Genomic DNA, 57,671 nt, shown 5'->3' on the forward strand with positions numbered 1-57,671 from the left:
GCCGCGTGTACGGGCTTTGTCCGCCTTGTAGAAGCGTTCGAAAATAAAAGGCGCCCGTATGCCGTCTTCGGCCAAGAGGGAAATAATCGGGTTGGCGTTCTCGGCGTACAAGCCCTCTGCGCAATGGGCAATGGCGTTCATTCCGCTGGTTACGGACAAGCGTACAGGCAGCGTGACGGTAAGCTTGGAATCGTAGATCACGCTTTTCGGTTTAACGATCAGATTTTTCCCCGTCTTTTTCACCCCATTCTGCGTTATTCCCCAGATCGGCGTCATTTCCGATCCGGCATAAGTCGTAGGAATGGCTAAAATAGGCAGGGAAGTTTCCAACGCAATGGCTTTGGCAAGACCGATGGAAGAACCGCCGCCGACAGCAACGAGGCTGTCGACATCGAGTGATTGCACACGGCTGAGCGCTTCCGTCACCGTTTCATACGGGATGTGCTGCACGGCTTGGGCATGAATGCCGGCGCATAAGTCGCCGAGCAAGGCGCCGACTTCACGGGCCAATTCCGCTAAGTCAGCCGTAGCAATAACGAGCGCCTTGCGGGCGCCGAGAGCTTGAAGCTCTGCGCTAACCTCGGTTAGCGTACCCGCACCGAACAGGACTCTGCCGGGCAGGCTTTCAAATTGAAAATTTTTCATTTGCCATCCTCCGCGAATACCTGTTACTTGATTTGTGGATTTGTAATCGGCTCCAGAGCAGCCACGATTTCTTCGCGGCGATGCTCGAACCAGGACGGCAGCAGTAACTTATGCCCGAGCTTATCCATAGGCTCGTTAATTTCAAAGCCGATGTCGCTGGTCGCAATCTCGCACAGAATGCCTCCGGGGGAGCGGACGTAAACGGAATGGAAGTAATCGCGGTCCTTCACTTCGGAAGCATCCGTATACCCGATTCCTTCCAGGTGCAGTTTAAGCTTCGTCGCTTCGTCGTCGTTTGCAACCGCAAAAGCCACGTGGTGAACCGTCCCTTCACCGAACGTCCAGCTGCCTTGAGGCACATCCGGCTCGTGAATGAGGAATATCGTCTTTTGCGCGCCGCCGTCGCCGATTTCAAAACGATGGTACGGTCCTTCCTCTCCCGTTTTCCGGAAGCCTAACCCGTCCACGAGAAAACGTTCCTGCTCGGGAACTTCCCGCACCGACATCGTCACACTGTGAAAGCCCCGTACCGCTTCCGCGTCGGAAACTTCATCCGTAATCCAACCGGCGCGTTTGTCGCTGTCGTCGGCGACAAATTCGAATTCCAGACCGCACGGGTGGAAGAAGCCGATCCGCTTCTGGCCGAACCGCGATTCAATGGAGCCGTGCCCGACACCGTGCTTGTCAAGATGCTTGAGCCAAAATTCCAGTGACGACTCGGGGACGGTATAAGAGGTGATCTTCACCTGACCCGACCCTTTGCGTGCCTTAATGCCTGCCTTCCTGTAAGGAAAGGTCGTCATGACGGTACCGATTTCAGCGTTGCGGTTTGCGTAATAGAGGTGATAGATGCTTTCCGCACCGTCAAACAGAACCGTCTGCTTGACCATCCGCTGACCTACGATTTGGGTGAAGAAGTCGATATCTTCCTGCGCTCCTCCTACACCGGAAGTGACATGATGAATACCGCTGATCAATTGAGCCATATTTCTTTTCCTCCTTAATGATAGAATGTTATCGCTTTCATTTAATCGTGTAATGGATAACCGCCTTTTTAGCATAAAACGAGCATCTAACTGGTTTCTTACACGTTCGTGCTAATTTCTTACAATTGCAGGGCCGCCGCCTGTCTAAACGTCCCATGCCAGCGGAAGGGACAGCACGCCGTGTACAATACCCGTACCCGTTCGAACCGCTGCACCGGGTTTAATCCGGAAATCCGGGATGCGCTTCAGCCATTCCTCCAGGAAGATGCGCAGCTCGGACGATGCGAGCGTGGCGCCCGGACAACGGTGGATGCCTTGCCCAAAGGTGGAATGCGTCCGGGCATCGCTGCGGCGGAAATTCACTTCAAGCGGATTCTCGAAGCTTTCGGTATCCAGTCCATGCAAGCAGGCGGATAGAAAAATTTGTTCCCCTTCCTTCATCGCGACGCCCTTGTATACCATATCCTTAACGACGACCCTGGCGATATTCGGTACGCTAAAGCGTCTCAGCAGCTCTTCCACCGCATTGGGAATAAGCTCCGGATCGTCGATCAGCTGTCTCCGGTGTTCCGGATTCTCGGCCAGAAAGCGCGCAATCCAGCCCATCGTGGAGGCAACCGTATCCAAACCGCCGCCGAGCAAGCCGCGGATCAGGCCATAGGCCTCTTGATCGTTGAGTTTGCGTCCGCCGATATCGGCGTTAACGGCACGGCTGATCAGATCCTCCCCCGGATTGGCGCGTCGTTCCACGATCAAATTATGGATGTACAGGGCTCTTTGACGTTCGGTTTCCTCTTTGATTTCAGCGTTTCCCGGACGAACGAAAGCCGCAGTCCACTCGAGCAGCATCTCGCGATGTTCAAGCGGCAGACCGCACATCTTCAGGAAGACGATAATCGGAACCTGCAGGGCGAAATCAGCCATGAATTCGCACTCGCCCTTTGGCCGGAAGCCCTCGATCAAGGAGATCGCCAGCTCGCGGGCTTCACTCGACCAAGTCGAAATCGCTTTAGGCAGAAAAGCAGGTGCGAGAAGTCTGCGGTAAGCCATATGATCGGGCGGATCTATCTCGAGCGGAATGGCGGGCGGACGTGCAGACTTCGGGATAAATGCCGACTGCGAGGAGAAATGATCATGATCGGACAGGATATGGCAGATGTCCTCGCCGCGGGTCGCAACCCAATGGCCCTTATTGTGCGGCGTCCAAAAAATATCAGGCCCGTTATGCAGACGTTTCAAGGCCAGGAAGGGATCTTCGTCGGAGTCGGCCGGATGCAAAAAATCGAAATCGACCACTAAGTCAGGTGAAACATGAGAAGGTACGGCATCGTTTACACTCATCCTATTTCACTCCTGTACGGTTATTGATCTCGCGCGACCCTTATCGGATCGTTGTAACAAAAAATCCGCTCATGGAGCGGATTTTAAGAGAAGAAGCCGGCTACTTCTTGATCCACGCCTCTTCCGGGGTCCAATCGTTCCCGTTTGTCGTCAAGTTGCCTAAATCCTGAATCTTTTGCTGCGTGGCAACTCCCGTTGTCAGGCCGATCAAGGGGACGGCAAGGGCATATTCTTCAAAGAGCACTTTTTGCAGCTCCACAAGCGGTTTTTTCGAGGATTCGAAATCGGGCGCATTCCTGGAATCAGCCAGCAGCTGCTCGACCTTATCCGGATGCAAAATATTTTTACCGTACAGGGTTGCGTTTTTGCTTATTACCCGGTTCAACGTAGTTAATGTACTCGGCGCCATGGCTCTGAAAAACATAATCATCCCGTCCCACTTATCGTTAGTGAGAGCGGTCCACTTCGCCGAATCGACAGTGACCACTTGAGCGTCGATGCCTACCTTGGCCAAATAAGACTGAACGGCCGTCATGAGGTTCTCCCTGGCCGGATCTGTCGTGATCTTTGTTTTGAAGCCGTTCGGAAACCCGGCCTCCGCCAGCAGCTGCTTCGCTTTGTCCGGATCGTAGGGAAATCCTTTCACATCGGGATTGTGCGCCCACAGACCCGGTTTATACCACTGATTCGTGGAAAAACCAAGCCCTCTGCGGACCGACTTCACAATGGCTTCATTGTCGATGGCATGAATAACCGCCTGTCTAACCTTCACATTGGCGAATGGCGAGTTCGGGTTGATGGTATCGAACATAAGCCCGATGCCTACGGTTCCGAATACTTTATCGTCCGTCCAGGTCGTATATTTGCCCGACTTCTGAAGCTCTAGAAACATATCGGGATCCATCTGTGTCAACACGTCGGCGCCCCCGGTTTTAAACACATTGGCTGCCGTATTGATTTCTCTAATAAAGGTATATTCGATGGCATCCAAATACGGCTTGCCTTTTTGCCAATAGGTTTCGTTTTTCTTGAACTTGGCCGACACATCCTTCTCCCAGCTGACAAACTTGAACGGACCCGTACCGACCGGATTCAGAATAGCCCAATCCTTTCCGTTCTTGGCGACAGCAGCAGGCGATATCATCTTCACGTAGTAGGCGACGGCTTCCAGCAGCCCGCTGTCCCATGCCGCAAGATTCAACCGTACGGTGCTCGCATCGATCACATCGACCGACTGTATGCCGTTCACCTCGGGACGCTTGGCCGTTAAGTACTGCTCAATGTTCCATTTCACAGCCTCTGCGTTCAAGTCGGTATCATCATGAAATTTGATCCCCGGCTTGATTTTAATGGTAATCGTCTTATTTTGAGGATCGGATTGCCAGCTTTCCGCAAGGAACGGGAGGACGTTCCCTTCCTTATCGTAACGCCCGAGCGATTCAAGCACAGGCTGGTTATAGTAGAACGTGACGTTCGAACGCAGCTCGGCCGGATAACCCAGGTTCGTCAGCGTATCGGACATAATGATCTTCATTGTACCGCCATACTTCGACGATGCCGTTTTCGAATCATTTTGCGGTTCTTGCTTCGCCGGTTCTTGCTTGGCCGGTTCTGGGGTGCAGCCGGAGATGACCACAGAAATCAACAGACATAGGGCAAGGGAAAGAGAGATGAAATTGGACATTCCTGATTTCTTCCTCATTAGACGCACCTTTTTCCATTTATGATTTTTGTGATTCGTAAATGCTTACTTACTTGGCGGTCCAGCCCCCATCGACCGAGATGATGGCGCCGGTAATGTAACCCGCTTTCTCCGAAGCCAGGAACAGAGCCGTATTCGCGATTTCTTCCGGCTTTCCAAGCCTCCCCAGAGGGGTGATCTTGGGCAAATATTCTTTGGCTTCAGGCTTCATATCCAGTACAGTCGTCATCATCGGCGTATCGATAGAACCGGGACAAATACAGTTGACGCGGATATTGTGCACGCCGTACGTGACAGCCCATACACGAGTCAACGAGATAATCGCGCCTTTTGACGCCGTATAGGCATCCGCTCCCGGTTGGCCTACCAGCCCGGCTGCCGACGAGTTGTTGATAACGCTTCCAGATTTTTGTTCAATCATGACCGGCAGCACATGCTTCGTAAAATAAAAGACACTGTTCAGATTAATATCGAGAATCGCCTTCCAATCGTTCGTGTCGGCCTCTACGACTGACGCCATTTTATACTTGGCGCCAAATCCGATTCCGGCATTGTTGAAGAGCACGTCGATTCGCCCGTATTTATTTTTGACTTCATTTACTAAAGAGATCACGGCCTCTTCGTCGGATACATCCAGTTTATAGAAATGAGCTTTGAAGCCGGCATCGTTAATTTCCTGCTGTACCGCTTTCCCCCCTTCTTCGTTTAAATCTGCGAAAATCACCGTGGCCCCTTCTTCCGCAAACAATTTGGCCGATGCTTTGCCTTGTCCGCTGGCGCCGCCCGTAATAATGGCTACCTTGTCTTTTAATACCATCATCAATCACGCTCCTAATGGCTTTATTTAGCCGGTTGATGCTTCCTGGCAAACCGCTACGCTCTGAAACAAGCCACGCCGTGTCCTCCGCCGACGTTCAGCAGCGGCGGCGCGGATTCGCTGCACTCTTTCGTTGCATGCGGACAACGGTTAGAGAAGCTGCACCCCGGCGGTTTGTTCATCAGACTCGGCACATCGCCCTTGATCACGATTCGCTCCCGCGTCTCCTCCACAAAGGGATCGGGAATCGGGACCGCCGCAAGCAAAGCCTGCGTGTACGGGTGCTTAGGGTTTTCATACAGCGACTTCCAATCCGCAATTTCCACAATACGCCCCAAATACATCACGGCTACGCGGTCGCTGATGTGCCGTACGACGGATAAATCATGGGCAATGAATAAATAGGACAGCCCCAGCTTCACCTGTAAATCCTCAAGCAGATTGATGATCTGCGCCTGAATCGATACGTCGAGCGCCGAGATGGCTTCGTCGCATACGATAAAGGAAGGATTGCTCGCTAACGCCCGGGCGATGCCCAGACGCTGCCGCTGTCCGCCGCTGAATTCGTGCGGAACGCGGTTTTTCAAATCCGGATCGAGGCCTACTAACCGGAACAGCTCATCGACCCTGTTGTTATACTCGCTCCGGCTGCTTACCAATTTGTTGATTTTCAGCGGTTCCCCGACAATATGACCCGCCGTTTGCCGGGGGTCGAGAGAGCCGTAAGGATCTTGAAAGATGAGCGACATATGTTTGCGGAGCGGACGCAGCTGACTTTTGGACATGGCAGCGATGTCCTGCCCTTCAAACAAAATTTGGCCCCCGGCAGGATCGTACATGCGCAGGATGCTGCGGGCCACGGTCGTTTTGCCGCATCCGCTCTCCCCTACAAGCCCCAGCGTCTCCCCCTTTTTCAGGTCAAAGCTGATGTCGTCCACCGCTTTAATATCGGCGACTTTCCGCTTCAGCAGCCCCTTCGTGACAGGAAAGTACGTTTTCAGGTTTTTCACTTCCAACAAGATTTCCGTTTTCGGTTTGGATGGGCCCGCATGAACTTCCGCCTTTTCCTGCACCTCCTGGAGCATGACTCCCCCGTCGGCTGCCGCTGCCGCTTCCGTTTCACCTATGTTCACATAGCATGCGGCATGATGTCCGTCCTTCACTTCAACCAGTTCGGGGGCAGGCGCCTCCGAGCATAGGGCCGTGCGGTAAGAGCACCGGGGAAGAAACGGACAAGTTGCCTGCTTGTCGGCAAGGTTGGGCGGCAGCCCTTCGATCGGAATCAGCTTGCGGTCCTTCGGATCATCCAATCTCGGCACGGCCTTAAGCAGACCAATGGTATACGGGTGCTGCGGACTGGCGAATATGTCCTTGGCCGAGCCGGACTCCACAATCCCTCCGGCATACATGACATAGATGCGATCCGCATAACGGGCCACAATGCCCAAATTGTGCGTTACGAGCACTAAAGCCGTATTCGTGCGCTTGACGATATCCCGCAGCAATTCGAGCAGCTGCGCTTGTGTCGTCACATCCAAGGCTGTCGTAGCTTCATCCGCGATCAAAATTTTCGGATTGCAAGACAGCGCCATGGCAATCATAATCCGCTGTCTCATGCCGCCGCTAAACTGATGCGGGTAGTAATCGACCCGATGCTCGGCATCCGGTATGCCCACCTGCTGGATTAATTCGATGGCCCGGCTGCGCGCTTGGGCTTTATTCAGCTTCATATGCAGCATGACCGATTCGCCGATCTGTTCCCCCACGGTCAACACCGGGTTAAGTGAGGTCATCGGTTCCTGAAAGATAACGCCGATCTGGCCGCCCCGAATATCGCGCAGTTCCTCGCTCTTCGGGTGGTACCGGAGCAGGTCGGCACCTTTAAACAACACTTCTCCGCCGACAATTTTGCCGGGGGGCGAAGGAATGAGCTGCAGCCCGGAATATTGGGTGACGGACTTGCCGGAACCGCTTTCGCCGACGACCGCCACGATCTCTCCCTCGTCAACATAATACGAAACGCCATCCACCGCTTTATACGTAAGGCCGTCTACCCTAAACTCGGTTTTTAGATTTTTCACTTCCAACAGATGATTCATTCGCGGATACCCTCCTCATCATGCGGCGACTTTCTTCCAATCCGATTATTACGTCGTTCCTCTCAACCTCGGATCCAGCGCGTCTCTTAGCGCATCGCCAACCAGATTAAAGGCCAGGACCGTAATCATGACCGCGATGCCCGGAGCAAAAGAAAGCAGCGGATTGGTGGATAAATATTTATATCCGTCATTGATCATGGAGCCCCAGGCGGCTCCGGGCGGAGCGATACCGAGTCCAAGGAAGCTCAGACCGGCTTCAGCGAGAATGGCCACCCCTAAATTCAACGTAATCAGCACGATCAAGGGAGACAGGCAGTTGGGGAGGACGTGAACCAGCATGTTACGAAGGTTGCTTGCGCCGCTGATTTCGGCCGCCACGACATAGTCCGCCTGCCTTACCGACAATACTTGTCCCCGCATCAGCCTCGCATAATTGGGTATCAAGGCAACCCCGAGCGAGATCATGACGTTAGCCAAACCGCCGCCCAGCGCAGCCCCTACCGAAAGCGCCAAAATAATCGGAGGAATCGCCATGAGCGCGTCCATCACCCGCATAATGAAGCCGTCCACAATGCCGCGAAAGTACCCGGCGATCAGACCGAGCGACATGCCGATGCCTCCGGCAATCGCGACAGACACAATCCCGACGGCAAGGGATGCACGCGTTCCGTAAATAATCCGGCTTAAGATATCCCGGCCGAACAAGTCCGTGCCCAGCAGATGCGCCGAGGACGATAGCTGAAGCGTATTGCTCAAGTCCTGCTCGTACGGGTCGTAGGGTGAAAGAACAGGGGCGAATATGGCGCAAAGCACGATTAACAGCAGAATAATCAAGGCCGCTACGACAGCCTTGCGCGCCAGAAAGACGCGGAGAAATTTCCGTAGGTTGCTTGTTCGCGGCGAAAGCTTCGCTGCCGGTTTGGCAAGTGCGGTTTCCATCAAGCTCTTCCCCCTTTATTCGTAATGAATCCGCGGATCCACGTAGCTGTAGGTAATATCCACAATCAGATTCACCAGAGCGACGATCGCGGCAATAACCAGTACGCAGCCTTGAACGACGATGAAATCTTGATTAAGAATGGATTGAACGATAAGCCTTCCCATCCCGGGGATGTTAAATACCGATTCAATAAATACCATCCCCCCGACGATATGTCCGAGCTGCAAGCCAAGCAGGGTAATGATCGGGATCAGCGCATTGCGCAAGGCATGCTTCACGATGACCAGCCGTTCCTTCGAACCCTTGGAACGGGCAGTTCGAATATAATCCTGCCGGATGACCTCCAGCATCGCCGAACGGGTCTGGCGGGCAATCGATGCCAAAGACGCCAGCGCTAGAACAAAAATAGGCATCAGCATATGCTTGACGCTTTCGCCAAAGTCTTCCCATGGCGATACATAGCCTTGAACCGGCAGCCATCCAAGCTGCATGCTGAACAAATACACGCCCAGGATCGCGAGCCAGAAGCTGGGAATCGAAATCCCGGAATTGGAAATCAGGAGAACGGCGGAATCCCATGCCGACCCGCGCTTGACGGCGGCGATCACCCCTGCGGGAATACCGATGAGCAACGCCAGCAGCAGCGAATAAATCCCGAGCTGCAGCGTGATCGGCAGACGGGTGGCGATCGTACCGGTCACCGCGTCTTTGTAGTATAAAGATTTGCCCAAGTCCCCTTGGAGCACATTGCCGAGCCAGTGAAGATATTGAACCGGCAGCGGCTGATCCAGTCCCATTTCCTCCCGCAGCAGATCGATCTGCTCCTGGGTAGCCTCGCTGCCCAGCATGATGCGGGCCGGGTCACCGGGAAGCAGCTGCATGATCAGGAAAACAAGCATCGTTACAATGAGCAGAACAATGACGGTCTGCAGAAGCCTTCTTAGGATAAATGTTGCCATTAATGGACGCCTCCCTCGCTCAAGATTAACGATAACGAGGGTAAGTCGGAAGCATGGCTTACCCTCATTGTACCGGCTACTTCTTCAACCACACGCCCTCCGGGTTCCAGTCGAACGCATTCGTTTTATCGAAATCGATGTTTTGCACGTGGGGGGAAATGGCCATACCGCTTACGAGACTGAGAAGCGGAAACCCGATGGCATATTCATCGAAAATCACTTTTTGCAGCTCCAGCACTGCTTTTTTCGAGGCTCCGGCATCCGTCGCTGTCCTTGCTTCGGCAAGCAGCTGCTCTACCTTATCCGGATGGATGATGTGCTTGGCGTACAGCGAGCCGTCTTTGCTGATGATCCGGTTCATATGGATCGAGATATTCGGCGCGAGCGCTCTATAGAACAGAATCATCCCGTCCCACTTATCCGCAATCATCGCGCTCCACTTCGCGGCGTCCACCGTAACCAGTTCAACTTCAATGCCCACCTTGGCCAGATAGCTTTGAACGGCCGTCATGACCTCGGCTCTGGATGCGTCTGTGGTGATCTTCGTCTTGAAGCCGTTCGGATAACCGGCCTCCGCCAGCAATTGTTTCGCTTTCTCCGGATCGTATGCGAATCCTTTCACATCCGGGTTGTAGAACTGGGAAGAGGCATTATTCCACTGGTTGGTAGCCAAGGCCATCCCGCGAAGCACCGAACCGATAATGGCCTTGGAGTCCACGGCATGCATGACCGCCTGCCTGACCTTGACATCCGCGAACGGGGAATTCGGATTGGCGCTGTCGAACATCAGTCCTACACCCAAGGGGCCAGTAATGTTCTCATTCGTACGGATCACGTATTTCCCCGTCTTCTCCAGCTCCAAATAAGTTTCGGCGCTCATTTGCGTCAGGACGTCGCCGCCCCCCGTCTTAAAAGCATTGGCCGCCGTATTCCGGTCATAGATGAGGGAATACTCAATGCCGTCCAAATAAGGCTTGCCCTTCTGCCAGTAATTTTCGTTCTTTTTAAACTTGACCGAAATATCGCGTTCCCAGCTGACTAACTTGAAGGGACCCGTGCCGACCGGGTTTTTAATGGCCCAGTCTTTTCCGTTTTTCGTAATCGCCGTCGGGGATGCCATCTTGACGTAATAGGCAATCGATTCAAGCAGATTGTTATCCCATTGCGCAAGATTCAGCCTCAACGTGTGGGCATCGATCACATCCATCGATTGGATGCCGTTGACCTCGGGACGTTTGGCTTTCTGGTACTCTTCGATATTCCACTTCACCGCTTCTGCGTTAAAGTCGGTATCGTCCTGGAATTTGATGCCGCTCTTTAATTTGAACGTAAGGGTCTTCGCTTGCGGATCGGCTTGCCAGCTATCCGCAAGCCATGGTGTCATGATCGCTTTATCATTATAGCGGCCAAGCGTTTCCAATACCGGCTGAACAAAGTACAGACTCGACGATACCCGTTGTTCAGCCGGATACCCCAGATTGGTGACATTATCGAGCACAATAACTTTCAACGTGCCGCCTGGCGTCGGCCCTGTATTCGTCGGTTCCTTCGAAGCTTCTTGAATCGCAGGCTCTTTGCTGCATCCGCTCAGTATTACAGTAATAAACAGACAAGCGGCAAAGCTGAAGTATATAAACCTGGTCATTTCTGACCTCTTTCTCATTCCAACACTCCCTTTTTCAACATACGATTTATTTTTGTACCCACACTTCCTCAGGAGCCCAATCGTACCCGTTCGTTTTGAACATCCCCAGGTTTTGGACCTTCGGATTCATGAAGATCGAACTTATCGGACTTGCCATCGGGAAATACATCGCATGGTCATCATGGAGGACTTTTTGCATGTCCAACACTGCTTTTCTGGATGCTTCGGCATCCGGCGCGTCTATGGCGTCCTTCAGCAGCTTGTTTAAGCTTTCCGGATGGATGATGTTTTTGGAGAAATAGGCGGCGTCCTGGCCGAAATTGCGGTAGATTAAGGTCGGAGCGTTAGGCTGCAGCGTTCTGATATAAACCGTCATCCCGTCCCACGTACCAGCTGTCAAAGCGATAAGCTTCGATACGTCCATCGTAACCACTTGCACATCGATGCCTACCTTGGCCAGGTAGCTTTGAACGGCTGTCACTAAATTTTCATAGGAAGGTATCGTCGTGATCTTCGTCTTGAAGCCGTTCGCATACCCCGCCTCCGCCAGCAATTGCTTCGCTTTCTCCGGATCGTAGGGGTAGCCCTTCACATCCGGATTGTAAAACTGGGCGGTTGAATCATAATATTGGTTGGTCTCTTCGGCTAATCCTCTTAACACTGATTTGATAATGGCCTTGGTATCCACCGCATGCATGACAGCCTGCCTGACCTTCAGCTCTTTTAACGGGGAATTCGGGTTGCCGCTGTCGAACATTAATCCCAAGCCAATCCGGCCATAGATCTTCGCATTGTTTTGCATGGTCGATTTCCCTAATTTCTCAAGCTCAAGCGTCGTCTCCGCGGTCATTTGGGTGATCACATCGGCGCCCCCGGATTTAAACACATTGCCCGCCGTGTTAAGGTCATAAATGAAGGAGTATTCGATAGCATCAAGATAAGGCTTACCCTTTTGCCAATAATTTTCATTTTTCTTAAACTTGATCGAAACATCTTTCTCCCAGCTGACAAAGTTGAAAGGACCCGTGCCGACCGGATGACTGACCGCCCAGTCTTTGCCGTTCTTTTCCACGGCTGCCGGCGATACCATCAATACGAAATAGGCAATAGAGTCCAGCAAGCCGATATCCCAGGAAGCCAGGTTCAGCTGCACCGTGCTCGCGTCGATCACTTGAATCGATTGTATGCCTTTTACTTCAGGACGCTTGGCGGCCACGTACTGCTCGATGTTCCACTTTACCGCTTCCGCGTTAAAATCCGTACCGTCCTGGAATTTGATGCCCTGCTTGATTTTAAACGTAATCGTCTTCGCCTTCGAATCGCTTTGCCAGCTTTCCGCAAGAAACGGCGTCATCTTGCCTGTTCCATCATAACGGCCCAGCGATTCAAGCGCAGGCCTGTTGTAGTATAGCGTAAACGAGGCTGCATCTGTGGCTGGAAAACCGATATTTGTCGCGGTGCTCGACATAATAAACTTCACGGTGCCGCCCGGTGTCGGCCCCGTAGCCGCCGGATTCGCAGAATTCGCCGGAGCATTCGTCGCTTTCGCATCCTTATCTGAATTGTCCGATGCATCGCAACCGGAAATGATGACAGAGAATAGTAAACAAAGGGCGACGCTGAGATACAATAACTTGGCCATACCTGACTTCTTTCTCATTTGAACAGTCCCTCTTTCTTCGTAAGCGTTGGTTGATCAGCTCCGTCGAACCTGCATGAATATTTGTTCAAATATGTAGTTGGAATAGAAGCACAGTGAAGCTGCGGTGCTTATCTCTACGAAACAAGACAAGAAGTCCTAGCTCTTCTTGGTTATTTCCACAATGCCGTTATCGGCGTCCACCTTGACCCAATCGCCGGTTTCAATGATCTTGAGCGGATCCTCATCCAGGTCGGTCATAGCCGGTGCATGCGTCACCACGGCTCCCAGGGCGACCTTCGTCGTCATCGTATTGAAGAGCATCGCCTTGGGAGCGGTTCCGACCAGCCGCGTGCTATGGAAAATGCCGGACCATCCGGATGAACCTTTGGCACCCGGAAAGACAAGCACCTTATCAGCAAAGCTTTGGCCGCTTAGTTCGTGGCGCACTTCCACAATCTTACCGGTCATCGGATTGACTCCGCCCCATCCCGAGATCGAATCGTGGGTGACCAGAGCCTCCCCTTCCGCGCAGCCGCCGACGATTTTCCTCCCGTGCAGTACAATTTTCTTCATCGCAGCCCCCCGCTCCACTTGCCGGTGACAGCCGCATGGATACAGTCCTCAAGCGATCCAAACCACGTCTGTACGCCGGTGATTGCCGGCAGGTAGTGCGCCTGCTTCGCCGAATCCGTCGCCACAACCTTCGTTCCCGGCGGCAGCATTTGGCTGATTGCCGGACACGTATCGCTCATCAAGAGACCGCCGGCATCGGTAATAATTTGGGTGTATCCATTCTTGTCCGCCAACTGCCGGAGCGCCCTCGGCGTGAAGATCCACAATTTCGTTCCGCTGTTGATCCGCTTCCCTTTCAGCAGCTTGCAGATTTCCCAAATTTGCTCGATGGATGCGTGCGGACAGCCGAGCATGATGAAGTCCACGTTCGTATCTTTGGCGGAAACGTTCAGGTTGTCGTACATTTGCTGCCGTTCCGCCTTGCCGAACTTGAAGCTGAACTGCGGCTTATTCGTTCCGAACGCTTCTTCTATGGTGCGGGCTTCCGCCGTAATGCCCGGGATATGATACATTTCTACGCCGCCCGATGAAGCGGCCGCAGCTCCAAAATGCTTGACGCGGTAGGAATTCGGCACATGCCGGATCCCTTTCAGGACGGGCACCCGATCACCGATGACTTCGCCGACATAGTAGCCGAGCAGCCCCCAATCGGTCATGCTCTCGACTTCCCATTCGACTTCCACCAGATCCGTGCCCAGCCTGTTTTCGTCGATATGATATCCCCAGTACGGAATCCGTCCCGTGAACATCGCAGCCGCCGTGCTTTCCCTGCCTTCGCAATTGGTGCGCGCTCCGAGAATGGAGTTGATGTACACCACCGCCGAGGACTCCATCCAGGCGCAATGCTCTCCCTTCACCGGCACATTGCCGATCTGGTAGGGCGTACATGTACTCATCAGCTGGATGCCGAGTCCTGCGTTGTACGCTTCGTTCTCCTTCGTCAGCTTCACTTGCTCGGAGGGAGCGCCCAGCGCTTCCCAGTATTCCGTATCCATCCCGGAAATAAGCTGGCAGGAATGGGTCTTGACCATGGGAATCTCGACGGGCTCCTGACTGTCCAGGTTGAATTCGGAAAAGGCGGCGTCGAATCCGTGCTGGCGTGCATAATTCGACATCAGCGGACCCGCAATGGTTACCGCAGTGCTCACATTGTTGGTATGGATCAGCTTCTCGGCTCCCAAAGCCTCGCCGTAGCGAACCAATAAATCCATCGACTTCTGCACGGCCGGCCCCTCCCGGCCATCCAGCATAAACTTTTCTTCGTCCGTTAATCTCATAATCTCATCCTCCGTTCTTATAGTGCGATCGGTTCCATCCACGGGTTGTCGGTGCGTTCCAGATTATCCTTCAGCCGCTCTTGCAGGGCGGCGATGTCGATTTGATGGACGCTGCCAGTTCCTGCAAGATCCAATGCGTTAGCCGCAGCCGCTCCCATCGCAATGCAGGGTCCCATTACGCGTACGCTCGAGAGGGCGGCAACGTCTCCATCGATGCAGCGTCCAGCCGCAACCAGGTTATCGACATCCGGAGGCGTCAAGCTCCCCAGGGGCACGTAGTGAACGTGGTCATCGGGGTAAGGCTCCCAAATATAGCCTTCCGCATGACTATGCAGTTCAACCGGCCATGCCGTACGCGCAATTGCGTCCGGAAAACGCGTGCCGGCGCGCACCTCTTCAACCGTCAACTGCTTGCTGCCGACAATCCAACGCGTCTGGCGAATTCCGGCAAACCCGTAGCTGCGGACGCGTGCTTTGCCGAAGCAAAGCGGAAACTCACCTTTCAAGAAGTTCAACGCTTTGTCCGCCTCTGTTTTCCCCTCGATAGCTTTCATGGAAGCGGCCACCGGTTCAAGCGGCGTTTCCACATGGTTCATATTGACCAACGCGGTTCCCTTCCCCGGGAACGGTATAGCAAAGCCGTCCTTACGGACGATTCCGTAATCGTCGGCTCTTTCTTTCAGTCTTGCGCCAATGACGCCAAATCCCGGATAGTTCTTTTCGTCGATCCCCTCGACCACCATCATCTGGGAACCGTAAACCGCAACCTCGGCCGCTTCCCGGCAAGGAAGCCCGGCATGCCACGCCAGCGCTGCGTCTCCCGTCGCATCGACAAAGCCGTTTGCAGTAACGCGCACGTCTCCGTATCGCGTAGTCAGCTCAATCGAGGTAATGCGTCTTCCTTCACGGTTCGCTCCCCTAAGTATGGCGCCGAGAACGACAGTGATGCCGGCAGCGCTCACCGCCTCCTCGATCCAGCGGGATAAGGCGATCTCGTCATACATGACCGCATTCGTCGATTCCCAGTGAAAGCGGACCCCGCCGACAGCGCCGAGCTCACGCAGTATATCGTCGGCGATTCCATGGGTGAACTGATAGCCCTTCTTGCCGCTCGAGAAAAGACCGCAGAAGGTGCCGATGATCGAGTTTACAGCCTGGCCGCCAAGGGCCGGAAGCCCGTCGACCAGCGTCACTTTACGCCCGAGCCGCGCAGCTTCCAGTGCGGCCGAGATGCCCGCGATTCCACTGCCTACAACGCAAATATCCGTTTCCACCTCACGCACGGGACTCTCATTGTTCTTTTGCACCACGCGCGTGGCGGTGCTTGCTTTTGCTCCCTCTATCATATCGAACACGCTCCTTATCCATAGATAACGTTCCTTGTTCCAACCGACCTTTACGGCATAACCACGTAAATATCCTCATCCTCCACTTCCACGGCAAACCCTCTCAGCTTGGCGTCCGTATCGACAAGATGTCGTCCGGTTTTGAGATCAAATTCCCATCCGTGCCACGGACAGCGCAATATTTCCTGATCGCGCCCGAACTCGTAATCATACACCATCGATGGAAGACGCGTCCCGCAAACCTTGCCTACGCAAACCGGCGCTGCCGCATGCGGACATACATTGCGCCATGCATAATATTGACCGTCCACCATGAAAATTCCAAGCTCCATGCCTTTGACCTCTACAAGGTGTCGCCCCTTCTCCCGCAGGTCGGCGACTTTGGCAACCGCGTGTCTGGTCATCCGGCGACTCCCCCAATGCCGGCACCTTCCACGACTTCCTTCAGACCGTACACATCCATTGCGGTTTTGGCGGCGATTTTTTCTCTTAACTCTCTTGGGAACGAGGCAAGTGCCATTTTCGGATTATCGAAATCCCAATGCGGATAGTCGGAAGAGAACATGACCATGTCTTCAGCGCCGCACATGTTAATAATATCCACCAGATGCTGGGGTTGGGTCGGCTCCTCGATCGGCTGCGTCGTTAATAACACATGTTCTTTGATGTATTCGGACGGGAGCTTCTTCAACCAGGGCACCGTATCCCGCAGTGCTTTGTAGTTTTTATCCATCCGCCACATCAGATGCGGAAGCCAGGAAATGCCCCCTTCAATGGCGACGAATTTCAGCTTTGGAAACTTTTCAAATACGCCTTCGCAGACCAGGCTGTTCACTTGCGACATATAGTTGATCGGAATAATATTTTGCCATTCCATATAACGAGTCGGGTATCCGGAAGGCGTGGGAGGGTAGGTGGGGCCAAGTCCTTCATTCCCCGGATGAATGGCCACAGGCAGCCCGTGCCTTTCGGCGGCTTCATAAATCGGATGATAAAATCTTTGTCCGAACAAAGTCCGCGACGCGCTGCACATCATGACTTGTACGATATCCGGATGGCCGGCCAGCCGTTCAATTTCCCGGACTGCTGCATCCGGATCGGCATGGTTGATCAGAATCGACCCTTTGTACCGGGGACTCGCTTTCAACCAGACTTCGTTCTGCCAATCGTTATGAGCAGACGCGACCGCATTGGCATAGTCCGGATCATAATTTAAGGAAATGCCGATCATGGAGGCGTTTCCGGTTAAGATCGCATAATCAAAGCCGTATCTGTCCATATGGTCCTTGAGAACAAACTCCGGGTCGCTTCCGGGGTAGCCGCCTTTTTCCGGCTTAACGTCTTTCCGTATATAGCCGACGGCACTCCAGGATTTTCCTCCGACGCCTATTCCTTGTTCCAGCCATTGCTGATGCCACTCTTTGGGTAAAAAAGGAAGAAGTTCTCGGGGACCGGCTAAATCATTGTGTAAATCGGTATCAATCAACCGCGGGGCTGCAGCCATGATATTCAGGCTCCTTTCATTCATTCATATCGGTAAGTCAAGAACCGTGACCGACAGGCGCGTTGCTTGCGGGAATGCCGCGCTAGTTGGCAGCGCTTACATCAATGCCGTATAGGCATCCGGCCACACGACCCATTCACATCTTTCCTCATGGCGAATGCTGGACGGTGGCCGGAATCATTCTGTTACAAGGACTTTAGGTCCGTATCCTTTATTCGCCGCTCTTGAATGGTGAACAAATGAATACGTACCCGCTGCAAGCTCCGGGTCATCCGGCGTCCTGACGTTGTGGGCTTCTGCTCTTTTGAATGGCCTCGACGCGCTTCATCATATCCGGGTCATCCTTCGGATCGGGCAGAACCGAAAGTACACGGTTATGCAGTTCAATCAACGGCTCTCTGAATTCCGCATAGGGAATAATATAAAGCTCATTGTTCCGGATTGCCTCCAGCACCTTCTCCGCCAGGATGACAGGGTCCAGACCGGGCTCGATGACCGCCTTCAGCCCCTTCATGATCTCTTCATCCTCATGGTAGTAGCCGGTATTGGCGAGATGCTGCGGACGCGTGCGCACCGCCTCGTGAATATTCGAATTCACCGCCCCCGGGCACAGCACCGATACCCCGATATGATGCGGCTCAAGATCTATACGGAGAGACTCGGTCAATCCCCGCACGGCAAACTTTGACGTGCAATATACACCGGTACCGGTCATGGGGGTAAAGCCTGACATCGATGCCGTATTCACAATATGTCCGCCCTTGCCGTATTCGATCATTCTCGGGACGAAGGTCTGGATACCGTTGATGACGCCGCCGACATTGACATTCATAATCCAGTCCCAATCTTCGTAGGTCGCCTGCTGCATCGGACCGAAAATACTGACTCCTGCCGTATTGCACAACAGCTGCACCGGACCGAATACGCGTTCCGTCTCGTCGGCCGCCTCGGCCATCGCCTTACGGTCCGTAATATCCAATCGAATGGGATGCACCTGTGCATCCGTTTGTTCGAAATAGGCCATCGCCTGATCCAGATGATCCTGACGGATATCGGCGATGACCACCTTCATACCGGCTTTGGCGAAGACTTTAGCTTGCCCTAAAGCGACTCCGCTGCCTCCTCCGGTAATGAATGCAACTTTTCCCTTGAAATCTTGCATGACTTCCCTCCCTCATCGGTTTACGGCGCGCACCAACCGCCCTGGCCGGCTATTGCTTCGCCACCGGATCCGGAGTGAGCAAGGAGAAGGTCGTTTCCAATACATCGTCCAGTTGCTCTAATTGCGGAAAATGCGAGGTTTGATCTAAAACTTCAACGGTTGCGCCCAAAATTTCCTTCTGAAACACATACGCATAATCGACTGGAAGAATGGCATCCTGCTTCCCCCAAACAATACAAGTCTGGGCTCGTATCCGATGCAGACGACGGCGAAGACCTTTGTCCGGCAGCGGCCACAGGAACCGGGAAGCTTCCGCCATAACGACTTGCTGATCAATCAGTACCTCCAAACGTTTATCCGCATCCTCCGGTAAAGCAAAATGGGCTTGGGCGAGCGGAGATTCATTATCGTAAAATAATTTGGAATTTAAATCGCCTTCCATGGAGGCAGATCTCTTCTCAATCTCTTCGTCCCACAATCCCGCTGCGCAAAGCAGCAGCAGATTCTGGACTCGTCTCGAGTCGGTTGCCGCCAATTCTGCAGCCAGCATGCCCCCGAAGGAATGACCGATGATATCCACATTCTCGATCCCTAACAAATCAATCAAATCAAAGTAATAAAGCACGACATCCCACAAATTCCGAAGATCAAGTTCATTACAGCTTGTAGCCCCCCCTGTTCCCGGGAAGTAAGGAGCGTAAACTTTATATTCTTTCGCTAATTCCTCTAAATAAACATCCCATTTCAACCCCCCCGCTCCATGCAGGAAGATGACGGGCTTGCCTTCCCCGGCAACGAGAACTTTCGCTTGCGCGCCTTTGCGCAGCTGGATGGTCAGCAGTTCAGGTGACGACATGATATGACTCCCCCTTAAACGGAATTTTGGGCCAGGCCCGCATGATTTAAACGGTTGTTCGCAACTTCCGGCCATCCGACAACAGGCCATTGATCATCCCAAATATCATGCAAATACGGCATGACTTCTTTCGAAAACAGCTCAATATTTTTAACGGCTAAATGATGCGGCATGGAGCCGATATTCAGATGCGCCGTAATATTACCCACGCGAAGCGATTTAATCATTTCTCTAAGCCTGTCGCGAACGGTCGCAGGGGAACCGGCTATGACGTTGCCCGCTTCAACAATCTGCTTCCAGTCAAAATCAGTTTTTGTCGAGTATCTGCTCTTACCATGTAAAGCGAACTGACTCACCAAGCTTTCGGCTACACTTCTAGCGGTACGGTATCCTGGAGCTTCCGCATATTTAGCCGGAATGTGCATGAGTGTTCTCAGCATGTAGCGAAGATGCTCTTCATAGTCCTGCTGAGCCCGTTCATCGGTTTCGGAAACTAGAATCACCTGATTAAATCCGGCCCAATAAGGATTCAAATCTTTCCCAAGCTTCTGACGATGCTCCCAGAAACCATCCATAAATTTCTTCGCCGTCGCATATCCGCTATAACTGAGATAATAGTAAGGAAGATCGTTCTTGGCACAGTAATCCCATGTTTCTACACTCCCGCTCCCGGGAAGCCAGATCGGCGGATGCGGCTTTTGATAAGGGCGAGGCCACAGGTTGACGTGCTTGAGCTGCGTATATTTGCCGTTGAAAGGGAAAACTTCACTTCGCGTCCACGCCTGTTTAATGAGGTCGAGCGCTTCATAGAACCGGGGTCTTAATTCAGCAGGGGGAATGCCGTATACGTAGTTGGTGTCCATGGAGGTTCCGGCCGGAAAACCTGCCACGACACGCCCTCCCGTAATGTTATCCAGCATAGCCAGTTCTTCAGCCACGCGGATGGGGGGATTGTACAGAGCAATACTATCGCCAATGAGCACAATACATGTTTTTTCCGTTTGGCGAACTTTTCTCGCCAGCATAGCCGCCATAATGTTCGGAGAGTTATCCAGTCCGTAGGCATTGCCGTGGTGTTCATTGAAACCAACCGCATCAAAGCCTGCGTCGACAGCAATCTCATATTGGTCCACATATTCGTTAAACATCAAATGACCTTTTTCGGCGTCATACAATTCGCTCGGTATGGTCACCCAAACACTTTCATGATTTTGCACAAAGTCCTCGGGTAAATCCCGGTAAGGCATGATATTCACATAAATAAACTTCACTGGTTTTCCCTCCCAAGTCTGAATTTACAAACTGCGCTTCCAGGCCTCAAGATGATACCGCTTACATTTAATTTTTATGTGTGACCTTTTATTAAAATAAAACATCTATCTAACTGGTTTCTTACAGGATCTTCGTATTTTCTTACAGCTTAGCCTAAACCGTTAGAAAATATTGAAAATCTAACAGGTCGATAACCAAACAAAAGCGCGCAACCACATCTGTGGATTGCACGCTTATCGTTGTGGCACGCACTGTCGGCATTCAAACCGGGGATTTCTGCAGGAGCGCCTGTATTTCCTTTTCGAATTGTTGAACGGATTCCTGAAGCCGTTGATGCAATTCTTCCGTCAGTTCAAAGCTTCCATCCTCAGCCCGATTCACCTGCACGTCCTGGGCATAAACGCCTTGAAGCTGATTGTTAGCGCCCAATGAGGAAAGCACCGGCTTTAAAGCATAATCAATAGCCAATAAATGAGCAATTGTTCCTCCTATCGCAATAGGCAAAATCACCTTTCCCTGAAGCCCCTTTTGCGGAATCAGGTCAAGGAACGTTTTTAGCACGCCGGTATAAGACGCCTTATAGATGGGAGTCGCTACCACAACCGCATCCGCCTGCTCGATGAGTCTATTGGCTTCAATAATAGCCGGACTGTCGAATTTGGTGTAGATCAAATCCTCGGGCGGCAGGCTTCTTACATCAATTCGTTCAACCTTGTGATCGTGCAGCAATGCTTCAACTTGCTGCAAAACTCCATTCAAGCGGGATGTGCTTGAAGTACTTCCAGAAATAATAACGACATTGGACACGAATCCCACACTCCTACTATGATGTCATTTTGTATCGACAAGCAAGCTTATCAGAACGAATTAAAATAATTCCGATAAACTAACTGCGTTATAATGATGCTAACACCGTCTCCGTCAACCTGTCAATTCTTCGAGCTCATATTTTCTAATTGAAATTAAGTGCCGTAGGTTACAAAAAATCGTTTTTCCAGTTCCCGTTAAAGTGCGACCGGGTTCAAGCTGCGAACACGCGGGAAAATCTCCCTTGCAAAGCGCTCCATCTCGGCTTCAAACGGTTGGAACTGCAGCATAAACAGTTCGATGCCAATCTCATGAAACGCTGCGATCCGCTCGGCTACCTGGTCATAAGAACCGACTAGCCCCGCTGCCGTGCCCCCGTTCGTACCTATAGCCGGATACTTGGCAATCGTTTGAAACATAACTGCTTTCTGGTCCGCATGTCCGAAGAGCTGTTCATTCAGATGCTCGTCGGCCTTTGCATATTCCCAAGCTTTAGCCAGCTCGGCCTGTGCTTCCTCCTCCGTCTCACGCGCAATGACAAAAGCGGACAGCCCAAAGCGGACGGGGACGCCTTCCCGTTTCCGCCTGGCAACGGAACGGATGAGCCCCTCGACATTCTCAAGCGGCTGCCCATTAATAAACCAGACGTCTCCCAGTCCCGCAGCCAAATCTCTCGCCGGCTCCGACTCTCCTCCCACATAGATGGTAGGACGATGCCTTGTTTTCGGTCCCGGGTTCAATTCAATTCCATCAACGTGGAAGTACTTGCCTTCAAAGCTGGTTTTCTTCCCGGTCAGCAGCGAAAGGACGATCGTGAGCCATTCGGTTCCGTAAATATAACGCTCGTCATGTTCGGCAAATGGAATGCCCGATTGGAGCAGCTCCGGTTTATACCAAGCATTGACCACATTGATCGAGAACCGGCCGCTGCTGATCTCTTCGATACCGAGAGCTTGCTTGGCGAGCACCACCGGGTGGAAGAGCGTTGGCTTTATCGCGGCGATAATTTCAATGTTTGAGGTTAATGAGGCAAGACCAGCGGCTGCGGTCCAGGTCTCCAAAATATCAATTTCATGTCCGTACGGATTGACGATATGCTGGGCTATAAGAGTTGAATCGTAGCCGAGCTTTTCGGCGGACAGCACCAGCTGCTTAGCTCTTTCCCAAGAAGCGTCAAAGGGGTCCTCCGGATGTGTCGTAGCCCCCCATGTTCCATAAACCGGTGTCCAAATTCCAAACCTAGGACCTGCAATTCGACTCATGTTTACATCCTCCTTGATTTAAAATGTTAAATGATAGTTGATAAATTTAATCCTTTATTATTTAGAAATAAAAAAATCCATTCTCTCTGAGAGAATGGATAATCCGGTGTCCCGGTCAAATCCTATTAATTCAATTGGATTAATCAAATTATAGAATTTATCCGTTTTTTTGTCAATTCAAATTTTTCAAACTATAGCGATTACAGGCAAAACTAAACGGCCTCAGTCCAATTGAATTTAGGACCAAGGCCGCTTCGGTATTTAAGGACGGTTCAGGTTCGTTACATCATCCATAAACTGAATCGTCGCATGGATCGCGCCTTCCAGCTCCGGCGTCGTCGTCCGAAAGGGATGCACGGCACCGAACGTATGCGTGCCGCCTTCGATCGTGACGATCCGGTCGCGGTGCTGCGGCGCCGCCGAACGCAGCAGCTCGAACCCGGCCTTGAGACGGGGGGAGTCCTGATCACCCTGCACTTGAAGCACCGGAATGTGGAGGCCTGCCAATCTTTGGGCAATGTCGAAGCGATCGCCGTTCGCCCGCAGGTCCTCATAGAAGGACGCACGTATCGGCATTTCCTGCTTCGTTCTGACATTGGCGACGTACGCTACGCCTTGCTCGGCAATTTGTGCTTTGAACGCGTCGTCGAACAAATCGGTTTTCCCGATGCCGTTCCAGGTGACCACCGCTTGGACCTCCGGGTGCTCGGCTGCAAAAATAATGCTTGTCCCTCCACCCTTGCTATGGCCGAGCAGTATCAGGCGCTGCAAGTCGGCATGATCGGCCAGCGGCAGCTTCCTCTCCCGCAGCGCCTGAAGCAGCGTCTCCAGATCGGCTTGCTCCCTGGAGTACGTGTTGACTGCGAATTTATCCAGCTCATCGAAATCGGTCTCGTTCACGCCATTGCACGAGAAATTAAACGTAACGACATAGTAATTGCGTTCCGCGAACCGCGAGGCGGCGTAAGGGAAGAATCCCCAGTCCTTAAATCCTTTGAAGCCGTGGCATATCAGCAGGACCGGCTTCGGTGCCGTCTGTCCCCCTGCCGCCAGCCTGACGTCCCCGCGAATATACAGCGGCTCTCCGGTATCGAGCTGACCGGCCGGCAGCGTAAAACGTTCATGAACGATCGATTCATCCCTTTGCGTCATAGGTTAAACACCTCTTCGCTTCATTTTCGACTGTTCCCATCGGAATGTTAAAATTGTAGCATAGGAACTTCACTTGATAAAGTGCAAAAGCGATATATTAGAATATTTTCTTTATATTCCCATACTCCGGGTTCGTTCATTGCGTCTCTCCCTGCTTTGGAAACAAGCGCTTCTCCGGCGATCAATAAAGCAGCGCAGCCTTGAATTTGTGCACATAGGCAAACTTGCCGTTCTCGCATATCGCATAGTTGTACAAAATTTCCGCAGCTTTTCTTCGGTCCGGTAACCCAGCTTTTCGCGGAAGTTGTTGGAACATTCAACTTGGAGCGCGATGGATTGATTGTTCGAAAAGTCTATCCAACGATCCCGCCAAAAGTTGAATATATTGCTACAGACATAGCATGCGAGCTCTATGACTCTTTGTTGACGCTTACTTTGGGACAGCCCTTCTGATGCCAGCAAGCGATGCGTCTCTTCGGTTTTCAGATTTTAATGTGGATATCCCAGACGGGGGGTTCTCCCTTCACATTCACTTCCGTTTCTAATTGGGTCGCGCAATTGGGGCAAAAAAACCGGCGAAAAACCATATCCTTATCCACATATTGACGGGAATCGACATTTTGGGGATTTGCCGTTTGAACCGATTCTTCTTTCATCACCGTGTAAAGCTTATAATTTTTATCAACAGAACTGATATTGTGGGCGCATTTGCGACATTGGATATGCCGGTTACCCTCATTCGTTACTTGCAAATATTCGCTTAAAATCAAGGCCATGTTTGATCGTCCCCTTTCCCTATCAAGCCAGTCTTGCTTGGCGAATTTGTTGACGGCGCTCTTCCGTTGCCGGTTCATCCAGTTTTCCGTTTCCATCAAGCAGCACACCATACACATCATAGGCAACCTGCTGACTGACTCTGTTTTCCAGAACATCCTCGCGAACTTTGTCCGGTTCCCGGTCCAAAGGATCGCCGTAGCCCCCGCCGCCCTGGAAGCAAAAGTAGAACACATCGTTTTTTTGCTGAACCGCATCTGTTTTAGGCTGCCAGATTTCCAGTTTCCCTTCCATCTCCGCAAAATCTTGCGGAATCAAACTTTGACTTAGCAGCTGGTGAATATTCGTATCACGCATCATTTTAACTTGTACGGTATTCGAAGGATACCCGCCCGAAATTCCGGCGGAATTCGGAATGGCTGCACCGAATGAACTGACGGTCAGTAACATTTGTTCCGTGTCATGCGGAATCCAGCAAAGCTCCGCACCCAGGCCGCCCCGATATTTCCCCGGGCCGCCGGAGTCCGTTTTTTCCCGCCGGTACAAATAAAGAATGGGGAAGAACAGCTCATTGCTCTCCACGTTTGGACACTGTCCGCTTGGTGTGCAGAGTAAACCTCCCGTATCTACACCGTCGCCGAAACTGCGTGCTCCAAATCCGCCTGCCATGGCATCCATAATCATGGTCAAGAACGGGTTGCCGTATTGATCAAGGCCCATCGGTATAACCGTGACCCAAGATCCCGCTGTTCCGGCTACCAGTCTTTCTTTATGCTCCGGATGCCCCATCAGCAGCTTGGAAATCGTAATATTCGCACAGTTTCCGGCCAGCCAAGCTGAGCCTGTCGCCCCCATGCTAACCCCGGCAGGATGCTGCGCACTCAGGATGGTGCCCGGTTTGGCTTCCACCGTAAACACGCGCTTAATTCCGCCCACAGACCAAGGGATATCATTGCACAAAAGCTGCAGAACCGCCTGCAGGACCGCTCCGGCCGTGCCAGAAATCAGTGTAGCGTTAATGACTCCTATTTGAGGATCGGTTTCCGAAAAATCGAATATCAATCGGTCATTATCTTTCGTCATCGTTAGAGCAATCTTATACACACCGCGATCGCCCTTCTGCGCTACATCGTGAAAATCCACATGCCTGAATGTGCCATCCGGTAATTCCTTTAACCGATTGCGAAGACGAAGTTCCGCATAATCCAACGACTTCTCCATAACGCTCTTCACCGTATCTGCGCCGTAGCGTTCAACCAGCTTCAGCAAACGGGATTTTACAATGTTAATGGAAGCGATATGGGCCCGCAAGTCAATGGCCAACAGCGCAGGGGCGCGTGTTTGCCGCATCCATAAATCTTCGATATCGGACTGAATCTCCCCTTTTTTAACGATTTTGATCGGTGGCCAAGGTTGACCTTCCGCATATAAATCATTGGCGTCGATACAGAAACTTCCCGGATTAACCCCGCCTACATCGACTTGGTGGATCGTCGAACCAGTCCAAGCGAATAATTTGCCATCCACGAAAATGGGAGCGATCATAGCCATGTCATTTTGATGGAGCGCCCCGACCCAAGGATCGTTGCAAAGGAAAATGTCTCCGTCTTCAATTCCCGGATTTTCCGAGCGGTTCTCTAAAATCCATTTGACAACGGAATCCATAACACTGCCTAGCATGACGACACCTGTGCCAAGTACAACAATTTCACCGTAGCTGTCGGAAATCATCACGTTAAAATCGTGTGCATCGGTGGCAATCGGCGAGCCGGAAATTTTCTGGATCGTTTTTTCCTGTTCATCGGCGATTTGCCACAGTTTATGAAAAACAACCTGGTAGGTAATCGGATCAACCTCATGGGCGCTTTGTTTTTCATAAATCGGGGTTTTCGCAGAAATTTTCAAGTCAGATGCTTTTTTGAAATCCATGGTGAATTTTGACATTGCATACCCTCCTTGCCGTTCTGTTATTTGAACAACTTCATTCAACCGAATTATGAATAATGAGGCTGCCTAACGAATCGACTTGAACAGTTTGGCCTGGATAGACGGGAATGGTCGTAGTAGGAAGTTCGATTACAGACGGACCTGCAATCAAATCCTTATAACTTGCAAGGTTACCGCGATATATGGTTGTATCCCTGTATCCGCCTAATTCCTTCCAGTAAACAGAACGGTTGGTTATTACGAGCTGCTGCTCAGCCTCATTCGCTGTTTTAGCTTCAAGCGACGGCTTCGGAAGTTTTCCATAGGCATTAACCCGGTAACTCACGAGTTCAATGCCGCCCTCTTTAAAGGCAGAGCCTTTTCCATACAAGGTCTCGTAACGGGATTCAAATTCTACAACCACTTGCGACAATGCTTGCTCATGAATGGCGCCGCTTGGAAACGGCACATCCACTTGATGAACTTGCCCCTTATAACGCATTTCCACCCAGCGGTCTAAACGGATATGTTCGTTCTTAACATTCTCTTCCAACAATTGGGTTATCGCCTTATCCTCCAAATAGAGGAAATTATCTTGGACTTGTTTAACGTTCCAAGGTGCTACGGCCGGGTCGGATATTTCATAGACGTGTGAAATGTCGGAGCTGGATATACCGAAAGCGGAATATACGGCGGCGGTTTCACCCAAAGGCACGATCATTTCTTTTACGCCAAGATCCCGGCCGTATGCCGTGCCATGCGTAGGTCCCGCTCCGCCATAGAGATAAATGATGAAATCCCTTGGGTCGTATCCGCGTTCAATTGACATTTTTCGAATGAGATCCGCCATATGGGAATTCGCGATTTCTACAATACCGGCAGCTGCGTCCTCTACGGACAGGCCAAGCGGTATCGCAATTTTTTCCCTTATGGCCTCAACGGCTTTATCTTTGTACAGCTTTACTTTTCCATCCAGGAAATAGTCAGGATCAATGAATCCCAGGACAACATCCGCATCCGTAACGGTAGGCTCCGTTCCGCCTTTGCCATAGCAAACCGGACCTGGTCTAGCCCCCGCGCTATCCGGACCAACAAGCAATGTTGACCCGACATCTACCTTAGCAATACTGCCTCCGCCCGCACCAATGGAAACAATGTCGATCATAGGCAAAGAAAGCGTATATTGATTCATCTCGGTCGTTGACGAAATGACCGGCTCCCCGTTCACGACCAGCCCTACGTCAAAGGTCGTGCCGCCTACATCCGTACAAATCACGTTGGCATGGCCATATTTATTGCCGAGAAACTTGGCGCCCATTACACCGCCAGCGGGGCCGGACATCAAAGTCGTAACGGACAACCGCTCAGCTTCGTTTGCCGGCATTAAACCGCCGATGGACTGCATAATTAGAAGCTGGGTTTTTAAACCTTTGGAGCTTAACCCTTCATAAAGCTTATTCACGTATCCGGACAACAAGGGTGACGTATAACTGTTAATAACGGTCGTTGCGCTCCGTTCATATTCGCCAATTTTAGGTACAATTTCACTGGATAAGGAAACCGTCATTTCCGGAGCCAGTTCTTTAACAAGCTTCTTTAATATTTGTTCATGCTCGGGGTTTTTAAAGGACCAGAGAAGGGATATTGCAATCGCTTTCACATCTTGATCTAAAAGACGCTGTATAGCTTTACGGGAATGTTCGAGATCAAGCGGCGCTATCACGTTTCCCTTGTAATCAACGCGCTCGTAAACTTCTTCTATTAACTGCTTGGGAACAATGGCCTCAGGCTTGCTTGTTTTGGATAATTGAAGCTGATGAACCGGCATGCCTGCCGTTCTGCCCATAATTCTCATCATATGTAAAACGTCTTTATGCCCGACTGTGGTTAGAAATCCGACCTTGACCCCTCTTCTTTCCACCATAGCGTTCGTCGTTACCGTTGTACCATGGATGAACTGTATCGTACGAGGCAGCAATTGCTCCAGCGTCAATCCGATTTTTTCTGCCGTGACCCGAACGGATTCGAGAACCCCCTCCGAAAAATCCGGCGGGGTCGAATGACTTTTACCGACGGTAACCTGCCCCTTACTATTCACGATGACACAGTCGGTAAACGTCCCCCCCGTATCCACTGCAACAATATACTCTTCCACTTCCATTTTCATTCTCCTTTCTAAATTTGAATGAATATGATTAAGCATGCAGCATGAAGCACATTATTCCATCACAATATTAACCGTTTTCACCTGAGTATAGCTCAATATTTCATCCAGGCCTTCCTCGGAACCGATACTGCTGTTTTTGTAACCTTGATACGGAACCCCCAGGTAATGGGAGGAACTACCGTTTATCCAGAGGAAACCGGATTCTATGTTCTCCGCCATGCGGAGCGCGGTTTGAATATCGTGGGTCCATATCGAACCGGTTAATCCATAAGGGACACTGTTGATTTGTCGAACTGCATCTTCGACATTATTCCACTTGATCACCGAGAGGACGGGGCCGAATATTTCTTCATTGAAGATGCTCATCTTTTCATTTACATCTTCAAATACGGTAGGCAAAATAAACAGGCCTTTATCAAAGGTATCTCCCTCGGCTCTTTTCCCCCCGATGAGAAGACGGGCTCCTTGTTGATGTCCAGCATCGATATAAGAAACAACCTTATCGTACTGATTCCGGGAAACCAAACATCCCATTTCGGTTTCAGGATCCAGCGGATTTCCGATTTTAATTTGCTCTACATAATGCTTCAATTTCGGTAAAAATTGGTCGTATATATCCTCATGCACGAATAGCCTTGATGTCGATCCGCAGGATTGCCCTTGACACCATGTAAAATTCATGCCCTTTACCGCCGCTTTAGCCGCACTTTCCAAATCAACGTCCGGGAATACAATCATTGCATTTTTACCGCCCAACTCGAGCGATATATGCTTGATTCCAACTTCTGCAGATGATTTGAGAATGTTTTTTCCAGTTTCAACGCTGCCGATCAACCCGATTCTTTTAATATCCGGGTGACGTACAATGGCGTCGCCCGTCGTCCGGCCATCGCCACTAACAATATTTACGGTACCCGGAGGCAAAATTTGCTGACATAATTGCCCAAAAAGCAAGGATGAAAGCGGGCATTGATCCGGAGCTTTAAGCACGACCGTATTTCCTGCAATTAAAGGACCTACGATTTTAGTGGCCGTGAACATAATCGGATGGTTGTATGGAATGATCCTTCCAATCACGCCATACGGCTCCCTGCGTGTCAAATGCCAATTTTGGCTGGAGGGGAACGTGTCCCCTTTCATTTCGCTTGCCAATCCGCTCATGTATTCCATCATGGAGGCGGAAGCAAATACATCACCGCGCATAGCCGTCACCGGATTTCCGCTATCTACCGAGTCAAGCACTGCAAACTCATCGGCTCTCTTCTGGAATTCATCGGCAAGTTTACGGATCAGCCTGCCGCGTTCGATCGGCGGTACATGCTTCCAGGTTTCGAACGCCTGTTTTGCAGCTTTAACCGCATGTTCAACGTCATTTTGTTGGGCGAACGGGACTTTCGCCAAGGCTTCCCCATTTGCAGGATTAACCGTTTCATAGGTTTCGCCGTTTTGCGCCTTAACCAGTTGCCCTCCGATCAGCATATTCCAATCTTTATCCAGCATCGATCTCTTGAGCTTCTCCCAATCCTCTAAAGATTTATTTGTCTCAATCAACGGTCCCTGCTCCTCTCGTAAAACGCTCATTTAAATACGAATATTCATACCGCCATCGATGTTGAAAACTTGACCCGTAATAAACGAGGAATCGTCCGAGCTCAAGAATACAACGGTTCCCGCCAGATCGTCCGGTACTTGCAATCGTTTCAACGATTGCATGTTTAACATGCGCTGTTTTTGGTCGTCATTCACCGTTTCGCGCGGAATTTCCGTATAGGTAGGTCCCGGTGTAATGGAATTTACCGTAATGTTGTACTCGCCAACTTCTCTGGCCAAAGATCCGCTGAATCCCAATACGCCTGCCTTCGATGCAACATAATGGATATAATCCGTCCGTCCCAGATAGACCGCAGCTGAGGAAATATTAATGATCCTTCCGCTATTTTGTTTTTTCATCACCGGCACAACAGCTTTGGAGCATAAAAAGACGCCTTTTAAATTTACATTCATCATGGCATCCCATTCTCCCCCGGTAATTTCCTCCATTTTTTTCATTTTTATCGTTGAAAAAATCGCCGCATTATTGACTAAAATATCTATCTTTCCATAGGTCTCCACCGTTTCGTTGGCCATATCAAGCGTGCTTTGTTCATTGGAGACATCCACAAAAACCGCTTTGGCTTCCAGACCGCCGCGTTTAATCTCTTCTTCAACATGACTTGCATTTACTTTATTAATGTCGGCGACAATAACTTTAGCTCCTTCTTGTGCCAAGCGCATGGAAAATGCTCTCCCGATGCCTTGCCCTCCACCCGTGACAATCGCAACTTTTCCTTTAAGCTTCAAATGACATAACCTCCCAGTTTAAAAACGTTTTCATGATTCAATTGTAGTAGCAGATGAAAATATTGTCAACAAAACTTACTTAAACTTATATATTTATTTTAATAATTTAACTTTTATAACAAGTTTGATAAGATTTATTTAATTTTTTAACATACTCTTTTTTCATTTTCAACCATTTATTTCCCCAAGCTCGGAAGCATCGTCGCGATCTCCGGAATCATCATAATCAATATGATCAGCATGACTTTCAGCGAGACAAAGGGAACTGCACTTAGCGTAATTTCCTTCATGGTCACTTCAGGCGGCGAAACCCCTTTCATAACAAACAGCAGCAGACCGAAAGGCGGGGTTAAATTGCCCAGATCCAAACAAATAAGCATCATAATACCAAACCAAATCGGATCGTAGTCTAAAGCGATGACCATGGGAATGTAAACCGGAAGGGTGATCATCATGATCGAAATCGGATCGATACAGCTATCCAGGAAAACGACGATCAGAAGCATAATGACAATAATCAATAGAGACGGAATTTCAAGCCCCAGAGCCATATTCAATAATCCCCGGCTTGCTCCCGTAAAAGCCAGCAGCTGTGTAAACGCAGAGGAAGCAGCGATAATAATCAGGATCATTCCTGAAATTTCCAATGTTCCCTTAATGGACTTTAATAACACTTCCCACGTCAGCGCCCTGTACATGATCACGAGCAGCAAAGCGCCAAACGCTCCCAATGCGGCTGATTCGGTAGGCGTAGCGATACCAAAGAAAATCAAAAGTACGGTTGCAAGAATCAAAAGCGCAGTAGGCATGACCCCGAATGTTAGCGAACGGATCCGATCGGACCAGCTGCTCTCTTCAATGGGATAAGCCGGGGCCAGGGAAGGGTTTTTGGCGCACCTGATCATGATGTACACAACGAAAATCGCGGTCATCAAAACTCCCGGGACAACGGTGGCTATCAACAAATCGCCAATCGATACCTTGCCGATACTCCCCAGCAGGACAGCCAGACTACTGTGCGGCATGATGACAGCCAGACTTCCCGAGGCCATGATGGGTCCAAGGACCATGGAGTTATGATAACCCCGGTTTCGCATGTCTGGTGCCAATACGGTTCCCAGCATGGAAGTATTAGCGATGCTTGATCCGCTTAGAGCGGCAAAAAAAGATCCGCTGATAATGGAAAGCACGCTTAACCGTCCAGGTATACGCCCTAACCATTTGGATAAAACATCCAAGGTTTTCACGACCAGTCCCGAATGCAGCAGCAATTCCCCCATGATGACAAAGAGCGGTATGGTTGTTAATGGAAACTTGGCCAACGAATCGTAAGCGCTTAATACAATTTGATTCATTCCGGGCTTAAAGCCCATGACATAGGTGATAAAAATAAAGTTTACCGCCAAGAATGAAAATGCCACCGGCATCCCCATAAACATGAATACCATGAGCAACCCAAAGAAACAAATAAGAAACAACCACCACTCCATTTAGATCACCTTCTTCGCTGTTCTAATCAAATTTTAAAATCACTCAAAATGTTTCGAATATATCTGAGAGTTAAAAGCAGACTGCCTAATGGAATAGGCAACAAAACCAAATATTTCGGAGTGTTCAAAATGTTATAAGAAATGACATCCCTTTGATAATTGTCAATGGTGGCTTTCAAGCTAAACCAGAAAAATAAGCCGCAGGCAATAGCTGCAATAATGGCCGTAATTCGATTAAAAAGCAATTGCTTACTAGGACTGAGTGTATTCAGGAGCAGGTCCAAACGAACATGCCCATCCTTGCGGAGCACCCATGAGGCCGATAAAAAAGCTAGAAAAACCATAATATATTCACTCAACTCCACCGTCCATGCAGCCGGTATTCCTAAAAAATAACGGCCGACCACGCTAAAACAGACCGTAAAGATCATCACAAACAATAAAATGGCGGCTATCGCCATAAAAACGACTTCAATTTGTGACAATGCCCGGTCAAACTGGTGAACCATCTTGCGGAATTTCACAAGGATCTCCCTCCTATTTCTTTCTGAACAATTCCTCTAATTTCTTTCCGTTCTCCGGCAAATTCGTCTCTACCCACTTCCAAGCCGAATCATTGGCAATTTTCAAGTATTCCTCTTCCGGCAGCTTAACTTCCTGAATCCCGGCTTCTTTCAACTTTTTCTGCTCGTCTTCAATAAATTTTTCAATGAATAGGGGAAGTTCTTTCTCGACTTCACGGGCTACCTTATTAATCAAATCCTGGTCTTCTTTAGACAGCTGCTTCCATCTGTCCAGATTCATGATCATAGAAGTATCGACTTTCCAGTAGCTGGGTGATATTTGATATTTAATTTGTTTTTGCAGCCCCAAATCTGTGACTCCACCCTTGGGCCAAGCTACGCCGTCAATGACCCCCCGCTCGATTGCCGTATAGATTTCTCCTGCCGGCATGATCACAGCCTCTGCACCTAATGCTTTAATAAACGGCACATAGACAGGCGATGTCCGGAATCGTTTGCCTTTAAGATCGTCGATACTGGTAATCGGCTTTTTCGTATATAGACTGTAGCTCATCCCGCTGGATCTTCCTATGAATTGGGCATTTAATTTTTTATTATGTATTTCATTCAGGAAAGCCATGCTGCCGTTCTTCCATTCATCTTCGACAGACAGTTCGCTATAATTGGTAACTACGGCTTCCGGCACCTGGTTCTGATAATAAGCTGTAGAAAGAACGGAAAAATCTACGACCCCCGTACGTACCGCATCTCCCTGATTAAAGGCCGGGATCGATTCGGGACCTCCTGCATACTGCACTTTAATTCGGCCATTGCTTTGCTCCTCGATTTTTTTCTGAAACATGCCGAATCCTGCACTATGAATATTATTTTCTTCCCAGGCGGTAACCCCTTTGAGCACAACTGATTTTTCCGATGAGGGCGTGGAACCCGTACCGCTTGGATTGCCCGAACAGGCACTGATGAGACTTGTCATGGCCAAGAGCGAAATGAAGCTGATAATACTTTTTTTACTAGACATCTTTAGACACCTCTTCCTTTGGTATATACGTTCATATGAGGCCATTGATAAACAATCGCTCCCCACAATAAAACGCTTTCAATATAATGATTGTAATATTTATTAAAAAATACGTCAATAAAAACTTATTCAAACTTATATTTTTCTGTATTATTAAATAACTTTAATAAATTTACGTAACTTATATCTGTTTTTCGTGTACGCCTATCCCGGCGCAACACAAAACAGCCACTCTCTGAAGAAAGCGGCTGTTCTAAGCAATATTTATTTTTTATTAAACAAATCAAGACTAATATCGACATTATTTACGGAGTAGGTCAAGCTTCCCATAGAAATGACGTTAACTCCCAATCCGGCAACTTCCGCTATATTATCGATGGTGATTCCCCCGGATGCCTCGGTAATGGCTTGATCTCCAATCAGCGCGATCGCATGCCTCATCGTGTCAAGCGGCATGTTATCGAACATAATAATATCGGCTTTCGCCTCCAGGGCCTCCTCCACTTGCGTAATGGATTCAACTTCCACTTCAATTTTCATGGTATGAGGAATTCCGGCTCGAGCGGATTCCACGGCCTGCTTTAATCCCCCGGCAGCTTTAATATGATTGTCTTTAATCAAAACCGCATCAAATAATCCATAGCGATGCGAATTTCCTCCCCCCACACGCACCGCATACTTCTCCAGCATACGAAGTCCGGGTGTTGTTTTTCTCGCTTCAACAACCCTGACATTAGCGTTATAGGGCCTCGCTGCCAGAACGAGACGGTTTGTTTTGGTAGCAATACCGGATAAGCGCTGCAGCAAATTAAGGGCAATACGTTCACCCGTTAGTATAGAACGGATATTACCGGATAATTCCGCTATAATCGTTCCCTTCGTAAGAACCTCACCGTCGCTAATCCTTGTCTGGATGACGACACTGGGATCAACGACTGAAAAAACAGCTTGAAGAACGGGGATTCCCGCCAAGATTCCTTCCCCTTTGGCGTGAATAATTCCAGTTCCGGTCAAATCTTCAGGGACCGTTACCCAGGAGGTCACGTCACCTGGTCCAACATCTTCCTCCAACCAGTCTCGAATTTGTTGATGCAGCTTATTTTTGTTCAGGAACATCTTCTCTTCTCCTCATTGTCGGTTCATATATTTAGAATGAATTAATCCGTGACCGCCGTTTGATAGTTCAAATAAATTTCCTTGCGCTGTTTGGAAGATTCCAGCACGGCTAAGCAAACCTCCAAATTCGCTTTAGCCCATCGGCCGTCATGCACCGGAGGACGATCGGTGTAAACCGCATCATAAAGCTCCGCGATCACCGCATCGCGTCCTGTAGCCGCAGCAGGAAGCGCTATTTCATACCGCTTGTCTTCCCCATAAACGTATAATCCATTAGGAGATTGACGAATATCACCTTTTTCGCAGCTTACAACCGTCAATCCAAAGAACGGATGATGATTTTCCGCATGGTCGTACTGTTTAGCTCTCGATCCCCCGTAGCCCGCCAGACTTTTAATCTGGCTTTCTTCTATGCGGCCCACTTGATCGATTGTTCTGCGAGACTTGGCATACACATCCGTGGAAACGACTGGCCCTCCCTCACTAATCCCATAAGTAAGCTCCGTAGAATGAAAGTGATCATAGCCGTTATAGACAGCAGTGGCTGCTGCCCCGCTTTCAAACTCCAGAAAAACAGTATGGCTTCCCTCTGTCGGCCGCGTCAGGTCCCATACTCCCGTCATGGCCCGGACACTCCTGATCAATCCGCCTCCAATAAGCCGTATAATATCAAATTGATGCGAGCCTTGCCGGAAGGTTACGCCTCCCCCCAACTGCGTATCCAATTCTTCTGGAGTCCGAGGTCTATAGATCCAGTCATTGAAGTACCAATTGTGAATCATGCGCACCTCTCCCAGCTCTCCGCTTCTAACGATTTCCCTTATTTTGCGGATAGGGGGTTCGAAGCTGTGAGAGTGCCCCACGATCATGACGACTCCGTTCTTTTCAGCCGCCTCAATCATTTTGTCTGCATCCTCAAGCGTGATCGCCATCGGCTTCTCTACGATAATGTGCTTCTTATTTTCGGCCGCCAGCAGGACGTGCTCGGTATGAAGCTCGGTAGGAGTCGCGATATAAATAGCGTCTACCGACGAACTTTGACACAACTCCTCTATACTGTGAAAGGTTTCCGCTTGATAATCACTCGCAAATTTCTCTCTCCGTTCCTTACTTCGGGTTGCCGCTGCCGAAAGCTGCACATTCGGATGCTTAAGAAACGCGGGGATTATGGAGCTGCCGGCAATACCAAGACCGGCAATCCCTATTCTTAATACAGGTGATTCCTTTCTTTGTAAATGAGCCATATATTCACCTTTTCTCTTCCTCGTGGAGTTTTTTCACGTAATAACGCCATCCCCACTGGTCATTAAACGTAGTTCCCAGATCAGGAAGCTCGTTCATATCCTCCTGGGATATCGGTGCAGCTTCTCTTCCCGTTTGAGCCACCTGAAGTGTAACCTTGGCCAGAATATTAAAATTCAAGGCACGAACGGTAGCTTCCTCTACCGTCTTCCCCGTTACGGTAATACCGTGTCCTTTCATTAAACAGATGTTCTTATCCCCCATCGCTTGCATCATGTAATGGGCGAGCTCCTGGCGGGTAATCAGACAGGAACGCGGAAATACGGGTATTCCTTCAAGAGCCATGCGCATGGCCGGAATATTAAACGCACCGAAAACAGGCCGAAACTCCAAATCGGTAATCCCGCAAATCAAGGCATCCGGCGGGTGTGCATGAATAACACAACCGACCTCCGGTCGTAATTTATACATTTCCCCATGAATAGGGAGTTCTTTGGGCACGTCGTACTTCCCTTCAAGATCCGCACCGTTTCCGTCAAAATCGACACGCCGAATAGCATCTGACCGGGTGTAACGCACACCGTTCTCTTCTTCGCCCCTGCAACGGATAAACATCTCATCTGTTCCCGGTATGCGCACACTGACATGCCCCAGAATCCCATCCACCAAGCCCTCCATAGCCAAAATTCGGCAGGACAGGGCAATCTTTTCGCGAATATCTTGCAACAAATCACTCATTGCATGCCAACCTCCTCTCCATCATTCCGTCATCCTGCTTCCGGCGCCGTTACTCGGGTGACCTCAATAATCTCACCACGCCATGAACAGAAGCTGCACCAGCAAAAATAAGCCGTATCCGTTGAAATCCAAAATTCATTTAGCAAACTGCGCGGATGCAGCAAAGATTCTCCGCAACTCGGACAACACTTGATCTTCATGTCGTTTCCCCTTTCGACCCAATAGGTAGCGGCAACAAAAAATCAGGCCCCTTCCCATTCATGAATTATGAAGAAGGAGCCTAGGAGCCTGATTATCCTTCAAATTTTTTTAGACCATGACATACTTCGAAGGAATATTCCCGTTTCTGCAAATTTCTATGATTTCATCAATATTGGCTGCATATCTGGTATTCCAGTTTTTCGATACATTGGTCAGCAGGGCGCCCTCACTAAATTTATCCTCTTCTTGAGGCAGTTCAATGATTTGATTTTTCTCCGGGTCCCTAAACGTGCACAGCGGATCTTCACCTCTTTCGATTTTGGCCAGCTCCTTCAGCAGCATTTGCCGGTACATGATAATCCCTTTGTCCGAAGTACCCAGTCGTTCAGCTGTCCGGTCGGCAATTTCTCCTTGTGTGATCCATGCCATCATATCTTGACCATCGATATAATCCGTAATAAACTTCCCGGATTCATCCTTGATCGGGCATTCATACAGGGAAATCGGGTAATTTTCCGGAATTTTTACTCCCTCTTTCGGCACATAACAGGTGTACCAAATATGATACGTATGGTTATCGTCCATAGGAACACGAATTTGGAACGAATGCGCCCCGCTGTCTCCTACACGGAGCATATTAGGGAAAACCACGGGATGGCCTACACGCCAGTCTTCGCATTCCTCTGTCTGTCCTACCAACACTCTCTTCTTAATAATGCCGTATTCAAATTCATCAAAACCGATTTTAATATGGTGCTTCGTAATAGGCCACTCGCTCACCGGACGGTCCTGCTGTTCAAAAACATACTCAAAGTAGTGACCATGCAGCCACTCCAAATGAATGGGGTCAAGCGAGTTCTCCATAATTTGCAGCCAATTGCACGGTACAATGGCATATCCGATAGTCCGGATTACATTATCTCGAAGAAATAAGTCATATCGGGGCAACAGCGGAGCAGGCTCCGGACCTAAATAAGCGAAAATAAGTCCCCCTAGCTCCTCGACACGATAAGATTTGATTTTAATCCGGTTTTTAAAGGTACTTTCTTCAGGTTCATTCGGCTGTTCCGTGCAAGCGCCTTCACGATTAAAACACCAGCCATGGTATTGACAACGAAGGCCATCGTTTTCCGGTATTCCGTATTCAAGCGAAACCCCTCGATGCGGACAGCGTTCCTGAACAAGCCCCAGCTTCCCGGACCGGTCGCGATACAAGACCAGATCCTCTCCTAAAATCTTGATTTTCCTCGTCCCGGCCTTCGGAAATTCAGAGCTTGCTGCTACAGGATGCCAATATCTGCGAAGCAAACTTCCCGTCGGGGTTCCCGGACCTACTTTCGTCAGCGTTTCATTTTGTTCCTTGCTTAACATGTTAATCCCTCCTGTAATGACCTCTAAATTTCGTTGCTTTATTATGTCATAATCGTAACTTCGATATCACTTCCGTACAACTCAAATGTTCTGATATACGCACCAAAATAATTATTTTTTTTAATAAATATCAACTAAAATAACTAGGAAACCGTAACAAATTTTGTATAATAAACGTAAGGCCTTTGTTCTTCTATGAGGGACAAATAACGGCATATGGAGGTTATCTGAGATGAAACCGGATGCGAATAGAAAAAGATCGAGCGAAGAGTACTTGCTGTCTTCCGTCAGAAATGCTTTACGTATTTTACGCAGTTTTTCTGAAGATGAGACGGAAAAGAGGGTCAGTAAGCTGGCTGTCGAGCTAGGAATAGGAAAAAGTACGGTCAGTCGTTTGCTGGCTACCCTTGAAAGCGAGGGCTTTGCTCGAAGAGATCCGGAATCTCAAAAATGGCAGCTGGGTTTGACCGTGTTATCATTAGGAGGGATTGTAAAACGTCAGTTGCAATTAACGAAGGAGTCCCGGCCGGTGCTCATGAAATTAGTTAAGCAGACCGGGGAATCGGCACACGTTGCCATTCTGGAAGAAGCGGACGTCATTTATATCGAACAGATGGAATCCCCTCATCCGCTAAGACTTCCTCATGTGGGCAAAAGAAACCCCGCGTTCTGTACGAGTACCGGCAAAGTCTTACTCGCCCATAAAAAAGAAGAATATTTGGAGATGGTTATTTCAAAAGGTTTAACTCCATTTACCGAACATACGATCACCGATCCCATCAAATTTCTTGAGCATATCAAACAAGTACGCGAACAAAAATATGCCGTTAGTATCGAGGAGCTAACCCCGGGAGTGATTTCGGTTGCCGCCCCTATTCGAAACTACACCGGAAGAGTGGTGGCTGCCGTCTCCATAGCGGGAACAACCGAAGGATTCCAACACTATAAAATTAACGATTACAAAATTAAAGTCATGGAAGCCGCAAAAGAAATATCGGAAAACCTGGGATATTAAGGATAACCAGCAAATCTGTTACGGTTTAAACGAAAAAAACAGGGTGAGGAGAAGATCCTCAACCCTGTTTCCTGTCGTTACCTATAAAAACTAGATTTGTACTTTTTGAAAATATTCAAGCACTTCATCGACCCGGATCACATCAGCATACTTGACATCTAATTCCAAAAGGGCCGTTTGGTGCTCTGTGATCGAGCGATCAGCTACCGCTTCTTCCGGCACAATGGTATGGAACCCATGTTGAAGAGAATCAATCGCCGTTACCCTTATACATCCGCTTGTACTGTTGCCTACGATAATAACCGTATCGATATCCTGGGCTTTCAGCCAATCGGATAAATCGGATTTGAAAAATGGAGAAATGTAGGGACTATGAATAATTTTGTTGAATTGAAAATGGCCTAATCTTGGCTCAATATCCGTCCAAATCGATTCCTGCTTTAACATGAGGTTGGTTTCTATTTTTTTCGCCCACAGATTCGATATTTTATTATTCGGATCATAGATGGTAACAGCAAAAACAATCGGAATATTCAGTTTGGTAGCGGATTCCAACAATAAATGAGTCTGTTCGATAACCTTATCCATGTCATACCCCGCTTTAGAAGTGGGGTCTGTGAAATAACGAATTAAGTCTCTTACAATAATGCACGGTTTATTGCCAAATCCCATCCTTCCGAACGGGCCCCAGGTTCCATAGGCATGTTTGACTTCATTGTACTGATATCTTCTTTGACCGCCCGGCGTGTAATAGACCTTTAATCCATAGCCTTCAACTTGTCCGTCTTTTTCCAATCTGCGAAGTGTCGCAGGCGATACTCCCAGCTTTTTGGCAGCCTCGGCGATCGTTATATAATCTTTATCCATGTTTAGACCTCTATTCTTATGCTAACCGTAATCATTGTATTATTTTTTTGGAAATCCGTCAACATTACTTAATTAAACTTGCGTATCTTTTATAAGTATAATAACTTTAACTATATTTTGAAAGATCTATTCATAAAATGATCGTAAGAAGCTTCGTCTGGAATAAGCTCGAAAAACAGAAAAGGAGCAGCTGCAAAAGCAACTCCTCTCTTCGCTCAACTTGGATCATTAGCTTTCCTTGGAACCCGAACTGGCAACACCCTGAACAAAGTAACGCTGCAGTACTAAAATCAATACGACTGGCACGACCACGGCCAGGACGGTTGCCGCAAACATTTCATTCCAGAAAGTCGCATGTTCGGTGGTAGCCAAACTAATGGCCACCTGAATGACCCTATATTCCTCTGATCGAGTTACGATTAAAGGCCACATAAAAGATTCCCACTGAAGAATAAACGTTAGCAGCCCGGCACTTATCGTCACCGGTTTACAGAGCGGCATGATGATCTTCGTATAGATCATCCACCAGGATGCCCCCTCAATTCTTGCCGATTCCAATAAAGAATCCGGTAAGTCCATAAAAAATTGGCGGAACAAAAAGATAACCAGACCGTTTGCGATGCCCGGTATGATGAGACCCTTATACGTATCCACCCATCCCATACTGTTAACCAAACTGTATAGCGGTATCGATATCACTTCAAACGGAATCATAAAACTTAACATCACTAAGGCCCAAATCACGATTTTGCCTTTAAAATTAAATTTTGCGAAAGCAAACGCGGCCATAGAGTTAATCGCAATGCTAAAGATTACGGTAACGATCGCAATGAAAAAAGTATTAAATACGACCCGGCCGAATCCTCTTAATTGAAAAAGATTCGTATAAGCTTCCAAGGTCATTGAAGTGGGAATAAAAGTTCTCCACGATATAGGCGAAACATAGCGGAAGATATCGTCTAAAGGTCTAAACGATGAAACCAAAGCAAACAAAAGCGGAAAAATGACAATCCCGACAAGCAGGAAATGAATGGCATATATAACAGGTTTAAGACTAAGCTTCATTTCCATCCCCCCCTCATTAATGTTCCGCTTTAAATAACTTGAACTGTGCGGTAATAATAATCAATATGATGCAAAGCAGGATCATAACAATAGCCGAGGCTCTTCCCGGATCGGAATACATGAATGCACTATTGAAGCTTTCATTCATCAGCACGTTGGTACTATCCTGAGGACCGCCCTTGGTCAAAATATACATCGGAGCAAACAGTAAGAAATTTGTTACCGTATCAGCAACCGTTACAAAAATAAGCGGCCTTTTCATCATTGGAATCGTGACATGCTTGAACCGCTTCCACTTGCCCGCACCGTCAATCGATGCCGCTTCATAGAGCGAGAGAGGAACTTCCTGCAATCCGGCCAGGAGAAAGATGGACCAATACCCTACGCCTCTCCAGGTAGCAATCGCTATGATCGCCCACAGCGCTTGATCCTGACTTCCTAGAAAGGGTTGCGGCTCCAAGCCTACCGCTATAAGCAGCGAGTTAAGAATGCCCTGTTCCTGATTCATCATCAAGCTCCAGAGCACACATGCAATGGGCAGCGAAACGGCTATCGGAATATAGTGAATAGAGCGGAAAAAACCTATGCCTCGCAAATGATAATTCAAAAGTATCGCAAGAAATAAAGCGAGAACAATCTGCAAAGGATTGATGACGACATTCATCAACAGGGTAATTTTCACCGAATTCCAGAACACAGGGTCAGTTAGAAGATCCCCATAATTTTTTAATCCTGTGAATATTTTCTCGCCTGCCAGAAAGGATGAGGCATACAAACTCTCCTTCAGTCCTTCGGCGATCGGCAGAAGTTTAAATATTAAAATCCCCAAAAGCGCCGGAAATAAAAACGCATACGGTACATAGGCTCTATCCTTCATTCTGACTCACCACCCTATGGTCTGCTAGTTAAGATAAAAGGAGGGACATTTGTCATATAGATACGCCCTCCTTATACGTTACAGGTCATGAAAGAAATTATTTGGCTATGGTTTCATATTTCTTGAGTTGGCGGTCAATCTGATCAGCGGCATTATCGAGTGCGCTTTTGGGTTCCGAGCCATTTTTTATATCTCATATGCCTTGTTCAGCAAAGATTCCCATTCCAGATAGCCTGGCGTAGATGGTCGTGAAACCGACGTATTTTTTGCTTCATAAGCAGCCAGTCTTAATCCGCTTGCCGGGAATTCGTTGAATTTAGCTTCCTTGTCGATGGCATCCAGCAATTCCTTGTTAGCCGGAATTTCATTACGCTGCTCGAACCAAACTTTCGATCCTTCCCCGACTGTCGCATACTGGATGAACTTGGCAGCGGCTTCTTTCTTGGTGGAGAATTGGGAAATGCCTAAATGCCAGCTTCCGGTCGGCGTTGCCGGTTTTTGCCCGTCGAAATAAGGAATAGGCGCATAACCGAAAGAAAGACCTTTATCTTGAAGCTGCTTCAATAACGCCGTTCCTCCAACAAACATCGCCACTTTACCTGTTGCAAAGTAATCGATGGACACATCGGGGCTAATTTTGGGACTAATCTTCCACGTATTGAATAAGTCAAAGTAAAATTTGCTTGCCTGAACCATCTCTGGAGAGTTCGTAAACCCGCTTGCTTGGATGCCGTTGTCGCTGATGACTTTCGCCCCTAAGCTGTGCGCCAAAGGCAATACCTGATAAGGGCGGCCAATTTGCTGGAAACTAAAACCGAATACATCCGTTTGCCCGTCTCCGTTGCTGTCATAGGTCAGTTTCTTTCCTTCTTCCACTAATTTTTCCCATGTCCAACGTTCTTTCGGGTCGCTTGAAGGCGGTGTAACTCCTTTGGCCGTGAGAATGTCTTTGTTGTAGTATAACAGCTGACTGGAAGTATTTAACGGGGATGCCATGAACTTGCCGTTAAACGTCCCTAACTGCACAGAGGAGTCGATCAGCTTTCCTTTTTGTTCGGCGGTAATATAGCTGTCTAACGGTTCCAGGAAGCCCTTGGCCGTGTAGTTCGCAACCAGAGGACCATCTACTGTAAATAAATCAAAGGTAGGTTTCTTCGAATTCATCTGTACCTCGATTCCTTCGAATAGTTGCCGGAACGGCAACGAAACCACACTCACTTTGATGTCGGGATTTGCTTCTTCGAATTTTCCTACAAGCACCTGAAGATCTTTGAGCCATTCGCCGAGAACCATGATCGTGATTTCCGTTTTTGCTTGCTTATCCGAACCTGTGTTGTCTGGCGTTTTAGCTTCCGGCACCGGCTGGTTACCCGAAGAGCAGCCGGCGATTGCAGTAAATGCCAACATAGCGATCAGCAGTACAGATACGATTTTTTTCATTTCTTTTTCTCCCCTATTTTCAATTTTGTGCAAGCAACCGATCCATTAACAATCGGATAAACCTTTCATTATCTACTTCCAAGCCTATCTCCACATTGGCGTCTTCAGAGAAAACCGCGACGGTTTGTCCTGTAGGATGGCGGTGATCGTATTCTACTCTTATGTTCATTCTTTGCGTTTGGACAATGGACCGGTCAACCAATAAAGATACAGCCAGCGGATCATGCATCGCCGTCCAATCCTTGCCCCGAAAACGCAACCATTTCTCAATGGACTGGGCCAATGCGATATTTAGCGGATCTCCGGAAGCATAAAGCTCATCTTTTTCCTTTGATGTGATTCGAACCTTCATCGTAACGTCCAATCCAACCATGACGATTGGAGCCCCGGAGGAAAAAACAAGGGATGCCGCCTCGGGATCGCATTTCACGTTATGCTCAATCGGAGGCAATTCAATTCCGTTATTCCCTAGGCGAGTAACGCCCCCCATCAGGATGATCTCCTTAACATGCTCAACAATTCGGGGTTCACGAATTATGGCGACCGCAATGTTGGTAAGGGGCCCGATCGGTACAAGGGTAATTTCGCCGGGATTGCTCATAATCTTGTCAATGATAAAATCAACGGCATGCCGGTCTTCAATGTCGAAGGCTTCATGATTCGATAACAACAGCTCTTCATGTCCCGCCCAAAACACTTCCCGATTTTGCAGCAGCGGCTTCTCAATCCCTTTGTAGACGCACACATCATGGCGATTAGCTAAATGCATCAGTTTTTTTACCAGACGCGCACGAATATCTACATCCCCATAAACCGTTGTTACTCCCTCCAATACAATTTCCGGAGACCTTAAGGCCAATGCTAAAGCCAGGGCATCATCCACATCTGTACCGATATCCGTATCCAGAATAATACGCTGCATGTGAACCTCCTCATGATATCCTTTGTTATTTCAATAAAGCAGGCTACACCCTATTAAAATCTTGTTGTTGTAGCTCTTTGGATCAGCTTGGTTTCCAAGACACGGGGGGTCATCTCCGGCAGCTCATGACGGTCTTCGATTTGATGAATTAATTGAAATACCGCTTGTTTTCCGATTTCGTATATCGGCTGCGCGATGGTGCTGATTTCCGGCTCTACCATCTGTGTCATGCTGATCCCGTCAAAACCGATAAGAGCCACATCCTCAGGGACTTTAACACCCGATCGAATCAATGTTTTTAATGCACCAACGGCCATGAGATCGTTGGAGGTAAAAATCCCGTCTACCCCTTCGTTTTCCTTCAGTAATTGTTCAGTTACACGCATCCCGCACTCCATACTGAAATCCCCTTCATAAACAAGATCAGGATCAAAGCATCCGGCGTTTCGCAAGGTATCGGTATAACCGCGATTCCGGTTGGCGGAAGTAATAAGGTGATTCGGACCGCTTATATGCGCTATTCTTCTGCAGCCGATGGACAGCAAATGTTCGACGGCAAGAACGGCACCCTGATAATGGTTCACCCGAACAGAGGAAACCTCTTCGGAAAGCGCAGCGCGATCAAGAGATACAATAGGCATCCCGGAACCCAGTATGCCGTGAATTTCATTCCATGTAAGACCATGCTCGGCAAATATGATGCCATCGACATAGCGTTTCTTGAGAATATCGAGATAACGAAGCTCCTTAACTCCGTTTTCATCACAATTTCCCAAAAGGGTGGTTATCCCATAACTGCTTGCCGTATCCTCCACCGCTCTGGCGATTTCGGGAAAAAACGGATTGGTGATATCGGGAATAAGCAGTGCAATGGTATCTGTTTTCTTGCCTGCCAGGCCCCGGGCAACTGAACTGGGTGAATATTGCAACTTGGCCATACAAGCTTTGATCTTCTTTTCCGTGTCTTTGCTTATGTAGCCTTTTTGATTAATAACTCTGGAGACGGTGGCAACCGAAACCCCGGCCAACTTGGCAACGTCCCTAATCGTTGACATAGGATCCTTCTTTCAAGTGTAGTAAACCGGTTACACATGGCATGTAAAAAAATCCGGCACCCGAATAAGCACTCCTCCCCGCCGCATCACATGGTTTAGCCATAGACATGCACTCCTTCCCCCTTCAGTTTCTAAGCGCTTTCAACATGGAACAGGGATAGCTTACTCCCCTTTCCTTAAGCTTTCAACGCAAATGTTCCGCTATACGCACCAATTATTTTTTATTTTTATATTAAACCTTTCAAACCGATATAATATTGACTAACATTTATATTTTATGTTAATTTTTGAATAAGTTTATATAAGTTTTAATCCATAACGAAGGGGCGGAATAGCATGACTCATATTGACGAGGAAACTTTTTTTAAAGAAAAAGGATTTGGACAGCGAATCGGTTTTGGACAGCGTCCGGCGATTGTAGTTGTAGATTTTATTAAAGCGTTTACAGATTACCGGAACCCTGACCTGGTATTGGCCGCCAATGTGGATAAGCAGCTGCTGCAGACGAACCGTCTGATCGACGCCTCGCGGTTATTGCGCATTCCCGTTATTTTCACAACGGTCAGCTATGATGACAATCTTAAAGACGCGGGCATTTGGGCCTTGAAGCAGAGCGGGTTGGTTACGCTTCGATCAGGCACAGATGTCGTAGCTGTAGATTCCACCCTTCATAGGGAACCTGGCGATACGATCATTGTCAAGAAATATGCCTCATCGTTTTTCGGAACGGACCTCGTATCCCGCCTCGTATCCCAGCAAGTGGACACGGTAATCCTAACCGGCTGCACAACAAGCGGCTGTATACGCGCAACCGCTGTAGACGCTATCTCTTACGGATTCCGCCCTATTATCGTAGAAGAAGCTGTCGGAGACCGGTCGGAAGCGGCACATAAGCAGAGCTTATTCGATTTGCAAGCCAAGTACGCGGATGTGGTCTCCATCGAGACTGTACTTTCTTATTTTCAAGGAATGATTGCATAACCATTTATTCAGATTCGGAACTGCGCGTACAGGCTCCGGCGTGCAATAGAAAACGGAGCCCGCAATCCCGCGCAGCTCCGTTTGTGATGTTCAGGATTCATGATAAATTTACCATACAAGATGATGCGAAGTCCGCCATCAGGAAGCTGGACGCCCGGAATCGGGTACAGGGCCTCGCAGAGGCGATTCGGTGAGGCGATTCGGTGAGGGATTCTGGAGTTCGCCGCGGCGGTTCTTGAACTTACTTTTTTCTAACACTGTACTTCTTAAAGTATCCTTCGATCTCTTTGGCTTCCCTATACACCCGGTACGGCTTACTAACGATCCTTACCGGCAACGAGAGCAGAAACTCCTTCAGGTGATGGCGGTATTCTTCCGTCATGCGTACCGGCTTGCTCCTGATTCTCTTCACAACTTCATCGTAAATTTCGTGAGAAATGTCAATATGAATATCCATCTGTCTACCGCAAAAATCACAATGGATTCGAGAAATATGTTTATTTAAATAGGTGATCGTGTGGTCGGTTTCTTCTTTACACCGGATACAAAAAAGAGAAGTATTGATCTGAGTCTCTTTCATATCGTTCCCCCGATTATTCTCAAATTTTCACCATATTATATCCTATTCCATGTGGCTAACAGGAATCCCGGGTTTTGCTCCGCACCTTTTGTACGAAGACATACTTTCATCTCCCTTCTTTGCTGAGCAGCAGCCTTCGCTGTCCTTTTATGCGATACGCTAAATTTGTCGAATTTTGCGATTGTCACTGTTATTATAAACCGCTTTCATTCGAAGTATCAATATCAAAAAGCGGTTTCACTAATAAAAAAGGCTGCATCGTCTGCAACCAGAGGTCATGCCCATTACTTTTGGCCTCTCATCTTTAGCGTCAACTCTACGGCCGTTTGCTCATCGGTTATCAACGTGTGAATATAGCCTCCCCGAAGCGTCGCCAGGATCGCCTCTACCTTATGAGCTCCTTCAACGACAGCAATAACCTTCCCCACATTCCTTAGATCGTCCACACGAATCCCAACGACCCGTTCATTGATCGTGTCCTTGGCAATGGAGCCGTCTGCACAAATAAAGCATGAGTTGATATCCCCTACCACACCTGCCTCTTTGATACTTCTGAGCTCTTTAGCGCCGAGATATCCGATCTCCTCCATCGTCGAATTCATGTACGGATTTCCGATTCCCACTATGGCAAGGTCGATTTTCTTCGCTTCTTCAAGTACATCGGCAACCGTCGGCGTTTGCAGCAGCAGGTCTCGAAAATTCTCGCTTTCTACAATAGCAGGAGCATATAACGATTCACAGCTGCAGCCTAGCTTCTTGGATAATTCATAGGCAATCTGATTCGAGTGAAGCTCGATCCGGTTAGATCCCATACCGCCTACAAGCGGGATTACCTTCAAATCGTCATGAGCTTCATTCGGAAATTCCTTGACCAGATTGTACAAGGTCGTCCCCCAGGAGATGCCGATCTTAGTTACGTCCTTTAGATGCTTCAGCACATACGAGGCCGCAGCTTTAGATAAGACACTCTTCGCAATTTCAGCGGGCATATCGGCTGTAGGCACAACGACGACATCAACCAGTGAAAAGGCGGTTTCAATTTCTTGCTCCAGATTTATCGTTTGAAAGGCCTGGTCATGAATAATGATTTCAACCAACCCTTCATTACGCGCCTTCTGCAGACCCTTGGAAATAATCGGCCTGGAAACGCCCACCTTCTTGGCGATTTCCGCCTGCGTGAGTTCGTCAAAATAGTACATGCGACTAATCTTGAGTAAAAACTTCTTTTCCTGATCGGTCATCATCATCGCTCAACCCCATCCGTACTTCAACATATCAACGATTATATCACAATTTAGGATAACTCAAAAAGGTTGTCCTTATCGAGACAACCTCTTCGATTGCACCTTATCCCGTGTTCATGACGAACTCCCATACCGGCCATCCGCAGCTTCCGCAACCGACTCATGCAGAGACTCCGTTGTCACCTCAACCCTCATAATCAAAATCAAACCAGCAATTGGTACGGCTGTTCCAGCACGGTCTTTAATTCCGTTAAAAAGGCTGCGGCCGGAGCGCCGTCGACCACCCGATGGTCAAACGAAAGACTCAGCGTCATCATCGGCCGAACCAGCACTTGCCCCCCGATGACAGCCGGCTTGTCTTGAATTTGTCCGACTCCCAGAATGGCCACCTCAGGCTGGTTAATGATGGGGGTGAAGGAATCGACCGCATACATCCCGAGATTGCTGACCGTGAACGTCCCCCCGCTCAAATCTTCCGGCTTCAGCTTGTTGTCGCGGGCTTTCCCCGCAACCTCCTTCGATTTCCTCACCAGCTCCGCCAGACCCATACGCTCCGCTTCGAAGATGACCGGCACGAGCAAGCCGTCTTTCACCGACACGGCCAACCCGATGTTCGTATGGTCCTGAAGCACGACCTCTTCATTCTCCCATCGCGCGTTCAAGTTCGGATGCTTCACGAGGCAAGCGGAAATTGCTTTGAGCAGGATCTCCGTATACGACAGCCGCAGGCCCGTCTGCTTCTCGACGATCGGCAGCAGCTCCGTACGCATCGCTTTCGCCGCCGTCATGTCCACCGTCGTCGTGATGGTGACGTGCGGAGCCGTATAGGCGCTTTGCGACATCCGCTGCGCAATAATTTTCCGCATGCCCTGCAGCTTGATCACCCGTTTCTCCCCGGCTTGCGCTTTCGCAGGCTGCAGGGCGCGCTCGACATCGGAGCGCACGATTTTGCCGCGTTCGCCGCTGCCCTCTACCTGACCAAGCTCCAGGCCGTTCGCCGCCGCAACCTTCTGCGCCAGCGGGGTCGCCCTGACCGTCGACGCTGCTTCCTTAGCCTTGGCGCCCGCAGAGACGTACCCTTCAACGTCCGCACGGTGAATCCGTCCCTTCTCTCCGCTGCCCTTGACCTGCTGCAGCGCCACGCCGTGGTCGCGCGCAGCTTTTCGCGCCGCCGGGGTTGCCCGCGGCTTCCCTTCCGCCGGCGCTTGCGCCGGCTCTTCGGACGCTTCAACGGCACCCTGACCCGATGCTGCAGGCCCGGCCGCTTCGCCATCCGAAGCCGCTCCCGAAGCGTCTGGCGGCCATGCCGGAGCCTGATCCCCGGCCTCTCCGATGTAACCGATGACGTGGTTGACGGGTACAACCGCATCCTCTTCGTAATATCGTTTCACTAAAATACCGGAATGGTACGCTTCCACCTCGATATTGATTTTATCCGTCAGCACTTCCAGCAGCGTGTCGCCTTGGCGCACGGCTTCCCCTTCTTGTTTAAACCAGCGAATAATCGTGCCTGTTTCCATCGTCATGCCGAGCTTCGGCATGAACACTTCATTTAGCATCTCCTTCGGGCCTCCCTGCCACTTACTTGAGCGCCTTCTTCACAGCCTGGACGATATCGTCGACTTGGGGAACGGCTTTTTTCTCCATGATTGGATTGTAGGGAATAGGAACGTCCAAGCCGCCCAGCCGCTGAATCGGCGCGTCCAGGTAATCGAACGCCTCGCTTTCCATGACCTGGCTGACAATCTCGCCGCCGAAACCGCCGCGTTTGACCGCCTCGTGAACGACGATGAGGCGTCCGGTTTTTTTCACGGATTCCACCACGGTTTCGATGTCCAGCGGCACCAGGGTCCGCGGGTCGATCACTTCGATCTGAATGCCCTCTTTCTCCAGCTGCCCCGCCGCCTCCAGCGCGCGGTGCACCATAATCGACGTCGCGACGACGGTTACGTCCGTCCCCTGGCGCTTCACGTCCGCCTTGCCGATCGGGAGCGTGTAGGCCTCTTCCGGCACCTCGTCCATGGTCCGGTAGAGCAATTTATGTTCATAGAAAATGACGGGGTTATCGTCTTCTATCGCTGCGCGTAGCAAGCCCTTCGCATCATACGCGGTCGAAGGCTGAATGACCTTCAGGCCGGGGATGTGCGCCATCCACGCTTCCAAGCTTTGCGAATGCTGCGCGGCTGCTCCCGTACCCGAGCCCGCTGGCGTGCGCAGTACCATCGGCACCTTGCCCTTCCCGCCGTACATATAGCGGATTTTGGCCGCTTGGTTGACAATCTGATCGGTCGCAATCGTTATAAAATCGGAAAATTGCAGCTCCAGGATCGGCCGCATCCCCGTAAGCGCCGCCCCAACGGCAGCGCCGGCGATCGCCGACTCCGAAATCGGGGTATTCCGGATTCGCTCCGGACCGAATTCCTCGATCATCCCTCGCGTGACCCCGAACGCTCCCCCGTACACGCCGATATCCTCTCCGAGTACAAACACGTCCTCGTTTTCCCGCATCATCTGGGACATCGACTCTTTGATCGCTTCCAAATACGTTATTTTCCTCACTTCGTTCGGCTCCCCCTTACCCTGTACCTTCATCTATAGAACTTCAGCCAACTTAAGCGAATACGTCCTCCGTAATCGCGTCCGGAGACGGCATCGGGCTCTCTTCCGCAAATTTGACGGCCGCTTCGATTTCTTTCAGCGCCTTCACCCGCAGCTCCTCGAGCTGTTCCCCGGTTGCAGCTTGATCCGCTAGTAAGCGGGCCGCCATTTTCGCAATCGGATCTTTTTCTTCTTTCCAGTACTGCTCTTCTTCTTTGGTCCGATACTTCTTGGCGTCGCTCTTCGAGTGTCCCTTCCAGCGGTAGGTCTTCGCTTCGATTAACGTCGGTCCGCTGCCGTTCCGGGCCCGCTCGACCGCTTCGTTCGTCACACGCATGACTTCAAAGATATCGTTCCCTTCCACCACAACGCCCGGGATGCCGTAAGCCTTGGAGCGGTCCGCAATGTTCTCTACCCCGATCATCTCTTTCGCCGGACCGGACATCCCGTATTGATTGTTCTCGCAAAAGAAGACAACCGGCAGCTTCCAGATCGCTGCAAGGTTGATCGCTTCATGAAAGCTTCCCTCGTTGCTTGCGCCGTCACCGAAGAAGCAGAGCACGACATAACCCAGGTTTTTCATCTTCGACGTAAGCGCAGCGCCCGCTGCGATCGGAATGCCGCCGCCTACGATCCCGTTAGCTCCCAGGTTGCCTTTCTCTACGTCCGCAATATGCATCGAGCCGCCCTTGCCTTTACAGTAGCCGGTTTCCCTGCCGAACAATTCCGCCATCATCCGGTCCGCCTGCGCGCCTTTCGCGATACAATGACCATGGCCCCGGTGCGTGCTTGTGATCTTATCCCGATCTTCCAATACCGCGCAAGCCCCGACAGCCGTTGCCTCCTGCCCTACACACAAATGCGTTGTCCCGTGTATCAATCCCTTGGCAAAAAACTCATCGACCTTCTCGTCGAAATACCGCACCAGCCACATCTGATAATATAGATCCAGCAGTCTTTCTGCCGATAGATCGATTTTGGCTTTCATTTCTACTGCCATTTGGATATCCCTCCGTTTACATATGTTCTTATTTGTTACATTTGTAATATCATACTACTTCTGTATTCTTGTTTTTGTCAAGGCTCATTTGTTTATATCAACCGACATATTCATATAAAATATGTTCCTGACTGCACCATTTTTTACAATTGTTATTGTATAATACATATGTAAGAGGGGGTGCTTATCCAATGAACAAGGAAAAGTGATGTCGGCATGCACGCAATAAATTTCCAGAATCAGTTAATAGCATTCAGGGAATTGGGGTACTCTATAGTATCATTAAACAGGAGGTTCACTAGATGAATGAATTGCTGAAGAAAGCTTTGTCGTTAGGACTCGGCGTCACGATCCTGAGCAAAGAAAAACTTGAAAGTGCAGTTGATGAATTAGTAAAAAAGGGAAATATTTCAGCCAATGAATCCAAAGAACTTGTCAACCGATTGATAGAAAAGGGGGAAGCCGAACAGGCACAGCTGAAGCAGCTCATTCGAGAGCAATTGAACAGCCTGTTAGCAGAGCTGCACGTGGCGACCAAGGAAGACATTGAAAATCTGAGCAAGCGTCTTGAAAAATTGGAAAACAACAACGAATAAGCTCTTGTTGCCTGAAAGGATGGTTTCACTTGATCGGCAAACGGATTCGCCATTTTAACCGTTATCGGGGCATTGCAATGGCCCTTACTCGCCATGGCTTTGGTTTTATCGTAGAAGAATTGGACATTTTCCATCTGTTGTCCTTGCCCGGCAACATTCGAAACGGAACAAAAAAGGACGAAAAAACATCTATTGGCGAGCGAATCCGTCTCGTTGTTCAAGAATTGGGTCCGACTTTTATTAAGCTGGGCCAAATTGCCAGTACACGGTCCGACCTCATACCGGAGTCTATCATTAAGGAATTGGAAAAGCTTCAGGATCAGGTTACCCCCTTCTCCTATCAGGAAGTCAAACATATCATTGAATCCGAATTGAACATCGATCTGGACCAAACCTTTCTCAGCTTTGAGGAAACGCCGCTGGCTGCCGCTTCGATCGGGCAAGTTCATCTTGCCCTTCTAACCACAGGAGAGAGGATCGCTGTTAAAGTCCAGCGCCCAACGATTGCCGAGACGATCCGAACGGATCTGGAAATCCTGCAAAATTTAGCAATCATGGCTGAAGCCCGTTTCGAATGGGCCCATCGCCATCAGCTTGTGCGGTTGTTCGAAGAATTTAAAAAATCGTTACTCGATGAGCTTGATTATACAATTGAAGGGAAAAATGCCGAAAAAATTGCCAGTCAATTTAAAAACCAGGCTCACATCCGAATTCCGAAGGTGTATTGGGAATTTTCCTCCAAGAAGATTCTAGCCATGGAGTTTATGGATGGGATCAAATTAAATTCTCCCGAACTGCTGCATGCCAAAGGCTATGATTCCAAAAGAATAGCCGAGCGGTTAATGAATGCCATTTTGCATCAAATTTTTATTAAAGGCTTTTTTCATGCGGATCCTCATCCCGGCAATATTACGGTGCTGCGGGGTGAGGTGATTGCATTTATGGACTTTGGATTGGTAGGCCGGTTGACGCCGAAGATCAAGCGGCAGCTCGCCAAGCTCATCATCGCATTAATGCTGCAGAGCTCGGAGGGTGTGATTAGAGCTTTGCTTGGGATGGGGCTTGTTACGCCGCAAGTGAACATGACAGACCTGCGTCGCGATGTCGATCTTCTTCGTGATAAATACGTTGGCGTGCCTTTCGGGGAGATGAGTCTTGGAGAAGCGGTAAACGATCTTCTGGAAGTAGCCTATCGGCATGAAGTCCGGATTCCCGCCGATTTTGTTCTATTGGGCAAATGCTTGATTACGGTAGAGGGTGTGGTTAAGCAGCTGGATCCCAAGATCAGCATCCTCCAAATCGCAGAGCCGTTCGGCAAAAAATTATTGCTCGAGCGTCTTCATCCCGGTTCGATACTGGAACATGTCAAAGAAGAATGGACGCAATACAGCGACATTCTCTTTGAATTCCCAAATCTGGTCAAAGAGCTGATCCCTTTAATTAAGAAAGGACAACTGGACGTCAGCATCCCTCAATTTGATCTTCTGCTTAGACAACTGGATCGGATCAGCAAGAGGATTTCGCTCAGTATGGTTTGGCTTTCTTTCTGCATCATCCTGACGGGAATCATGATCGGCTCTTCCCAGAGCAATCAGCCTGGCTTATTGGGGAGCATCCCTGTACTGGAAATAGGCGCCCTGATCGCCGTGTTCATACTCGTTTGGTTCATTCATTCCATCTTCAAATCGGGTCGATCTTGACAGCAGGACGAACAGCGGCTCGATGAGCCGCATGGGGCCAGCTCTAGCCTGGCTGGCCCGAATCCTGCTTGTGGCTCTGTATTTTCATGAGTCTAACCATCTCTGAAGCCGTTTGTTCATCTGTAATCAGCGTATGAATATAGCCCCCCCGCAGAGCCGCCAAGACGCTATCTGCTTTATGGCTTCCTTGAACAATGGCGATTACCTTGCTCACGCTCTTCAATTCAACCACCTGAATTCCTATGACCCGCTCGTTGATCGAATTTTTTGCGATCGTGCCGTCCCTGCAAATAAAACAGGAGTTGATATCCCCGACAACGCCGGAGGCTTCCAAACTCTTCAACTCATCGTCCCCTATATAACCGATTTCCTCCAGGGTGGATTGCATAAAGGGATTACCGATCCCTACAATGGCCAGATCAATTTTTTTCGCTTCTTCCAACACATCGGCAACCGTCGGGGTTTGCAATAGAAGATCGCGGAAGCTTTCACTCTCCACAATGGCCGGCGCATACAAGGATTCACAGCTGCAGTTCAGCTTTTTGGACAATTCGTAGGCAATTTGATTCGAATGAAGCTCAATTCGATTAGAGCCCATGCCCCCTACGAGCGGGATTATCTTCAAATGCTCGTGAGCCTCTTCGGGGAATTCCTTCACCAGGTTGTGTAAGGTCGTCCCCCACGAGATGCCGATCTTCGTTACATGCTTGAGCTGCTTCAGCACATAGGAGGAAGCAGCCTTGGCAAGCGCACTATTGGCAAGCTCGGTTGACATATCGGCCGTGGGTACGACGATAACTTCTTCTAATGAAAAAGCGCTTTCGATTTCCTGCTCCAAATCGATCGTAGGCGCCGCTTGGTCATGTATAATAATTTCAACCAGCTTTACGTGGAGCGCCTTCTGAAGACCTTTAGATATGATAGGTCTGGAAACTCCGACTTTCTTGGCGATTTCCGCTTGTGTACAATCTTCAAAATAATACATGCGGCTAATCTTAAGCAGAAACTTTTTCTCCTCATCAGTCATCATCGTCAATCAACCCCACCCATACTTCATCATGATTATCAAGTCAGCTTTCACTAAAAAGGTGGATGTTATCGAAAGCGGATTCATTTGCTAAGATTACAGCGCCTTACCTTTATAGGCTCCCGGCGAGAAGTGCTTGATCCTGCAGCTTGCGCAGCTCCCAAATGACCGAAGAAGCCGTTTGCTCCACGTCATCGTACGTGATGATTTCACCGGCCCTTACCGCGCGTTTTACCGTCTGTGCTTGAACTAAACCGATCGGTAAGGCGTTTAGCGATTTCGCTTCGGCCGCAGTCATGATCTTGCCGTACACCGTGAATCCGCCGATCCCGTCCAGACGATCTCCCGGCTGCAGATCCTTCTTGGCGATGGACACGGTTTCAGCCACCAGCCCTTTCCACGGTGCGATGGTTTGCTCATTGTAGAAGTAGGCACCAGCCACCGACAACGGGGTCTCCAGGCTCGTTAAATGGTACGGCCGGAATAACACAAAGTTCGGGCCTTTGCCCATCTTCAGGTACTCCATCTCATGCCGGACCTCTTCCTTGCCCGAGGTGACGATAACAAATACGCCCGGTGCTACACCGTTCACATATTCAACGACTCCTGTCCGCGTCAGGATGCCTCCATCCTCCCGCAGACGAAGCACCTGTGTCAGCTCCTCCACGGTTGCTACCGGCCCGTTCATCCCTGGTTGGTCCGGTACAAACCCTGTCGCGTTAGCCACCGCTGTCATCTCGATCATCGTCTTGGTTCCGTCTTGGAATGAAGCGATCATCTTCGGATTCGCCCCTACGCTTTGCGCATATTCACGTGCCGAATCCGGCGTTGCCTGCACATTAAGCGGGTTGTTCTTGCCTTTACCGATCGCCAGAACCTCGAAGCCGATAGCATCCGCAAAGTTGTACAGCTCCATGACCGCCCCTGGCTCGTCACCGGCCGAGCCCGTGTATACAACGCCTGCCGAAGCGGCCATTTTATTAAGCAGCGGGCCAACGGTTACATCCGTTTCGACGTTCAACATGACGATATGCTTTTTGTTCAGGATCGCCTTCCAGGCAATCTCCGCACCAACACTCGGTACTCCGGTCGCATCAACGATCACATCCACATTCGGGAGCGCGAGCAGCATGTGCATGTCATCCGTAACCACAACCGAACGCTGGTCTATCGCCCGCTCCGCCTGCTCCAGCTCGCGTGTTTGCACGATGTGCTCTGCGCGGACACCTGCAAACAAGTAAGCGTTTTTGGCCTGCTCAACCCTTATATCAGCAGTGGCTACCACACGCATTCCCTTCATGCTTTCGATTTGCGAGATCATGCCGCGTCCCATTTGACCCGCTCCAATTAAGCCGACACGGATCAAACCGCCCTTACGCTCCAGCTCCAACAGCTTTTTATTCATGTTCATATGGCTTCTCCCCGATCTTCTTCAATATTTGAAACTTCATTCATCACTCAGTTTGATAGGGCTGCCGCTTTAATCAAGCGCCTTCTTTACATTTGTATCTATCGCTTTCATTTGTAATTCTAAACACTGCTTACGGTTCTGTCAACAAATAAATACCCGCTGTTCCACAAGGATAAAGATACTTCAACCAGCCGGCAATGATCGTAACCCTTCACGAGTTGCTCTAAGATAACATCGGCGTGTGTACGAAAAAGGCTGTCCTTTTCGAGACAACCTTTCCGATTGCATCTTATCCTGTATTAATGATTGACTCCCATGCCCAGCCATCCGTTAGCCGCCTCATAGAAAGACTCCGATACGGTCGGATGCGGATGGATCAGGTTTGCCCACTCTGCCACC

Annotated in this window: 52 protein-coding genes (1 of these 52 running past the window's edge); 5 read left to right on the forward strand and 47 right to left on the reverse strand. The window is 49.5% G+C overall.

Going from position 1 to position 57,671, the window contains the following annotated elements; translation table 11 throughout:
* The 21 genes from FKP33_RS14405 to FKP33_RS14505 all read right to left on the reverse strand — a co-directional run.
* A partial coding sequence (locus tag FKP33_RS14405; RefSeq protein ID WP_141335552.1) for an iron-containing alcohol dehydrogenase occupies positions 1-645 on the reverse strand: 645 nt, incomplete at its 3' end.
* Between the two features lie 23 nt (positions 646-668).
* Positions 669-1,631: a ring-cleaving dioxygenase gene (locus tag FKP33_RS14410; RefSeq protein WP_127606619.1), complete on the reverse strand. Its 963-nt coding sequence runs from the start codon at positions 1,629-1,631 to the stop codon at positions 669-671.
* Positions 1,632-1,775: 144 nt separating this feature from the next.
* Positions 1,776-2,972, reverse strand: coding sequence for a cytochrome P450 (locus tag FKP33_RS14415; protein ID WP_141335554.1), 1,197 nt, complete (start codon positions 2,970-2,972; stop codon positions 1,776-1,778).
* Between the two features lie 100 nt (positions 2,973-3,072).
* Positions 3,073-4,656, reverse strand: a complete 1,584-nt coding sequence (locus tag FKP33_RS14420; protein ID WP_181410151.1) for an ABC transporter substrate-binding protein — start codon at positions 4,654-4,656, stop codon at positions 3,073-3,075.
* A 67-nt stretch (positions 4,657-4,723) separates the two neighbouring features.
* On the reverse strand, positions 4,724-5,494 hold the full coding sequence (locus FKP33_RS14425; protein WP_230875977.1) for an SDR family NAD(P)-dependent oxidoreductase: 771 nt from the start codon (positions 5,492-5,494) through the stop codon (positions 4,724-4,726).
* A 53-nt stretch (positions 5,495-5,547) separates the two neighbouring features.
* Positions 5,548-7,590: an ABC transporter ATP-binding protein gene (locus tag FKP33_RS14430; protein ID WP_141335556.1), complete on the reverse strand. Its 2,043-nt coding sequence runs from the start codon at positions 7,588-7,590 to the stop codon at positions 5,548-5,550.
* Between the two features lie 48 nt (positions 7,591-7,638).
* Positions 7,639-8,529, reverse strand: coding sequence for an ABC transporter permease (locus FKP33_RS14435; RefSeq protein WP_127610768.1), 891 nt, complete (start codon positions 8,527-8,529; stop codon positions 7,639-7,641).
* Between the two features lie 15 nt (positions 8,530-8,544).
* Positions 8,545-9,489: an ABC transporter permease gene (locus tag FKP33_RS14440; RefSeq protein ID WP_127609616.1), complete on the reverse strand. Its 945-nt coding sequence runs from the start codon at positions 9,487-9,489 to the stop codon at positions 8,545-8,547.
* A 76-nt stretch (positions 9,490-9,565) separates the two neighbouring features.
* Positions 9,566-11,134: an ABC transporter substrate-binding protein gene (locus FKP33_RS14445; protein ID WP_181410152.1), complete on the reverse strand. Its 1,569-nt coding sequence runs from the start codon at positions 11,132-11,134 to the stop codon at positions 9,566-9,568.
* A 46-nt stretch (positions 11,135-11,180) separates the two neighbouring features.
* Complete coding sequence (locus tag FKP33_RS14450; RefSeq protein ID WP_127609620.1) at positions 11,181-12,794, reverse strand: ABC transporter substrate-binding protein; 1,614 nt, start codon at positions 12,792-12,794, stop codon at positions 11,181-11,183.
* Between the two features lie 138 nt (positions 12,795-12,932).
* Positions 12,933-13,349, reverse strand: coding sequence for an aconitase X swivel domain-containing protein (locus tag FKP33_RS14455; RefSeq protein WP_054795331.1), 417 nt, complete (start codon positions 13,347-13,349; stop codon positions 12,933-12,935).
* Complete coding sequence (locus FKP33_RS14460) at positions 13,346-14,626, reverse strand: aconitase X (protein WP_054798871.1); 1,281 nt, start codon at positions 14,624-14,626, stop codon at positions 13,346-13,348. The genes FKP33_RS14455 and FKP33_RS14460 overlap by 4 nt, the downstream gene beginning before the upstream one ends.
* A 17-nt stretch (positions 14,627-14,643) precedes the next feature.
* Entirely contained in the window at positions 14,644-15,972 is a 1,329-nt protein-coding gene (locus FKP33_RS14465; RefSeq protein WP_127609622.1) for an FAD-dependent oxidoreductase, read from the reverse strand.
* A gap of 50 nt (positions 15,973-16,022) precedes the next feature.
* Positions 16,023-16,376 (reverse strand): Rieske (2Fe-2S) protein, encoded by a 354-nt coding sequence (locus FKP33_RS14470; protein WP_141335558.1) that lies wholly within the window; start codon positions 16,374-16,376, stop codon positions 16,023-16,025.
* Positions 16,373-17,476 carry an amidohydrolase family protein gene (locus FKP33_RS14475; RefSeq protein WP_127609626.1) on the reverse strand — a complete coding sequence of 368 codons (1,104 nt, stop codon included), beginning with the start codon at positions 17,474-17,476 and terminating at the stop codon, positions 16,373-16,375. The genes FKP33_RS14470 and FKP33_RS14475 overlap by 4 nt, the downstream gene beginning before the upstream one ends.
* 268 nt (positions 17,477-17,744) lie before the next feature.
* Entirely contained in the window at positions 17,745-18,638 is an 894-nt protein-coding gene (locus FKP33_RS14480; protein ID WP_054795329.1) for an SDR family NAD(P)-dependent oxidoreductase, read from the reverse strand.
* Between the two features lie 49 nt (positions 18,639-18,687).
* A complete protein-coding gene (locus FKP33_RS14485; RefSeq protein WP_054795328.1) occupies positions 18,688-19,494 on the reverse strand; it encodes an alpha/beta fold hydrolase in 807 nt (268 codons plus the stop codon).
* Between the two features lie 14 nt (positions 19,495-19,508).
* Positions 19,509-20,765 (reverse strand): LLM class flavin-dependent oxidoreductase, encoded by a 1,257-nt coding sequence (locus FKP33_RS14490; protein WP_127609630.1) that lies wholly within the window; start codon positions 20,763-20,765, stop codon positions 19,509-19,511.
* Between the two features lie 262 nt (positions 20,766-21,027).
* Positions 21,028-21,573: an NADPH-dependent FMN reductase gene (ssuE, locus tag FKP33_RS14495; RefSeq protein ID WP_127609632.1), complete on the reverse strand. Its 546-nt coding sequence runs from the start codon at positions 21,571-21,573 to the stop codon at positions 21,028-21,030.
* Positions 21,574-21,770: 197 nt separating this feature from the next.
* Positions 21,771-22,835, reverse strand: a complete 1,065-nt coding sequence (locus tag FKP33_RS14500; RefSeq protein WP_141335559.1) for an LLM class flavin-dependent oxidoreductase — start codon at positions 22,833-22,835, stop codon at positions 21,771-21,773.
* 261 nt (positions 22,836-23,096) lie between these two features.
* The gene (locus tag FKP33_RS14505) at positions 23,097-23,987 is read right to left on the reverse strand and encodes an alpha/beta hydrolase (RefSeq protein WP_141335560.1); all 891 of its coding nucleotides are present in this window, start codon (positions 23,985-23,987) and stop codon (positions 23,097-23,099) included.
* 321 nt (positions 23,988-24,308) lie between these two features.
* On the opposite strand from FKP33_RS14505, the gene FKP33_RS27710 reads away from it, so the two are divergent.
* On the forward strand, positions 24,309-24,440 hold the full coding sequence (locus FKP33_RS27710) for a winged helix-turn-helix transcriptional regulator (protein WP_258313448.1): 132 nt from the start codon (positions 24,309-24,311) through the stop codon (positions 24,438-24,440).
* Positions 24,441-24,469: 29 nt separating this feature from the next.
* Here FKP33_RS27710 and FKP33_RS27205 read toward each other — a convergent pair whose 3' ends face one another.
* From FKP33_RS27205 to FKP33_RS14570, 12 genes are all read right to left on the reverse strand, one after another.
* Positions 24,470-24,763 (reverse strand): acetone carboxylase subunit gamma, encoded by a 294-nt coding sequence (locus FKP33_RS27205; RefSeq protein WP_164751933.1) that lies wholly within the window; start codon positions 24,761-24,763, stop codon positions 24,470-24,472.
* Between the two features lie 22 nt (positions 24,764-24,785).
* Entirely contained in the window at positions 24,786-26,705 is a 1,920-nt protein-coding gene (locus FKP33_RS14520; protein ID WP_141335562.1) for a hydantoinase B/oxoprolinase family protein, read from the reverse strand.
* A gap of 37 nt (positions 26,706-26,742) precedes the next feature.
* A complete protein-coding gene (locus FKP33_RS14525; RefSeq protein WP_181410153.1) occupies positions 26,743-28,848 on the reverse strand; it encodes a hydantoinase/oxoprolinase family protein in 2,106 nt (701 codons plus the stop codon).
* Positions 28,849-28,905: 57 nt separating this feature from the next.
* On the reverse strand, positions 28,906-30,405 hold the full coding sequence (locus tag FKP33_RS14530) for an aldehyde dehydrogenase family protein (protein ID WP_219996651.1): 1,500 nt from the start codon (positions 30,403-30,405) through the stop codon (positions 28,906-28,908).
* Positions 30,406-30,435: 30 nt separating this feature from the next.
* Complete coding sequence (locus FKP33_RS14535) at positions 30,436-31,194, reverse strand: SDR family NAD(P)-dependent oxidoreductase (RefSeq protein WP_127609642.1); 759 nt, start codon at positions 31,192-31,194, stop codon at positions 30,436-30,438.
* Between the two features lie 176 nt (positions 31,195-31,370).
* Entirely contained in the window at positions 31,371-32,684 is a 1,314-nt protein-coding gene (locus FKP33_RS14540; RefSeq protein WP_127609644.1) for a TRAP transporter large permease, read from the reverse strand.
* Between the two features lie 26 nt (positions 32,685-32,710).
* Entirely contained in the window at positions 32,711-33,208 is a 498-nt protein-coding gene (locus FKP33_RS14545; RefSeq protein ID WP_127609646.1) for a TRAP transporter small permease, read from the reverse strand.
* A gap of 13 nt (positions 33,209-33,221) precedes the next feature.
* A complete protein-coding gene (gene dctP / locus FKP33_RS14550; RefSeq protein WP_164751935.1) occupies positions 33,222-34,226 on the reverse strand; it encodes a TRAP transporter substrate-binding protein DctP in 1,005 nt (334 codons plus the stop codon).
* Between the two features lie 264 nt (positions 34,227-34,490).
* Positions 34,491-35,342 carry a carboxylating nicotinate-nucleotide diphosphorylase gene (gene nadC / locus FKP33_RS14555; RefSeq protein WP_127609650.1) on the reverse strand — a complete coding sequence of 284 codons (852 nt, stop codon included), beginning with the start codon at positions 35,340-35,342 and terminating at the stop codon, positions 34,491-34,493.
* 41 nt (positions 35,343-35,383) lie between these two features.
* The gene (locus FKP33_RS14560) at positions 35,384-36,586 is read right to left on the reverse strand and encodes a Gfo/Idh/MocA family protein (protein WP_141335565.1); all 1,203 of its coding nucleotides are present in this window, start codon (positions 36,584-36,586) and stop codon (positions 35,384-35,386) included.
* Positions 36,587-36,590: 4 nt separating this feature from the next.
* Positions 36,591-37,322: a 3,4-dihydroxyphthalate decarboxylase gene (gene phtC, locus FKP33_RS14565; RefSeq protein ID WP_127609652.1), complete on the reverse strand. Its 732-nt coding sequence runs from the start codon at positions 37,320-37,322 to the stop codon at positions 36,591-36,593.
* Between the two features lie 309 nt (positions 37,323-37,631).
* Positions 37,632-38,894, reverse strand: coding sequence for an aromatic ring-hydroxylating dioxygenase subunit alpha (locus tag FKP33_RS14570; RefSeq protein ID WP_141335566.1), 1,263 nt, complete (start codon positions 38,892-38,894; stop codon positions 37,632-37,634).
* A 232-nt stretch (positions 38,895-39,126) separates the two neighbouring features.
* On the opposite strand from FKP33_RS14570, the gene FKP33_RS14575 reads away from it, so the two are divergent.
* Positions 39,127-39,909 carry an IclR family transcriptional regulator gene (locus FKP33_RS14575; protein WP_127609654.1) on the forward strand — a complete coding sequence of 261 codons (783 nt, stop codon included), beginning with the start codon at positions 39,127-39,129 and terminating at the stop codon, positions 39,907-39,909.
* 90 nt (positions 39,910-39,999) lie between these two features.
* Here the strand turns inward: FKP33_RS14575 and FKP33_RS14580 are convergent, their stop codons facing one another.
* The 6 genes from FKP33_RS14580 to FKP33_RS14605 all read right to left on the reverse strand — a co-directional run bounded on the left by FKP33_RS14580 (position 40,000) and on the right by FKP33_RS14605 (position 46,135).
* Entirely contained in the window at positions 40,000-40,776 is a 777-nt protein-coding gene (locus FKP33_RS14580; protein ID WP_127609656.1) for an isochorismatase family protein, read from the reverse strand.
* 228 nt (positions 40,777-41,004) lie between these two features.
* On the reverse strand, positions 41,005-41,841 hold the full coding sequence (locus FKP33_RS14585) for a carbohydrate ABC transporter permease (protein WP_141335567.1): 837 nt from the start codon (positions 41,839-41,841) through the stop codon (positions 41,005-41,007).
* A 16-nt stretch (positions 41,842-41,857) separates the two neighbouring features.
* Complete coding sequence (locus tag FKP33_RS14590; protein WP_127610549.1) at positions 41,858-42,718, reverse strand: carbohydrate ABC transporter permease; 861 nt, start codon at positions 42,716-42,718, stop codon at positions 41,858-41,860.
* A 186-nt stretch (positions 42,719-42,904) separates the two neighbouring features.
* Positions 42,905-44,158, reverse strand: a complete 1,254-nt coding sequence (locus FKP33_RS14595) for an ABC transporter substrate-binding protein (RefSeq protein WP_141335568.1) — start codon at positions 44,156-44,158, stop codon at positions 42,905-42,907.
* A gap of 19 nt (positions 44,159-44,177) precedes the next feature.
* Entirely contained in the window at positions 44,178-45,080 is a 903-nt protein-coding gene (locus tag FKP33_RS14600) for a nucleoside hydrolase (RefSeq protein WP_127610553.1), read from the reverse strand.
* A gap of 53 nt (positions 45,081-45,133) precedes the next feature.
* Positions 45,134-46,135: a LacI family DNA-binding transcriptional regulator gene (locus FKP33_RS14605; protein WP_127610555.1), complete on the reverse strand. Its 1,002-nt coding sequence runs from the start codon at positions 46,133-46,135 to the stop codon at positions 45,134-45,136.
* A 336-nt stretch (positions 46,136-46,471) separates the two neighbouring features.
* On the opposite strand from FKP33_RS14605, the gene FKP33_RS14610 reads away from it, so the two are divergent.
* Positions 46,472-47,116, forward strand: a complete 645-nt coding sequence (locus tag FKP33_RS14610) for an isochorismatase family protein (protein ID WP_141335569.1) — start codon at positions 46,472-46,474, stop codon at positions 47,114-47,116.
* 241 nt (positions 47,117-47,357) lie between these two features.
* On the opposite strand, the gene FKP33_RS27715 is transcribed toward FKP33_RS14610, so the two are convergent.
* The 5 genes from FKP33_RS27715 to FKP33_RS14635 all read right to left on the reverse strand — a co-directional run bounded on the left by FKP33_RS27715 (position 47,358) and on the right by FKP33_RS14635 (position 52,538).
* On the reverse strand, positions 47,358-47,573 hold the full coding sequence (locus FKP33_RS27715) for a hypothetical protein (RefSeq protein WP_244933046.1): 216 nt from the start codon (positions 47,571-47,573) through the stop codon (positions 47,358-47,360).
* 407 nt (positions 47,574-47,980) lie between these two features.
* The gene (locus FKP33_RS14620) at positions 47,981-48,943 is read right to left on the reverse strand and encodes a sugar-binding transcriptional regulator (RefSeq protein ID WP_258313449.1); all 963 of its coding nucleotides are present in this window, start codon (positions 48,941-48,943) and stop codon (positions 47,981-47,983) included.
* A 200-nt stretch (positions 48,944-49,143) separates the two neighbouring features.
* Positions 49,144-50,499 (reverse strand): 2-oxo acid dehydrogenase subunit E2, encoded by a 1,356-nt coding sequence (locus tag FKP33_RS14625; protein WP_141335570.1) that lies wholly within the window; start codon positions 50,497-50,499, stop codon positions 49,144-49,146.
* Between the two features lie 22 nt (positions 50,500-50,521).
* Positions 50,522-51,499, reverse strand: coding sequence for an alpha-ketoacid dehydrogenase subunit beta (locus FKP33_RS14630; protein WP_127610563.1), 978 nt, complete (start codon positions 51,497-51,499; stop codon positions 50,522-50,524).
* A gap of 52 nt (positions 51,500-51,551) precedes the next feature.
* The gene (locus tag FKP33_RS14635; protein WP_141335571.1) at positions 51,552-52,538 is read right to left on the reverse strand and encodes a thiamine pyrophosphate-dependent dehydrogenase E1 component subunit alpha; all 987 of its coding nucleotides are present in this window, start codon (positions 52,536-52,538) and stop codon (positions 51,552-51,554) included.
* 302 nt (positions 52,539-52,840) lie between these two features.
* Between FKP33_RS14635 and FKP33_RS14640 the strand changes: the two genes are divergently transcribed.
* Together FKP33_RS14640 and FKP33_RS14645 are read left to right on the forward strand one after the other, a co-directional pair.
* Positions 52,841-53,134, forward strand: a complete 294-nt coding sequence (locus tag FKP33_RS14640; protein WP_127610783.1) for a phasin family protein — start codon at positions 52,841-52,843, stop codon at positions 53,132-53,134.
* Positions 53,135-53,163: 29 nt separating this feature from the next.
* Complete coding sequence (locus FKP33_RS14645; RefSeq protein ID WP_141335572.1) at positions 53,164-54,834, forward strand: ABC1 kinase family protein; 1,671 nt, start codon at positions 53,164-53,166, stop codon at positions 54,832-54,834.
* A gap of 43 nt (positions 54,835-54,877) precedes the next feature.
* Here FKP33_RS14645 and FKP33_RS14650 read toward each other — a convergent pair whose 3' ends face one another.
* From FKP33_RS14650 to lpdA, 3 genes are all read right to left on the reverse strand, one after another.
* Positions 54,878-55,864 (reverse strand): sugar-binding transcriptional regulator, encoded by a 987-nt coding sequence (locus FKP33_RS14650; RefSeq protein ID WP_258313450.1) that lies wholly within the window; start codon positions 55,862-55,864, stop codon positions 54,878-54,880.
* A gap of 109 nt (positions 55,865-55,973) precedes the next feature.
* Positions 55,974-57,272: an NAD(P)H-dependent oxidoreductase gene (locus tag FKP33_RS14655; RefSeq protein ID WP_141335573.1), complete on the reverse strand. Its 1,299-nt coding sequence runs from the start codon at positions 57,270-57,272 to the stop codon at positions 55,974-55,976.
* A 299-nt stretch (positions 57,273-57,571) separates the two neighbouring features.
* Positions 57,572-57,671, reverse strand: partial view of a dihydrolipoyl dehydrogenase gene (gene lpdA / locus FKP33_RS14660; RefSeq protein WP_174817621.1) — the 3' portion only. The gene runs 1,280 nt beyond the window's last position; the window shows 100 of its 1,380 coding nt (coding positions 1,281-1,380); the start codon falls outside the window, past its right edge; it ends in the stop codon at positions 57,572-57,574.

Origin of the sequence: Paenibacillus sp. tmac-D7, assembly GCF_006519665.1 — a bacterium.
Classification (GTDB): domain Bacteria; phylum Bacillota; class Bacilli; order Paenibacillales; family NBRC-103111; genus Paenibacillus_G; species Paenibacillus_G validus.

Excerpts from the sequence above, each read along its gene's own strand:
- FKP33_RS14410 (WP_127606619.1), bottom strand. The coding sequence starts at position 1,631 with ATGGCTCAATTGATCAGCGGTATTCATCATGTCACTTCCGGTGTAGGA.
- FKP33_RS14415 (WP_141335554.1), bottom strand. The coding sequence starts at position 2,972 with ATGAGTGTAAACGATGCCGTACCTTCTCATGTTTCACCTGACTTAGTG.
- FKP33_RS14420 (WP_181410151.1), bottom strand. The coding sequence starts at position 4,656 with ATGTCCAATTTCATCTCTCTTTCCCTTGCCCTATGTCTGTTGATTTCT.
- FKP33_RS14425 (WP_230875977.1), bottom strand. The coding sequence starts at position 5,494 with ATGATGGTATTAAAAGACAAGGTAGCCATTATTACGGGCGGCGCCAGC.
- FKP33_RS14430 (WP_141335556.1), bottom strand. The coding sequence starts at position 7,590 with ATGAATCATCTGTTGGAAGTGAAAAATCTAAAAACCGAGTTTAGGGTA.
- FKP33_RS14435 (WP_127610768.1), bottom strand. The coding sequence starts at position 8,529 with ATGGAAACCGCACTTGCCAAACCGGCAGCGAAGCTTTCGCCGCGAACA.
- FKP33_RS14440 (WP_127609616.1), bottom strand. The coding sequence starts at position 9,489 with ATGGCAACATTTATCCTAAGAAGGCTTCTGCAGACCGTCATTGTTCTG.
- FKP33_RS14445 (WP_181410152.1), bottom strand. The coding sequence starts at position 11,134 with ATGACCAGGTTTATATACTTCAGCTTTGCCGCTTGTCTGTTTATTACT.
- FKP33_RS14450 (WP_127609620.1), bottom strand. The coding sequence starts at position 12,794 with ATGAGAAAGAAGTCAGGTATGGCCAAGTTATTGTATCTCAGCGTCGCC.
- FKP33_RS14455 (WP_054795331.1), bottom strand. The coding sequence starts at position 13,349 with ATGAAGAAAATTGTACTGCACGGGAGGAAAATCGTCGGCGGCTGCGCG.
- FKP33_RS14460 (WP_054798871.1), bottom strand. The coding sequence starts at position 14,626 with ATGAGATTAACGGACGAAGAAAAGTTTATGCTGGATGGCCGGGAGGGG.
- FKP33_RS14465 (WP_127609622.1), bottom strand. The coding sequence starts at position 15,972 with ATGATAGAGGGAGCAAAAGCAAGCACCGCCACGCGCGTGGTGCAAAAG.
- FKP33_RS14470 (WP_141335558.1), bottom strand. The coding sequence starts at position 16,376 with ATGACCAGACACGCGGTTGCCAAAGTCGCCGACCTGCGGGAGAAGGGG.
- FKP33_RS14475 (WP_127609626.1), bottom strand. The coding sequence starts at position 17,476 with ATGGCTGCAGCCCCGCGGTTGATTGATACCGATTTACACAATGATTTA.
- FKP33_RS14480 (WP_054795329.1), bottom strand. The coding sequence starts at position 18,638 with ATGCAAGATTTCAAGGGAAAAGTTGCATTCATTACCGGAGGAGGCAGC.
- FKP33_RS14485 (WP_054795328.1), bottom strand. The coding sequence starts at position 19,494 with ATGTCGTCACCTGAACTGCTGACCATCCAGCTGCGCAAAGGCGCGCAA.
- FKP33_RS14500 (WP_141335559.1), bottom strand. The coding sequence starts at position 22,835 with ATGAGTCGAATTGCAGGTCCTAGGTTTGGAATTTGGACACCGGTTTAT.
- FKP33_RS14505 (WP_141335560.1), bottom strand. The coding sequence starts at position 23,987 with ATGACGCAAAGGGATGAATCGATCGTTCATGAACGTTTTACGCTGCCG.
- FKP33_RS27205 (WP_164751933.1), bottom strand. The coding sequence starts at position 24,763 with ATGGCCTTGATTTTAAGCGAATATTTGCAAGTAACGAATGAGGGTAAC.
- FKP33_RS14520 (WP_141335562.1), bottom strand. The coding sequence starts at position 26,705 with ATGTCAAAATTCACCATGGATTTCAAAAAAGCATCTGACTTGAAAATT.
- FKP33_RS14525 (WP_181410153.1), bottom strand. The coding sequence starts at position 28,848 with ATGGAAGTGGAAGAGTATATTGTTGCAGTGGATACGGGGGGGACGTTT.
- FKP33_RS14540 (WP_127609644.1), bottom strand. The coding sequence starts at position 32,684 with ATGGAGTGGTGGTTGTTTCTTATTTGTTTCTTTGGGTTGCTCATGGTA.
- dctP (WP_164751935.1), bottom strand. The coding sequence starts at position 34,226 with ATGTCTAGTAAAAAAAGTATTATCAGCTTCATTTCGCTCTTGGCCATG.
- nadC (WP_127609650.1), bottom strand. The coding sequence starts at position 35,342 with ATGTTCCTGAACAAAAATAAGCTGCATCAACAAATTCGAGACTGGTTG.
- FKP33_RS14560 (WP_141335565.1), bottom strand. The coding sequence starts at position 36,586 with ATGGCTCATTTACAAAGAAAGGAATCACCTGTATTAAGAATAGGGATT.
- phtC (WP_127609652.1), bottom strand. The coding sequence starts at position 37,322 with ATGAGTGATTTGTTGCAAGATATTCGCGAAAAGATTGCCCTGTCCTGC.
- FKP33_RS14570 (WP_141335566.1), bottom strand. The coding sequence starts at position 38,894 with ATGTTAAGCAAGGAACAAAATGAAACGCTGACGAAAGTAGGTCCGGGA.
- FKP33_RS14575 (WP_127609654.1), top strand. The coding sequence starts at position 39,127 with ATGAAACCGGATGCGAATAGAAAAAGATCGAGCGAAGAGTACTTGCTG.
- FKP33_RS14580 (WP_127609656.1), bottom strand. The coding sequence starts at position 40,776 with ATGGATAAAGATTATATAACGATCGCCGAGGCTGCCAAAAAGCTGGGA.
- FKP33_RS14585 (WP_141335567.1), bottom strand. The coding sequence starts at position 41,841 with ATGAAGCTTAGTCTTAAACCTGTTATATATGCCATTCATTTCCTGCTT.
- FKP33_RS14590 (WP_127610549.1), bottom strand. The coding sequence starts at position 42,718 with ATGAAGGATAGAGCCTATGTACCGTATGCGTTTTTATTTCCGGCGCTT.
- FKP33_RS14595 (WP_141335568.1), bottom strand. The coding sequence starts at position 44,158 with ATGAAAAAAATCGTATCTGTACTGCTGATCGCTATGTTGGCATTTACT.
- FKP33_RS14600 (WP_127610553.1), bottom strand. The coding sequence starts at position 45,080 with ATGCAGCGTATTATTCTGGATACGGATATCGGTACAGATGTGGATGAT.
- FKP33_RS14605 (WP_127610555.1), bottom strand. The coding sequence starts at position 46,135 with ATGTCAACGATTAGGGACGTTGCCAAGTTGGCCGGGGTTTCGGTTGCC.
- FKP33_RS14610 (WP_141335569.1), top strand. The coding sequence starts at position 46,472 with ATGACTCATATTGACGAGGAAACTTTTTTTAAAGAAAAAGGATTTGGA.
- FKP33_RS27715 (WP_244933046.1), bottom strand. The coding sequence starts at position 47,573 with ATGGATATTCATATTGACATTTCTCACGAAATTTACGATGAAGTTGTG.
- FKP33_RS14620 (WP_258313449.1), bottom strand. The coding sequence starts at position 48,943 with ATGATGATGACCGATCAGGAAAAGAAGTTTTTACTCAAGATTAGTCGC.
- FKP33_RS14625 (WP_141335570.1), bottom strand. The coding sequence starts at position 50,499 with ATGCTAAATGAAGTGTTCATGCCGAAGCTCGGCATGACGATGGAAACA.
- FKP33_RS14635 (WP_141335571.1), bottom strand. The coding sequence starts at position 52,538 with ATGGCAGTAGAAATGAAAGCCAAAATCGATCTATCGGCAGAAAGACTG.
- FKP33_RS14640 (WP_127610783.1), top strand. The coding sequence starts at position 52,841 with ATGAATGAATTGCTGAAGAAAGCTTTGTCGTTAGGACTCGGCGTCACG.
- FKP33_RS14650 (WP_258313450.1), bottom strand. The coding sequence starts at position 55,864 with ATGATGACTGATGAGGAGAAAAAGTTTCTGCTTAAGATTAGCCGCATG.
- FKP33_RS14655 (WP_141335573.1), bottom strand. The coding sequence starts at position 57,272 with ATGAACATGAATAAAAAGCTGTTGGAGCTGGAGCGTAAGGGCGGTTTG.